This window comes from Mesorhizobium sp. M0626, assembly GCF_040320665.1.
In the GTDB taxonomy this organism is placed as follows: Bacteria; Pseudomonadota; Alphaproteobacteria; order Rhizobiales; family Rhizobiaceae; genus Mesorhizobium.
This window is the reverse complement of the sequence record NZ_JAMYQD010000022.1, coordinates 54799-110219: the sequence shown is the minus strand read 5'-3', so window position 1 is coordinate 110219 and position 55421 is coordinate 54799. Positions and strand designations below refer to the sequence as shown.

At 64.9% G+C, this 55421-nt stretch carries 52 protein-coding genes (2 of these 52 only partly in view); 30 read left to right on the top strand and 22 right to left on the bottom strand.

Translation table 11 applies throughout. The annotated features are described in order from the left end of the window. The 7 genes from NKI37_RS26410 to NKI37_RS26380 form a co-directional block, all read left to right on the top strand. On the top strand, positions 1-794 hold the 3' portion of the coding sequence (locus NKI37_RS26410) for a tagatose kinase (RefSeq protein WP_023712530.1). The gene continues 193 nt to the left of window position 1, outside the view; the window shows 794 of its 987 coding nt (coding positions 194-987); its start codon lies beyond the left edge, outside the window; the stop codon is at positions 792-794. Continuing rightward, entirely contained in the window at positions 791-2068 is a 1278-nt protein-coding gene (locus NKI37_RS26405) for a D-tagatose-bisphosphate aldolase, class II, non-catalytic subunit (RefSeq protein WP_023699146.1), read from the top strand. Before NKI37_RS26410 ends, NKI37_RS26405 begins: the two co-directional genes overlap by 4 nt. A gap of 64 nt (positions 2069-2132) precedes the next feature. Next, entirely contained in the window at positions 2133-2711 is a 579-nt protein-coding gene (locus tag NKI37_RS26400; protein ID WP_023712528.1) for a DUF922 domain-containing Zn-dependent protease, read from the top strand. 194 nt (positions 2712-2905) lie between these two features. Then, positions 2906-3991, top strand: a complete 1086-nt coding sequence (locus NKI37_RS26395) for an ABC transporter ATP-binding protein (RefSeq protein WP_352794599.1) — start codon at positions 2906-2908, stop codon at positions 3989-3991. Positions 3992-4030: 39 nt separating this feature from the next. Then, complete coding sequence (locus NKI37_RS26390) at positions 4031-5356, top strand: ABC transporter substrate-binding protein (protein WP_023693796.1); 1326 nt, start codon at positions 4031-4033, stop codon at positions 5354-5356. A 158-nt stretch (positions 5357-5514) separates the two neighbouring features. Beyond that, complete coding sequence (locus tag NKI37_RS26385) at positions 5515-6414, top strand: carbohydrate ABC transporter permease (protein WP_373432851.1); 900 nt, start codon at positions 5515-5517, stop codon at positions 6412-6414. Position 6415: 1 nt separating this feature from the next. After that, the gene (locus tag NKI37_RS26380) at positions 6416-7318 is read left to right on the top strand and encodes a carbohydrate ABC transporter permease (protein WP_023673469.1); all 903 of its coding nucleotides are present in this window, start codon (positions 6416-6418) and stop codon (positions 7316-7318) included. Between the two features lie 31 nt (positions 7319-7349). Here the strand turns inward: NKI37_RS26380 and NKI37_RS26375 are convergent, their stop codons facing one another. Beyond that, the gene (locus NKI37_RS26375; protein ID WP_352788660.1) at positions 7350-8054 is read right to left on the bottom strand and encodes an SDR family oxidoreductase; all 705 of its coding nucleotides are present in this window, start codon (positions 8052-8054) and stop codon (positions 7350-7352) included. Between the two features lie 117 nt (positions 8055-8171). Between NKI37_RS26375 and gcvA the strand changes: the two genes are divergently transcribed. Then, entirely contained in the window at positions 8172-9071 is a 900-nt protein-coding gene (gcvA, locus tag NKI37_RS26370; RefSeq protein WP_023685899.1) for a transcriptional regulator GcvA, read from the top strand. Positions 9072-9129: 58 nt separating this feature from the next. On the opposite strand, the gene NKI37_RS26365 is transcribed toward gcvA, so the two are convergent. Further along, the gene (locus NKI37_RS26365; protein WP_352788663.1) at positions 9130-10233 is read right to left on the bottom strand and encodes a flavin-containing monooxygenase; all 1104 of its coding nucleotides are present in this window, start codon (positions 10231-10233) and stop codon (positions 9130-9132) included. Positions 10234-10689: 456 nt separating this feature from the next. Further along, positions 10690-11106, bottom strand: a complete 417-nt coding sequence (locus tag NKI37_RS26360; RefSeq protein WP_023712523.1) for a winged helix-turn-helix transcriptional regulator — start codon at positions 11104-11106, stop codon at positions 10690-10692. 136 nt (positions 11107-11242) lie between these two features. On the opposite strand from NKI37_RS26360, the gene NKI37_RS26355 reads away from it, so the two are divergent. Next, entirely contained in the window at positions 11243-11830 is a 588-nt protein-coding gene (locus tag NKI37_RS26355) for a dihydrofolate reductase family protein (RefSeq protein WP_023814849.1), read from the top strand. A gap of 95 nt (positions 11831-11925) precedes the next feature. On the opposite strand, the gene NKI37_RS26350 is transcribed toward NKI37_RS26355, so the two are convergent. Beyond that, positions 11926-12354, bottom strand: coding sequence for a VOC family protein (locus tag NKI37_RS26350; RefSeq protein ID WP_156931523.1), 429 nt, complete (start codon positions 12352-12354; stop codon positions 11926-11928). Positions 12355-12598: 244 nt separating this feature from the next. On the opposite strand from NKI37_RS26350, the gene NKI37_RS26345 reads away from it, so the two are divergent. Then, positions 12599-13807, top strand: coding sequence for an MFS transporter (locus NKI37_RS26345; protein WP_352788667.1), 1209 nt, complete (start codon positions 12599-12601; stop codon positions 13805-13807). Positions 13808-13837: 30 nt separating this feature from the next. Here NKI37_RS26345 and NKI37_RS26340 read toward each other — a convergent pair whose 3' ends face one another. Further along, positions 13838-16132: a cation:proton antiporter domain-containing protein gene (locus NKI37_RS26340; RefSeq protein ID WP_352794597.1), complete on the bottom strand. Its 2295-nt coding sequence runs from the start codon at positions 16130-16132 to the stop codon at positions 13838-13840. A gap of 238 nt (positions 16133-16370) precedes the next feature. Between NKI37_RS26340 and NKI37_RS26335 the strand changes: the two genes are divergently transcribed. Next, a complete protein-coding gene (locus NKI37_RS26335; RefSeq protein ID WP_023733980.1) occupies positions 16371-17102 on the top strand; it encodes a DUF2270 domain-containing protein in 732 nt (243 codons plus the stop codon). A 37-nt stretch (positions 17103-17139) separates the two neighbouring features. Here NKI37_RS26335 and NKI37_RS26330 read toward each other — a convergent pair whose 3' ends face one another. Further along, complete coding sequence (locus tag NKI37_RS26330) at positions 17140-17484, bottom strand: hypothetical protein (protein WP_352546126.1); 345 nt, start codon at positions 17482-17484, stop codon at positions 17140-17142. Between the two features lie 284 nt (positions 17485-17768). Between NKI37_RS26330 and NKI37_RS26320 the strand changes: the two genes are divergently transcribed. Further along, positions 17769-18074 carry a hypothetical protein gene (locus NKI37_RS26320; protein ID WP_023689804.1) on the top strand — a complete coding sequence of 102 codons (306 nt, stop codon included), beginning with the start codon at positions 17769-17771 and terminating at the stop codon, positions 18072-18074. Positions 18075-18123: 49 nt separating this feature from the next. Here NKI37_RS26320 and NKI37_RS26315 read toward each other — a convergent pair whose 3' ends face one another. Beyond that, positions 18124-18771, bottom strand: a complete 648-nt coding sequence (locus NKI37_RS26315) for a Vgb family protein (protein WP_027048787.1) — start codon at positions 18769-18771, stop codon at positions 18124-18126. A gap of 29 nt (positions 18772-18800) precedes the next feature. Beyond that, positions 18801-20021, bottom strand: a complete 1221-nt coding sequence (locus tag NKI37_RS26310) for a helix-turn-helix domain-containing protein (RefSeq protein ID WP_352788672.1) — start codon at positions 20019-20021, stop codon at positions 18801-18803. A 389-nt stretch (positions 20022-20410) separates the two neighbouring features. On the opposite strand from NKI37_RS26310, the gene NKI37_RS26305 reads away from it, so the two are divergent. The 3 genes from NKI37_RS26305 (at position 20411) to NKI37_RS26295 (ending at position 22575) form a co-directional block, all read left to right on the top strand. Then, positions 20411-21163: a DUF899 domain-containing protein gene (locus NKI37_RS26305; protein WP_023695474.1), complete on the top strand. Its 753-nt coding sequence runs from the start codon at positions 20411-20413 to the stop codon at positions 21161-21163. A gap of 86 nt (positions 21164-21249) precedes the next feature. After that, positions 21250-21522: a hypothetical protein gene (locus NKI37_RS26300; protein ID WP_023672530.1), complete on the top strand. Its 273-nt coding sequence runs from the start codon at positions 21250-21252 to the stop codon at positions 21520-21522. A gap of 48 nt (positions 21523-21570) precedes the next feature. Beyond that, complete coding sequence (locus NKI37_RS26295) at positions 21571-22575, top strand: zinc-dependent alcohol dehydrogenase family protein (protein ID WP_023827258.1); 1005 nt, start codon at positions 21571-21573, stop codon at positions 22573-22575. An 18-nt stretch (positions 22576-22593) separates the two neighbouring features. Here NKI37_RS26295 and NKI37_RS26290 read toward each other — a convergent pair whose 3' ends face one another. The 3 genes from NKI37_RS26290 to NKI37_RS26280 form a co-directional block, all read right to left on the bottom strand. Next, the gene (locus tag NKI37_RS26290; protein WP_352788676.1) at positions 22594-24456 is read right to left on the bottom strand and encodes an ATP-binding cassette domain-containing protein; all 1863 of its coding nucleotides are present in this window, start codon (positions 24454-24456) and stop codon (positions 22594-22596) included. A gap of 71 nt (positions 24457-24527) precedes the next feature. Then, positions 24528-25673: a sugar ABC transporter substrate-binding protein gene (locus tag NKI37_RS26285; RefSeq protein ID WP_032895848.1), complete on the bottom strand. Its 1146-nt coding sequence runs from the start codon at positions 25671-25673 to the stop codon at positions 24528-24530. A gap of 158 nt (positions 25674-25831) precedes the next feature. Beyond that, a complete protein-coding gene (locus NKI37_RS26280; RefSeq protein ID WP_023695479.1) occupies positions 25832-26488 on the bottom strand; it encodes an SGNH/GDSL hydrolase family protein in 657 nt (218 codons plus the stop codon). A gap of 166 nt (positions 26489-26654) precedes the next feature. On the opposite strand from NKI37_RS26280, the gene NKI37_RS26275 reads away from it, so the two are divergent. From NKI37_RS26275 to NKI37_RS26265, 3 genes are all read left to right on the top strand, one after another. Continuing rightward, entirely contained in the window at positions 26655-27890 is a 1236-nt protein-coding gene (locus tag NKI37_RS26275) for an ROK family protein (RefSeq protein ID WP_023751880.1), read from the top strand. A 242-nt stretch (positions 27891-28132) separates the two neighbouring features. Continuing rightward, entirely contained in the window at positions 28133-30682 is a 2550-nt protein-coding gene (locus NKI37_RS26270) for a caspase family protein (RefSeq protein WP_023751879.1), read from the top strand. Between the two features lie 14 nt (positions 30683-30696). After that, entirely contained in the window at positions 30697-31002 is a 306-nt protein-coding gene (locus NKI37_RS26265; RefSeq protein ID WP_023727043.1) for a hypothetical protein, read from the top strand. 24 nt (positions 31003-31026) lie between these two features. Here NKI37_RS26265 and NKI37_RS26260 read toward each other — a convergent pair whose 3' ends face one another. After that, positions 31027-31389: a hypothetical protein gene (locus tag NKI37_RS26260; protein WP_023733969.1), complete on the bottom strand. Its 363-nt coding sequence runs from the start codon at positions 31387-31389 to the stop codon at positions 31027-31029. Between the two features lie 134 nt (positions 31390-31523). Here NKI37_RS26260 and NKI37_RS26255 point away from each other — a divergent pair, with 134 nt between their 5' ends. Then, positions 31524-33620, top strand: coding sequence for an alpha/beta fold hydrolase (locus NKI37_RS26255; RefSeq protein WP_023705137.1), 2097 nt, complete (start codon positions 31524-31526; stop codon positions 33618-33620). A gap of 9 nt (positions 33621-33629) precedes the next feature. Here the strand turns inward: NKI37_RS26255 and NKI37_RS26250 are convergent, their stop codons facing one another. Next, positions 33630-34247: a TetR/AcrR family transcriptional regulator gene (locus NKI37_RS26250; RefSeq protein WP_023709407.1), complete on the bottom strand. Its 618-nt coding sequence runs from the start codon at positions 34245-34247 to the stop codon at positions 33630-33632. Positions 34248-34689: 442 nt separating this feature from the next. Between NKI37_RS26250 and NKI37_RS26245 the strand changes: the two genes are divergently transcribed. Genes NKI37_RS26245 through NKI37_RS26235 form a run of 3 tightly spaced genes read left to right on the top strand, consistent with a single transcriptional unit; the run spans position 34690 to position 38461 of the window. Beyond that, entirely contained in the window at positions 34690-35184 is a 495-nt protein-coding gene (locus NKI37_RS26245; protein WP_023672519.1) for a (2Fe-2S)-binding protein, read from the top strand. Then, positions 35181-36164 (top strand): FAD binding domain-containing protein, encoded by a 984-nt coding sequence (locus tag NKI37_RS26240; RefSeq protein WP_023743891.1) that lies wholly within the window; start codon positions 35181-35183, stop codon positions 36162-36164. Before NKI37_RS26245 ends, NKI37_RS26240 begins: the two co-directional genes overlap by 4 nt. Beyond that, on the top strand, positions 36161-38461 hold the full coding sequence (locus tag NKI37_RS26235) for a xanthine dehydrogenase family protein molybdopterin-binding subunit (protein WP_023743890.1): 2301 nt from the start codon (positions 36161-36163) through the stop codon (positions 38459-38461). Before NKI37_RS26240 ends, NKI37_RS26235 begins: the two co-directional genes overlap by 4 nt. Before the next feature lie 183 nt (positions 38462-38644). Here the strand turns inward: NKI37_RS26235 and NKI37_RS26230 are convergent, their stop codons facing one another. Then, positions 38645-39655: a zinc-dependent alcohol dehydrogenase family protein gene (locus tag NKI37_RS26230; RefSeq protein ID WP_023712504.1), complete on the bottom strand. Its 1011-nt coding sequence runs from the start codon at positions 39653-39655 to the stop codon at positions 38645-38647. Positions 39656-39761: 106 nt separating this feature from the next. Here NKI37_RS26230 and NKI37_RS26225 point away from each other — a divergent pair, with 106 nt between their 5' ends. Together NKI37_RS26225 and NKI37_RS26220 are read left to right on the top strand one after the other, a co-directional pair. Continuing rightward, positions 39762-40709: a LysR family transcriptional regulator gene (locus tag NKI37_RS26225; RefSeq protein WP_023688979.1), complete on the top strand. Its 948-nt coding sequence runs from the start codon at positions 39762-39764 to the stop codon at positions 40707-40709. 95 nt (positions 40710-40804) lie between these two features. Then, positions 40805-41305, top strand: a complete 501-nt coding sequence (locus NKI37_RS26220) for a hypothetical protein (RefSeq protein ID WP_023713519.1) — start codon at positions 40805-40807, stop codon at positions 41303-41305. Positions 41306-41445: 140 nt separating this feature from the next. Here NKI37_RS26220 and NKI37_RS26215 read toward each other — a convergent pair whose 3' ends face one another. The 3 genes from NKI37_RS26215 to NKI37_RS26205 are packed head-to-tail and all read right to left on the bottom strand — an operon-like array spanning position 41446 to position 44205. After that, entirely contained in the window at positions 41446-42336 is an 891-nt protein-coding gene (locus NKI37_RS26215) for a ribokinase (protein WP_023695490.1), read from the bottom strand. After that, positions 42333-43208 (bottom strand): MurR/RpiR family transcriptional regulator, encoded by an 876-nt coding sequence (locus NKI37_RS26210; RefSeq protein ID WP_023695491.1) that lies wholly within the window; start codon positions 43206-43208, stop codon positions 42333-42335. The genes NKI37_RS26215 and NKI37_RS26210 overlap by 4 nt, the downstream gene beginning before the upstream one ends. Positions 43209-43221: 13 nt before the next feature. Further along, complete coding sequence (locus NKI37_RS26205) at positions 43222-44205, bottom strand: TIM barrel protein (protein WP_352788680.1); 984 nt, start codon at positions 44203-44205, stop codon at positions 43222-43224. A 238-nt stretch (positions 44206-44443) separates the two neighbouring features. On the opposite strand from NKI37_RS26205, the gene NKI37_RS26200 reads away from it, so the two are divergent. From NKI37_RS26200 to NKI37_RS26175, 6 genes are read left to right on the top strand one after another with little or no spacing between them, the layout of a single operon-like run. Continuing rightward, positions 44444-45046 (top strand): CDP-alcohol phosphatidyltransferase family protein, encoded by a 603-nt coding sequence (locus NKI37_RS26200; protein WP_352788683.1) that lies wholly within the window; start codon positions 44444-44446, stop codon positions 45044-45046. Between the two features lie 41 nt (positions 45047-45087). Continuing rightward, a complete protein-coding gene (locus NKI37_RS26195) occupies positions 45088-46869 on the top strand; it encodes a bifunctional alpha/beta hydrolase/class I SAM-dependent methyltransferase (protein ID WP_502896340.1) in 1782 nt (593 codons plus the stop codon). Between the two features lie 4 nt (positions 46870-46873). Beyond that, the gene (locus NKI37_RS26190; RefSeq protein ID WP_352788685.1) at positions 46874-48229 is read left to right on the top strand and encodes a phosphatase PAP2/dual specificity phosphatase family protein; all 1356 of its coding nucleotides are present in this window, start codon (positions 46874-46876) and stop codon (positions 48227-48229) included. 10 nt (positions 48230-48239) lie between these two features. Then, on the top strand, positions 48240-48674 hold the full coding sequence (locus NKI37_RS26185) for a hypothetical protein (RefSeq protein ID WP_023747842.1): 435 nt from the start codon (positions 48240-48242) through the stop codon (positions 48672-48674). A gap of 3 nt (positions 48675-48677) precedes the next feature. Further along, complete coding sequence (locus NKI37_RS26180) at positions 48678-49346, top strand: lysophospholipid acyltransferase family protein (RefSeq protein ID WP_023740090.1); 669 nt, start codon at positions 48678-48680, stop codon at positions 49344-49346. A gap of 20 nt (positions 49347-49366) precedes the next feature. Beyond that, a complete protein-coding gene (locus tag NKI37_RS26175) occupies positions 49367-50296 on the top strand; it encodes a phosphatidate cytidylyltransferase (RefSeq protein WP_023735450.1) in 930 nt (309 codons plus the stop codon). Between the two features lie 10 nt (positions 50297-50306). On the opposite strand, the gene NKI37_RS26170 is transcribed toward NKI37_RS26175, so the two are convergent. The 5 genes from NKI37_RS26170 to NKI37_RS26150 form a co-directional block, all read right to left on the bottom strand. Next, positions 50307-51914, bottom strand: a complete 1608-nt coding sequence (locus NKI37_RS26170; protein ID WP_023735451.1) for an FGGY-family carbohydrate kinase — start codon at positions 51912-51914, stop codon at positions 50307-50309. A gap of 97 nt (positions 51915-52011) precedes the next feature. Beyond that, complete coding sequence (locus NKI37_RS26165) at positions 52012-52740, bottom strand: SDR family oxidoreductase (protein ID WP_023754634.1); 729 nt, start codon at positions 52738-52740, stop codon at positions 52012-52014. Positions 52741-52768: 28 nt separating this feature from the next. After that, positions 52769-54028 carry a sugar ABC transporter permease gene (locus NKI37_RS26160; RefSeq protein WP_023672500.1) on the bottom strand — a complete coding sequence of 420 codons (1260 nt, stop codon included), beginning with the start codon at positions 54026-54028 and terminating at the stop codon, positions 52769-52771. Beyond that, positions 54025-54849, bottom strand: a complete 825-nt coding sequence (locus NKI37_RS26155) for an ATP-binding cassette domain-containing protein (RefSeq protein WP_352788690.1) — start codon at positions 54847-54849, stop codon at positions 54025-54027. Before NKI37_RS26155 ends, NKI37_RS26160 begins: the two co-directional genes overlap by 4 nt. Positions 54850-55001: 152 nt before the next feature. Beyond that, a protein-coding gene (locus NKI37_RS26150; RefSeq protein ID WP_023672498.1) for an ABC transporter substrate-binding protein crosses the window boundary here: on the bottom strand, positions 55002-55421 show its 3' end. 645 nt of this gene lie beyond the right edge of the window; 420 of the gene's 1065 nt are visible here — the last part of the coding sequence; its start codon lies off the right edge, out of view; the stop codon is at positions 55002-55004.

Here is a 55421-nt window from a genome sequence, read left to right as displayed (position 1 = left end):
CCGGCATTATCGGCTGCGTCGGCCGCGACGATTTCGGCACGCTCAACCTGGACAGGCTGGAGCTCGACGGCGTCGACGTCTCAGCCGTCGATATCAGCGACCGCTTCCCGACGGGATGCGCCTTCGTGCGCTACCGGCCCGATGGTATCAGGGACTTCGTCTACAACATCGCCGAATCCGCCGCCGGGCAGATCCACCTGACCACTGCTGCGCGCCTGCTGGCGGACAGGGCCGGCCATCTGCATATCATGGGATCGACGCTGTCGGTGGCAGGGCTGAAGGAGATCGTCAGCTACGCAGTGCAGGCGGTTCGTGCCCGCGGCGGCTCGACCTCATTCGACCCGAATGTGCGCAAGGAGCTGATCGACGGCTCCGACGGCGCACTGTTTTCCGCCCTCATCGACGATGCCGACCTGCTGCTGCCGTCCGGCGACGAATTGCTCGCTACGGCGGGCGTCGATGACGAGCATCAGGCGGTGGCGGCGCTGTTTGCCAGGGGCGTCGGCGAGATCGTGCTGAAGCGCGGTGCTGACGGCTCTTCCTGGTTCGGCGCCGACGGCGCCAGGATCGACTGCGCCGGTTTCCAAGTCGAGGAAGTCGACCCGACGGGCGCCGGCGACTGCTTTGGCGCCACCTACCTGACTTGCCGCCGCCAGGGGATGGAGCCCGGCAAGGCGCTGCTTTATGCCAATGCCGCCGGCGCCCGCAACATCACCCGGCGCGGCCCGATGGAAGGCACCGCCGGCTTCGATGCGCTTGACCAATTCATCAAGGGAACAGCGAGACGGACATGAGCGCCAACCCGCTTGCAGGCCTCGCCAGCGCGCGCAAAAACGGCTCGCCCTACGGCATCACCTCGATCTGCTCCGCGCATCCGCTGGTGATCCAGACGGCGATCAGGCGCGCCGTTGCCGACAGGGAGAAAAACCTGCTGATTGAGGCAACCTGCAATCAGGTCAACCAGTTCGGCGGCTATACCGGAATGACCCCGGCGCTGTTCGTCGCCTTCGTGCTGGAGATCGCCTGTCGCGAGGGGCTGGAAGCCTCGCGCATCATCTTCGGCGGCGACCATCTGGGACCGAACCCGTGGCGCGCAGAGCCGGCGGCGCAGGCGATGGACAAGGCCGAGGCCATGGTCGGCGCCTATATCGCGGCCGGCTTCACCAAGATCCATCTCGACGCATCGATGGGCTGCGCCGGCGAGCCGGCGGCGCTTGACGACGAGACCATCGCCACCCGGGCGGCGCGACTGGCAAAGGCGGCCGAAACGGGCGCGCACGCCGCAGGCAGCACCTTGCCGGTCTACATCATCGGCACCGAAGTTCCCGCCCCCGGCGGCGTCGACCATGCGATCAGCGAGTTGAAGCCGACCGAGGCGGCGGCGGCGCGGCGCACGATCGAGGTTCACCGGGAGATCTTTGCCCGCGAAGGCCTGACCGAGGCGTTCGGCCGCGTCATGGCCGTGGTGGTGCAGCCGGGCGTGGAATTCGGCAGCCAGAATGTCGTCGCCTACGCGCCCGAAAAATCCAAGGGCCTGACCGGCTTGCTCGATGAGCAGCCGTCGCTCGTCTACGAGGCGCATTCGACCGACTACCAGACCCGTGCGGCTTTGACCGCGCTGGTCGCAAACGGCTTTCCTATCCTCAAGGTCGGCCCCGGCCTGACCTTCGCCTTGCGCGAGGCGCTTTACGGGCTCGACCTGATCGCCTCCGAAATGGCCAGGGACTATGGCGACCGGTCGCTCGCCCGGACCATGGAAAGCGCGATGCTGGCAGCCCCCGGCCATTGGCACAGCCACTATCATGGCAATGAAGCAGAGCTCTATGTGCAGCGGCATTACAGCTACAGCGACCGCATCCGCTATTATTGGAGCAACCCCACCGCTGTCGCGGCCGTCGAGCGCCTGCGCAAGGCGCTGGACGACGTTGCCATTCCCGAAACGCTGATGCGGCAATTCCTGCCGGCGCTGCCGGCCGAACTCGGGCCGGCGGGCAATCCCGAGGCTATCCTTCTCGAAGCTGTCGATCAGGTGCTGGCCGACTATGACGCGGCCTGCCGTGGGACCTGAGTGCATTGCGCCGGGTTGATCTTTGCCTCAGCCCAGTGTCTCTGACGTTTCCATGAGACCAGCCATGTTCTTTCTCCTGTTCGCGGCCTCTCTGCTGGCGTCGCCGGCACGCGCCGACTGGAAGCCGGTCGAAAAGGTCGAGACCTACGCCATCGCAGGGCGGACCGGCCCGGAACTCTATGCCGCGATCGGCGAAGCCGGCCCCTTGCTCGGCAAGGGTCGGGTCATTGCGCACACCAATTTCAAGCTGACATGGACCAGGGACTACAGGCCGCAAGGCGACGCCTGCGTGCTCAAATCGGCGCGCCCGAAACTGATCATCACCTACACCTTGCCGAAGCCGGCCGAACCGTTGCCGGCCTCCGTCCAGAAGAACTGGACGGTGTTCATCGCCGGGCTCGCCGCCCACGAGAGAGTGCATGGCGCAGCCATCGCCGAGATGGTGCGCAAGATCGAGGCGGTGAGCGTCGGCCTGACCGTTACTGATGACCCCGCCTGCAGCAAGATCAGAACCGAGCTGACGAGGCAACTCGCCCAGATCTCGCTGGCTCAGCGGCAGGCGAGCCGCGACTTCGACCGGGTCGAATTCGGCCCCGGCGGAAACCTGCAGAAGCTGGTGCTGGCTTTTGTGAATGGGGGGTAGTTTGCCGGCGAACCGGTCATTGCGCCGGTGTTCCGAACGACAAGAGCACCGGCCGCATGGCCGCTTTACAGGCAGGCTTGGTAGCGCTACCGTCTGATCGTCACGCGACCTGTTGGGGGAATGGGAGACGGTCGCGAGGCGGGAGAGGAGCGGTTTCCTTCGGGGCGTCGCAAGAAGCATTCGGGAGGAGATCGATGGCGTCTGTCGCGATCGGCGATGTTTACAAATCGTTCGGGACCGTCGAGGTCCTGCATGGCGTCAGTGTGGATATCGACGACGGCGAATTCGTCACGCTGGTCGGCCCGTCGGGTTGCGGAAAATCGACCCTTCTCAGGATGATTGCCGGCCTGGAAAAGATTTCTCGGGGCGAGATCGCGATCGGGGATCGGGTCGTCAACAACGTTGCGCCGAAAGAGCGCGACGTTGCCATGGTGTTCCAGAACTACGCGCTCTACCCGCACATGACGGTCGCCGAGAACATGGCGTTCTCGCTCATGCTCAAAGGTGTTTCGAAGGCCGATTGCGCTACCAGCATTCAGCGCGCCGCCGAAATCCTCGGGCTGGTGCCATTGCTGACGCGATATCCGCGCCAGCTTTCCGGCGGCCAGCGCCAGCGCGTCGCCATGGGCCGGGCGATCGTGCGCGATCCACAGGTTTTCCTGTTCGACGAACCGCTCTCCAATCTCGACGCCAAGCTCAGGGTGCAGATGCGCGCCGAGATCAAGGAACTGCACCAGCGGCTCAAGACGACCACAGTCTATGTCACCCACGACCAGATCGAGGCCATGACCATGGCCGACAAGATCGTCGTCATGCATGACGGCATCGTCGAACAGATCGGACCGCCGCTGGAGCTCTACGACAGGCCAAACAATCTCTTCGTCGCCAGTTTCATCGGCTCGCCCGCCATGAACCTGATCAAGGGCGAGATCGTCACCGACGGGTCTCCGTCCTTTCGCGGCGCCGGGGGAATTTCCGTGCCGCTGGCCGGCGCGCCGGCCGTTGGCAACGGTCATCCGGTGGTGCTGGGAACACGGCCCGAGCATTTGCGGCTATCGTCAGACAAAGGCATTCCAGTCACCGTCGCGGTGGTCGAGCCGACCGGGTCGGAAGTGCAGATCATCGGCCGCACCGCCGGCGGCGACGAGATCGTCGCCAATTTCCGCGAACGCCATGCCTTCACACCGGGCGAATCCATACGGCTCTCTGCCGCGCCTGGCCTGATTCATCTCTTTGACGGCAAGACCGGAACACGATTTGAAACGCGTAACGGATGGTAAGGACCGCATAGCAAGGAAGATAAACCGGAGGAGACGACCATGAAATTCACGAGACGCGATGTAATCCGCACGACCGCAGGTGCCGCGGCGGGAGCTCTGGGAAGCCGGTTCGTCGGCTCGCCGGCTTTTGCCCAGGAGGGCTTGAAATACAAGCCCGAGGAAGGCGCAAAGCTGCGGCTGCTGCGCTGGTCGCCCTTCGTCAAGGGCGATGAGGATCAATGGCTGGCCAACACCAAGCGCTTCACCGAGGCGACAGGTGTCGAGGTTCGTGTCGACAAGGAAAGCTGGGAGGACATTCGCCCCAAGGCAGCGGTCGCCGCCAATGTCGGTTCCGGCCCGGACCTCATGTTCGTCTGGTTCGACGACCCGCATCAATATCCCGACAAGCTGCACGACGTGACCGAGCTCGGCGAGTATCTGGGCTCGAAATATGGCGGCTGGCACGACGGACCAAAGCAATATGCGACGCGGGACGGCAAGTTCGTCGGCCTGCCGCTGGCCACCATCGGCAATGCCATCGTCTATCGCGAAAGCTGGGTGAAGGAGGCCGGCTTCTCGGAATTTCCGAAGGACACGGCAGGCTTCCTCGAGCTCTGCAAGGCGTTGCAAGCAAAGGGACATCCGGCCGGCTTCACGCACGGCCATGGCGTCGGGGACGGCAACAACTACGCGCACTGGCTGCTGTGGAGCCATGGCGGCCAGATGGTCGACGAGAGCGGCAAGGTGGCGATCAACAGCCCCGAGACGCTAAAGGCGATCGGATACGCGCAGGAACTCTACAAGACCTTCATTCCCGGCACCGAAAGCTGGCTCGACGTCAATAACAACCGCGCCTTCCTGGCCGGCGAACTCGGCGTCATCGCCAACGGCATTTCGGCCTACAATACGGCCAAGATCAACAAGGACAACGATCCGAAGCTGGCTGAGATCGCCAAGGACATCCGCACCACCAACCTGCCGATCGGTCCCGTCGGGAAATCGGTCGAACTGTTCCAGGTGACCACCGCCGTCATCTTCAACTACACGCCCTACCCCAATGCGGCCAAGGCCTATCTGCAGTTCATGTTCGAGGATCCGCAGATGACCGACTGGATCACCTCCTCGGCGGGCTATTGCTGCCAGACGCTGAAGGCCTTCGACAACAATCCGGTGTGGACGGCCGACCCGAACAACGCCGCCTACGCCAAGGCCTCGGCGACGCTGCGTCCCAACGGCTATGCCGGGCCGCTCGGCTATGCCTCGGCGGCGACCATGGCCGACTATGTCCTGGTCGACATGTTCGCCAAGGCGGTGACCGGCCAGGCGACGCCGCAGGAGGCGATGGAAGAGGCGGAGAAGCGCGCCAACCGTTACTACCGCGTTTAAGACACAGCTGAGCCGGGCAGCAGCCATTGCACTGCCCGGCCCGGTTCCTGAAATCGCTTGCCCGAAATAGCTTGGCGGTCGCCCGCACCGACCAAGGAGACCTCCTGAGGAAGCTGTCCATGGCCGTGCCGTCCGTTGCCGCCCAGCCGCGTCCGTCGATGCTTTCGCGGATCTCCGAAAGCCGCAACGCGCTGGGCTTCGGCTTCATGCTGCCGGCGGCGGCGCTGCTGCTGGTCTTCCTGACCTATCCGCTCGGGCTGGGCGTCTGGCTCGGTTTCACCGATGCCCGGATCGGCCGCCCCGGCATCTTCATCGGCGTCGAGAATTATCAGTACCTTTGGAATGACAACGTCTTCTGGCTCTCCGTCTTCAACACGCTGCTCTACACCGTCAGCGCCTCGATCCTGAAGTTCGTGCTCGGCCTGTGGCTGGCGCTCATCCTCAATGAAAACCTGCCGTTCAAATCGTTCTTCCGCGCGATAGTCCTGCTGCCCTGGGTGGTGCCCACTGTACTGTCAGCCATCGCCTTCTGGTGGATCTACGATTCGCAGTTCTCCATCCTGTCCTGGGCGCTGCAGCAAATGGGCCTGATCGACCACCGCATCAATTTCCTCGGCGATCCGGAGAATGCGCGCGCTTCGGTTATCGCCGCCAACGTCTGGCGCGGCATTCCTTTCGTCGCCATCACGCTGCTCGCCGGCCTGCAGACCATTCCGCAGTCGCTCTACGAGGCGGCCACGCTCGACGGCGCCAGTCGCTGGCAGTTGTTTCGTTATGTGACTCTGCCGCTGCTGACGCCGATCATCGCCATCACCATGACCTTCTCGGTGCTGTTCACTTTCACCGATTTCCAGCTGATCTACGTGCTGACCCGGGGCGGACCGGTGAATGCCACGCATCTGATGGCGACATTGTCTTTCCAGCGCGGCATTTCCGGCGGCCAGCTTGGCGAGGGCGCGGCCATCGCGGTGGCCATGATCCCGTTCCTGCTGGCGGCGATCCTGTTCAGCTATTTCGGCCTGCAACGCCGCAAATGGCAACAAGGCGGCGGAGACTGACATGGTCAAGACGGCCGCGACAAGGAAGGCGAAACGTGGGGATATCGACGAAGGCGGCATGGGCTACCTGCAGAGCCTGCCGCGCCGCGTGGTGACGGTCTATCTGCCGCTGCTGGTGTTCGTCTTCGTGCTGTTGTTTCCGTTTTACTGGATGACGATCACGGCGGTTAAGCCCAATCTCGAGATGACCGACTATGCGCAGTTCAATCCGTTCTGGGTGGTGCATCCGACATTGGAGCATATCCGCTATCTCCTGTTCGAGACCTCCTATCCGGGCTGGCTGCTCAACACGATCATCATCTCGACCGCCGCTACTTTCCTGTCGCTGCTGGCGTCGGTGTTCGCCGCCTATGCGATCGAGCGGCTGCGGTTTTCCGGGGCGCGGCAGGTCGGCCTCGGCATCTTCCTCGCCTATCTGGTGCCGCCCTCGATCCTGTTCATTCCGCTGTCGGTAATGGTGTTCAACCTCGGGCTCTACGACACGCCCTTCGCGCTCATCCTTACCTATCCGACCTTCCTGGTGCCGTTCTGCACGTGGCTGTTGATGGGTTACTTCCGCTCCATCCCGTTCGAACTGGAAGAATGCGCGCTGATAGACGGAGCGAGCCGGTGGCAGATCCTCACCAAGATCGTGCTGCCGCTGTCGGTGCCCGGCCTGATCTCCGCCGGCATATTCGCCTTCACCCTGTCATGGAACGAGTTCATCTATGCGCTGACATTCATCCAGTCCTCGGAAAACAAGACCGTGCCGGTGGGTGTGCTGACCGAGTTGGTGCGCTCCGACGTCTACGAATGGGGGGCGCTGATGGCGGGAGCGCTGATCGGCTCGCTGCCGGTGGTGGTGCTCTATTCGTTCTTCGTCGAGCACTATGTCTCGTCGATGACCGGCGCGGTGAAGGAGTGACGCGCCGGCTCACGCGAGGCGACCGGCGCGGTCAGATCGCGCCGATGATGCCGCCGTCGACGCGGATGTTCTGGCCGGTAATGTAGCCCGCACCTTCGGAAGCGAGGAAGGCGATGGTCGCGGCAATTTCCTCCGAGGTGCCGTAGCGCTGCATCGGCACGCTGTCGCGGCGCTCCTCGGTGGCCGGCAGGCTGTCGATCCAGCCGGGCAGCACATTGTTCATGCGCACATTGTCGGCGGCGTAGGTGTTGGCGAAGATCTTGGTGTAGGCGGCAAGACCGGCGCGGAACACGGCGGATGTCGGGAACATCGGGCTCGGCTCGACCACCCAGGCGGTCGAGATGTTGATGATGGCGCCGGCCTTCTGCTTGACCATCTGCGGCGCCACGATGCGCACCGGCCGGATGACGTTCATCAGATAGACGTCGAGACCGGTGTGCCACTGCTCGTCGGTGATTTCGAGGATCGGCGCGCGTGGCCCGTGGCCGCCGCTGTTGACCAGCACGTCGATGCGGCCGAAGCGCTCGAGCGTCAGATCGGCGAGCCGCTGCAGATTGTCATTCGACTGGTTGGAGCCGGTGACGCCGAGGCCGCCAAGCTCCTTGGCCAGAGCCTCGCCCTTACCGGAGGACGACAGGATCGCGACCTTGAACCCGTCCGCCGCCAGCCGCTTGGCCGCCGCCGCGCCCATACCGCTGCCACCCGCGACGACGACTGCCACTTTTTCTACACTCATTTTTCTCTCCTTGGGGTTTTGCGGCGTGTGTCTCGCGACTTCAAAGGATGATATAGCCGGTCTTGCCATCTGGTTCGAACCAGAAAGCCTGAAATCAAGCTGTAGAAAAACTCCTGCATGCCCGAAGCCTTCCTGAGCCTGCCGCCGTTGAATGCGCTGCGTGCCTTCGAAGCCGCCGCGCGTCATCTCAACTTCCGCATCGCCGCGCAGGAGCTGAACGTGACGCAAGGGGCGGTGGCGCAGCATATACGCGGGCTGGAGGCGGATCTCGGCGCAAAGCTGTTCGACCGGCTGCCGCGCGGCCTGGCGCTGACCGATGAGGGACGTGCCTATGCGCCGAACATTCGCCGCGCCTTCGAGCTGATCTCCGAGGCAACGCTGCTGTTGCGGCCCGAGCCGGCGCGGCTGACGATCAGCGTCACGCCGAGCTTTGCCACCAAATGGCTGATCCCCAAACTGCCGGAGTTCGTCGCCCACAACCCGCTCGTCGATTTGCGCATCTTGGCCAGCCAAAGCCTGTCGAGTTTTCAGGCCGACGGCGTCGACATTGCGGTCAGGCAAGGCCGCCCGCCCTTCGGCGCCGGCCTGATGGTCGACCTGTTGTTCCCACAGCAGATCGTCGCCATCTGCAGCCCTGCCCTGCTGCCTACCGAGGCGAACGAGATCGCGACGGCCGATATCCAGCATCATGTCCTGTTGCACGACGCGCACAATCTGTGGCCGGAATTCATGGAGAGAGCGCTCGGGCTGAAGATGGCCACCGAGGCCAAACGCATGCGCTTCAACCAGACAGGCCTCGCGATCGACGCCGCCATTGCCGGCCAGGGCATCGCGCTGGCCAGCCGGTTTCTCGTCGCTGCCGACATTGCCGCCGGCCGGCTGGTGCAGCCGATCAACGCAGAGATGCGTGGGACGCACGATTTCTATGTCGTGATGCCGCGCAAGCAACGGCACCCAGAACCGACGCAAGCCGTGCGGCAATGGCTGCTCGATGAGGGCGACGCGGCGGGGCTGTGATGGATAGCCGATCTCCCCGCAAGGCGGGAGATCCGCAGCTTGGCCGACGCCGCCCCTTTCAGCCTCGCCGAGCAATGTCGGCCGCCACTGCCTTCGCCTCGCGTCCAATTTCCCTGAGCAGACCGGTGACCGGATTGTAGAAGCCGACGAGGTAGAGGCCGAGTTGCGAGGCGCGGGCGTTGACGCCACTGCGCTCCGGCTGCAATTCCACGGGCAGAAACTTTTCGTAGCCCGGGCGATAGCCGGTGGCGAGGATGACGGCGTCGAAATTTTCCTGCCTGCCGTCGGTGAACGCAGCGCCGCGCTCGGTGAAGCCCGCTATGTCGGGCGCGATCTTGATGGCGCCTTTGGTGATGGCGTCGACCGTGCCGACGTCGATGACCGGGATGCGGCCGACTTCGTCGATCTGTTGCAGGATGCCCTGTTTCGGCCTGACGATGCCGTATTTCTCGAGCTTGCCCAGCGCGAAATCGAGGATGATCGGAAACATCCAGTCGTTCAGCGCCTGCGGCATTGGCCGGCTGGCGATGCCGACCATCTGGATCGGCACGCCAAACAGCTGGCGCGGCACGATGTGGACGCCCTTGCGCACCGAAATGGTCGGACGCGCGCCACTTTCCGCCAAGTCGAGCGCGATCTCGGCGCCGGTGTTGCCCATGCCGACGATCAGCACCGAGCGGCCGGCAAAAGGCGCCGCTTGCGTATAGTCGGCGCTGTGCAGCACCTCGCCCTTGAAAGCCTCGATGGCAGGGAGCCGGGGGATGATCGGCTCGGCATTGTTACCGCTGGCGATAACGACATGGCGCGCCTTGAGGTTGTCCGATCCTGTCTCGACCAGAAAACCGCCGTCCCCGAGGCGAATGGCTTTCACCGTCACACCGAAGCGCGGGCGCAGATCGAATTTTTCCGCGTAGTCGTCGAGATAGCGGACCACCATTTCGCGCGGCACGTAGCGCGGATAATTTTTGGGAAAGGGCAGGAACGGCAGCGACGAGAACGACTTGACCGTATGCAGATGCAGCCGCCGATAGTGCCGCCGCCAGGCGGGCGCGATCTCCTGCGATTTTTCGAGCAGGATGAAATCCACTCCTGCCCGCTTCAGGCAGGCACCGACCGCAAGGCCGGCGGGCCCGGCGCCGACAATAACGACAGTGGTGTCCAAGCGATTCTCCTCCCGCTAGCTCCTTAGGCTACGCGTAGAAGCGCAGGCGGGACAAGGCGCGCCTCACCTTCTCCCCTTGTTGGAGAAGGTGGATCGGCGCGCTAGCGCCGAGACGCCTTCGCATCGCGGCGCGCACGCTGCGCATCCTGGCCGGTCTCGGCTCACCCCCGGTGACGAATGTCTATCCCGGCAATCGCCCATGCTGTCGGACGGGCTGCCTGTCGCCGGCCGCACCGCGGTCGAAGAGCTCTACGTGCATGGCGGCATGGGCTCAATCGGCATGCATGCCGCCCCGCCACCGCGCGCTGGCTGGCAGAGGCCGTGGTTTTGGGCGACGGCAATCCGAAGCAGACATGGCTCCGGCGACAGCGATTTGCGGGATGGGAAGGGTGAGGCTGCGCGACGTCGTGTCGATCTAGCCCGCCATCGGCCCGAAGGGAGGGATGGCCTTGCTCGCTAGCCGATATGCTCGGCGCGCAGCTTCTTCTTTATCTGCTCCATGCCCGCCTCGCCGCCCGCGGCCAGTTCGTCGGCGATCCTTGCCAGCTCGTCATCGGCGTTGCGGTACTTGCTGCCCCAGGCGCCGAGCGTCGCCAGCACCGGCAACAGGTCGATGCCCGCCTCCGTCAGCTTGTAGATCGCCTTGAGCTTGTGCGTGGGGTCGTCGCTTCTGGTGACGATGCCCTCATCCTGCAAGGTCTGCAGCCGCTCGGCCAGCGTGCGCGACGAGATGCCTTCGCCTGATAGCAGGAACTCCCGGAAGTGCCTTTTTTCCGCGAAAATCATGTCGCGGATGATCAGCAGCGTCCAGCGGTCACCGAGCAATTCGAGCGATAGGCTGATGGGACAGCCGGATCTTTCCCTGGTCGACATTTAAATGCTTCCATTTTTAAATCACTTTACTATTGACATCATTTTTCACTCATGTCAATGGTTCCGAAAGTAAAGCAATAACCAACGCCGCCTGACCTGGCGCTGGTGACACCAGAGCTCAATCAGGAGAACGACGATGAGAAAACTGATCCTGCAGATGCAGATATCGGTCGACGGTTTTGTCGGCGCGGCCGGCGATGAGCACTGGCAGCTCTGGGAATGGGGCGCCAACTGCCCGTGGGACGACGACTTGAAGCAGGATTTCAACGCGGTGTTCGCCGGCATCGACACCATTCTGCTCAGCCGCAAGATGGCCGAAGAAGGCTATCTAACCCATTGGGGCAATGCGGCAAAAAACTATCCGCGCGATCCCTTCTACGCCTTTGCGCAGCGCATCGTCGAGGCGCGCAAGGTGGTGCTGAGCGACAAGCTCGCGGCATCGCGGTGGGAGCGCACGACGCTTGCCAGCGGCGACCTGCCGCGCGAGGTCAAGGCGCTGAAAGCTGAAGGTGAAGGCGACATGGCGGTGTTCGGCGGCGCCGGCTTTGCCTCGGCGCTGATTGCAGCGGGACTGGTCGATGAGTTCCAGCTGTTCATCAATCCGGCCGCGCTGGGCGACGGCCAGCGGATTTTCGACCGTGGCGGCTTCCGGAAATTGCGCCTGCTCGGCTCTAAAGCCTATGCCTGCGGAATGGTGGTGAACCGCTACGCGCCGCCAATGTGAAGCAGTTCAGCGATTGGATCCGTGGACCGCTTCAACTCTTTGTTTTTACGAGAACTCCGGACGGATCACCGCAACCCGCTCCTCGTGAACCTGCGCTAGAAATTGATCTCGACCGAAGCGGCACTTCGCTTTGCCGGCCCGTGAAACACCGCCTCGATGTTGTTGCCGTCGGGGTCGAGCAGGAAGGCGGCGTAATAGCCGGGGTGGTAGGGCCGCTCACCCGGCGCGCCATTGTCGGCCCCGCCGGCATCGAGGCCGGCCCTGTAGAAGGCATCGACCATGGCGTTATCCCTGGCCTGGAAGGCCAGATGATGGCGCCCGGTCAGTTGTCCCCTCGCCGCCCGGCTGTCGAGGCTTGAGATGAACAGTTCGTCGGCCCAGAAATAGTCCTCGGCCTCGCCGCCGATCGGAATGCCGAGCACCTTGAAGACGGCTTCATAGAAGCGCCGGCTCGCCTTGAGGTCCCTGACCACCAGCTGGACGTGGTCGATGAGGCGGCCGCGATGCAGTTCCATGAGCGATATCTCCCGTCGCGAGACCACAAAGCTAGCGCCGCGGAGCGGCTCGTCAATTCGGCAGTCTATTTGTCGGCGCGCTTGGCAGCCTTACACCTGCTTTTGTCATATCCGGATGGACTTCCACGCAGACCGGATAAAAAATGCAACCGGATTGTCGGATTCGAAATCGCGCCAACGTCCTCCGGACGCAAGCGGCGCAACGGAGCTGGAGCGAGTGGCGCCGCATCGAAACCGATCTCGGGAGAAGAGCATGAACAATTCCTACCGTTGGGTGATCGTCGCGTGCGGCGCGCTGATGACCTGTGTGGCGCTCGGCGCGATGTTTTCGCTGGCGATCTTTCTCGAGCCGATGGCGCTCGACACCAACTGGTCGCGAACCGGCATTTCCAGCGCCATGACGCTGAATTTCTTGGTGATGGGCGCAGGCGGTTTCGCCTGGGGCGCCATCTATGACCGTGTCGGCGCCCGCCCGGTGGTTTTTGCCGGCGCGGTGCTGCTCGGCCTGTCGCTGGTGGTGGCGAGCCGAGCCCAATCGCTGCTGGTCTTCCAGCTGAGCTATGGCGTCATCGTCGGGATGGCGGCCAGCGCCTTCTTCGCGCCGATGATCGCGCTGACCACCGCCTGGTTCGAGACCCATCGCAGCCTGGCCGTGTCGCTGGTCTCGGCCGGCATGGGCGTGGCGCCGATGACCATTTCGCCCTTCGCGCGCTGGCTGATCACGGCATATGACTGGCGTACCGCCATGTTCGACATCGGGATCATGGCCTGGGTGCTGTTGCTGCCGGCCGTCTTCCTGGTGCGCCAGCCGTCGGCGGCGGTCGCGGCAGCGGATGGCAGCGCGCCCGCGCCTGCCGCGGCCCCCGGCATGTCAGTCGGCCAGGCGCTGCGCTCGCCGCAATTCCTGGTGCTGGGCATGACCTTCTTCGCCTGTTGCGCGGCGCATTCGGGGCCGATCTTCCACATGGTGAGCTATGCCATGTCGTGCGGCGTGGCGCCGATGGCAGCCGTGTCGATCTACAGCGTCGAGGGCCTTGCCGGCCTTGGCGGGCGCGTGCTCTACGGCGTGCTCGGCGACAGGTTGGGCGCCAAGCCGGTGCTGATCGTGGGCCTCGCCATCCAGGCGGTGGTGATCGCCGCCTATCTCGCCGTCGGCAATCTCGAGCAGTTCTATCTCCTGGCGATCATCTTCGGCGCCACATATGGCGGCGTCATGCCGCTCTATGCGGTTCTGGCGCGCGACTATTTCGGGCCACGCATCATCGGCACGATACTTGGCGCCGCGACCCTGTTGTCCAGCCTCGGCATGTCGTTCGGCCCGCTCGCCGGCGGCATGATCTTCGACGCCTATGCCAGCTATTCCTGCCTGTTCATCGGCTCGGCGCTGATCGGCCTCGGTGCTGCCGGCATCGCCATCGCCTTCCCGCCGCAGCCCGGCCGAGAGAGGCTGCAGGCGGCATGAGCGAAATTTCCCCTCGAGGGGAAATACTCATCACCCTGTCCCCGTTCCCGAGCGCAGCTCTTCCCTGCCCTCGTCGTCGCGGCTGAGCCTGGCGTCCGAGATCAGCACCACCGGGCATTGGCAGCGCTGCAGCACGCCGGTGGTCGTCTCGCCGAAGAAGAGTTCCTCGCCAGGGCGCCGCGCCACGCCCATGACGATCAGCGCCGCCCCCCTGCCGGCCTGGCGGGCAATGGCATCGGCGGCGGCGGCCCGGCTGCGGATGGCCGTCTCGATCTCGACGCCATAGCGGTCGGCTAGTGCGACGGTATCCTTCAGCACCGCCTCCCTGCGGCGATGCGAGACAGTGTCGCGCGGTTCGTCGTGGCCGACGCGCGCGACATAAATTATCTTGACCCGCGCACCCGTGACCGCTGCAATCGCCAGCGCCATTTCGGCACCCCGGCGGGCGATCGCGGTGCCGTTGACCGGAACCAGAATCTTCCCGCCTTCAGGTCCTAGCCTTGGCATCTGGCGGCCGGCGCCGGTCGCCTTCAGCACCAGGCATAGCGGGCCCTCGAAGGCGCCGGCGATCTCGTTGATGCGGCGGGCAAACCCACCTTTCGACGTGACCGCGCGGCCGAGCCCGATCAGCAGCAGCCCATAGCCTTTGCGCGCCTCCTTGGCAACCGTTTCGGGCGAAAGCTCGGCCTCGTGGCGCCGCGTGACAGGCGCCGCGCGGGCCAGCTCCTCGTCCGAACTCCTGGCAGCCTCGCGGCTGTCCTCGGCACCCTTTTCGATCGGCTCGAGCTTCGCATCCGTGCCGGGCTCGGCCTCCTCCCCCTCGCCTCGGGCATGCAGCACCGTCGTCGGCCTGCCGGCGCCCACGACTCCTGCGAGGTAAGCGGCAAAGCGGCCGACAACGCCCTCATCGGTCACCACCAGCAGTCGTTCCAGATTGGCGATGAAGCCGCGTTGGTCGATCTCCTCGCGCTCCAGACGCTTCTTCTCGTTCTCGCCCATCGGCAAGCGGCCGAGTGCCCAACGCAAGGTCGGCGGCATGGCGAGCGTGGTGATGACGGCCATGGTCACGATCATGGTGAAAAGATTGTGCGACAGAACGCCGATCGACAGGCCAATAGAGGCGACGATGACTTCGGTCGAGCCGCGCGCGTTCATGCCGCAACCGACGGCGATGCCTTCCTTGCGGCTCATGCCGGCAAGCTCGGCGCCGATGAAGGCGCCGGCGAATTTGCCGAAGCTGGCGATCAGCACCAAAGCGGCCGTGAGTAGCGCAAGCTCGTGGTCGACAAGCACGGTGAGATCCGCCGAAAGGCCGGCGACGCCGAAGAAAACCGGCATGAACAGCGCCATGATGACGCCGCGCAATTGCCCTTCGATATGACGCGACAGGATCGGCGATTCCCCAACCAGTATGCCGGCGACGAAGGCGCCGAGCACGGTGTGGACGCCGATCAGATCGGTGATCAGCGCCATTGCGCCCATGATGGCGAGAATGACGGTGACGACGGCGTATTCGCTGCGGAACGTATCGTTGGTCCAGCGGATGGCGTCGAACACGATGCGGCGGCCGAGCGTGAAGGAAAACGCCATGAAGGTGGCGACGCCGACGATGGTGAAGGCAAGGCTGCCGAGCTCGATGCGCCCCTTGGTTGCGATGCCGATGGTGATGGCGATGATCACCCAGCCGATCGTATCCTCGATGATTGCCGAGGAGACGATGATCTGGCCGAGGTCGCGGCGCATGAAGTTCATCTCCCGCACCACCATTGCGACGATCTTGACCGAAGAGATCGACAGCGCCGTGCCGAGGAAAAGCCCGGCGACGATGCGCTCGCTGCCATCGGCCAGCAGCGAAGCAGGCATGACCTGCGCGGCGGTGAAGCCCAGCGCGAAGGGTATCGCCACGCCGGCGGCGGAGATGGAAAAGCACGCACGGCCGACCCTGCGCACCAGCCGCAGATCCGTCTCCATCCCGGTGAGCAACAGAAGCATCAACACGCCGAGCTGGGCGATGGCGCTGATCATGCTCTTTTGGGTGGCGTCGCTTGAAAAGATCACGCGTTCTGCTTCCGGCCATAGCCAGCCGAGCAGCGATGGGCCGAGCAGGATGCCGCCGATGAGCTGACCCATCACCGCCGGCTGGCCGAGACGCTCCAGCAACTCGCCGATGCCGCGACCGACGAGAAGCAGAAGGAGGATTTCGAGAACGAAAATGCCCTCGCTGGACATGCCGGTCTTTTCGGCTGCCAACGATGCGGCCGGCATGAATGCGAAAGCTGCCGCGGCAAGCGCGACCGACCGGCGCCGGTTGACCACGAAAGACATGCACCCCCTCATTGTGCCCGGTATAACGTTTGCGGGCGAGATCAGTTGCACGCCACACTCCCATGGCGCGCCGCAGGTTCCTCATTACCTGAATCGCTTAACGGGCCTATCTGACTGCGGATAAGCGGCCGAGACCCGGGCCGGCGACGGAACATTTTCAACCAATTGCGCGTTGCGCAGATGGGGATGACCGGCGTCGTTTCGGCCGGCCATGGCGTTGGGAGGCGCGTGGCAAGGGATGTCCCAGGTCAAGACCGTGAAAACCGACGAAGCGGCTGCAGCGCCGCGGGCCTCTGATGCGTTCGCGCTGAAGCTCACCTCATCGGAATTCGTGGCCACCATGTCGCATTTCCACCGCGCCGAAATCGCCCGCATGGCCGGCTGGCGCGACCGGCTGGACCGTACCAGCAACTGGGCGATTACTGTCGTCGCCGCCATGCTCTCAGTCTCACTCTCGACGCCCAGCGCCCATCACGGGGTGCTGCTCTTTGCCATGCTGCTGACCACGCTGCTGCTATGGATCGAGGCGCGGCGCTATCGTTTCTTCGACGTCTACCGGGCCAGGGTGCGCCAGTTCGAGCGCTATTATTTCGCGCAGATCTTCTCGCCGCAGCCCGACTACGCCTCCAACTGGCTGGCCATCGTCGGCGAAGGCCTGCGTTCGCCGCGCTTCCTGATCTCGCAACGCGCGGCGTTGGTGCGCCGGCTGCGCCGCAACTACATTTTCATGTACACGATCCTGATGCTGGCGTGGGTGCTGAAGATCACGACGCCCAGTCTGCAGCGCGAAGGGTCGCCGATAGGCTTGGGCGCGTCATTTCTCGACGCCGCGCGCGTGGCGCAGCTCGGCCCGGTTCCAGGCATCTATGTCGTGTGCATGGTCGGGCTGTTCTATGTCGGCCTACTCGCAGCCGCTTTCCTCATCTCAAGCGCCGAGGGCGAGCTTTCGCATGGCACCGTGCATGTCTGAGAGCGGCCTCGAAAAGCGCAATCTGCCGCGGTGATCTTCAACAGACATTGTCGACCATCAGAGCGGTCGCTTCCGACCGGCTTGCGGCTTCCTCAACCGGAAGCCGTGCGCGATGGCGCTTGTAGGCGGTGAGCGCGATGACCAGCACGCAGCATACGGCGTTCAGCCAGTTGATCGCCGCCAGAGCGGGATCGTTCAGATTGATGTGGGCGTAGAGTCCCGTCGTGGCGTTGGCGCCTGTCCACAACAGCCAGGTCGCGCAGGAAATCGCCGACGCCCCGTGCCTGTCCCGGGCCACCCGCACGATCTGCGGCAGGTAGGACACCACGCGCAAGCCATTGAAAATAGTGAAGAGATAAAAAGACAGATCTGCAAGTGTCATCCGAAACCCCTGTCATGGCCGGACGTCCCATAGCGTTCCTTGCAGTGGCGGCATGTGAGCCCGTTCACATGCCGGCTTCGATTTTCCTGTTGCGGCCCGGCACCCGGATTCTTTCGCCATGTGGGCGTTCGCCGTGAGCCAGCCCGACGAGGTCGACATGAACCAGATCCTGTTTCGGCCGACGGCGCGGGAGTACTAAACAGATCTCGTGCTTGGGCAAAGTTCGGGTTGACCGCTGCCAAGAGCGCGGCGACTATCCCTGCAACGTGCAGGAGGACATGAGAATGGACGAACCCGATCGCTGGCGGCACATGGCGAGCGCGCCCAAGGACGGCAGCCGCATCCTGGTCACGGTCAGGCCATCGGAACAGGGGCCGGCCGAGGTCGACCTCGCTTACTGGTCGCGCGCCGACCAGTTCGGCACGGAGGGCTGGCGCTCTTCCGATTCGTCGCCAGGACGGGTGATCGAATACCCCGAACCGGAGTTGAAATGCTGGATGCCGCTGCCGACGGCCAATCTGAGCCGGGCTTCAATGCCAAGTCCGTGGCAAGGCGAAGACGTCCCGCTGCTCGACGGCTCCGGGATATGATCTCGGCGGGACGTTTCGCACCATAAGGCGAACGCCGCCGGCCGCGGCCTTATACGCTGCCGGCCGATCTGGGCCGGCGCACCGATCGCACCATGCCGCCGGGGCCGCTGCCGCAAAAGAAGCGGTCGCCGCCGTCGGATTCGAGCCCGGAAACGCCCACCCCCGCCGGCATGTCGAGCCGTTCCAGCACCTTGCCAGTTTGCGGATCGACGCGCCGGACATCGCTCTGGTCGCCTTCCCAGGTGCCGTGCCAGAGCTCGCCATCGACCCAGGTCACTCCGGTGACGAAGCGGTTTGAGTCGATGGTCCGCAGGATTTTCCCGGTCTCGGGATCGATCTGGTGGATCTTGCGCTCCCGGTTCTGCCCCACCCAGAGCGTGCCCTCGGCCCAGGTCATGCCGGAATCGCGGCCGCCGCCGGGCGCCGGGATGGTGGAGAGCACCTTGCCCGTATCCGGGTCGATCTTCTGGATGCGGTCCCCGGCGAGCTGAAACAGATGCCGGCCGTCATAGGCGGTGCCGGCATGGGCGGCGACATCGATCGAGCGCAGCGTCTCACCGCTTGCCGAATCGAAGGCGGTCAGCCGCTCGCCCGCGGCAAACCAGACATTCTGTCCGTCGAAGCTCACGCCATGCACGGTGTCGACATCAGGAAAGGGCCCGTATTCACGCAGGATTTCCGCTGCTGAATGTTTCATGTCCTGGTCCTCGATCATGGTCACCTTTCCTAGCCGTTCGGCAGCGGCGACGGGAGTAACAAGGTGGTCGTGAAACCAGCGACCGGCGGCGTCATCCAGCGCCGCGCCCGGCCGTGGCCGAAGGACTGCACCTTGCCGGTCTCGGCCAACTGCTCGAGCGCCCGCTGTACGCTGCGCTGTCCGGCGCCTAGCGCCAGCGCCAACGCCGAGCTGGCCCAGGATTCACCATCGGCCAGGAAGGCCAGCACCGCGGCGTGCCGCTCCTCGATCGGCCGCGCCAGAACCGCCACGGAGCCTGCTTCGCGCGGCTTCAGCGCAAAGCCCTGGCTGGTCGCGCCGATGCCGGCCAGTGGGCGCAATTCGGCGCGCAGGCGGCCGATCTCGACCCGCAGCCTGGCGCGATGCGATTCATCGGCATGCCGGCCGCCAAAGGCGTGGGCAATCAGCGTCGCCCTCGGCACATCCGTCGGCCAGGCTTCGGCAAGCGCGCGCGCCAGCGCAAACAGCACCGGCCGCGTTGCCAGCGAGATCGTTGTTTCCTGCTTGTGCACGATATAGCGGAACGTATCGACGACCAGCGCCGGCGACGCCTGCAGCGCCTCGACCTCTTCGAGCAACAGCGGATGCTCCTCGCCGCCTGCGATCAGCCGCGCCGCCGGCGTCTCCAGCGCCAGGAGGGCGCTGTCGACCTCCGCCATGAGACCCGGAATGCCGGCCCGGCGGGCGGCATGGCGCGCCCACTCAAGGGCTGCGCGCGCGGCCTTCGTCTTCAGGCGCCGCATGGCGATGCCGGCAACCGCGAGTTCATGCGCGGCGCGTGAGGCCGGCGGAAGCGGCGACGGATCGAGCCCAGCCAGCACGTCTTCAGCTTCGTCGAGGCGGCCGATCAGCAGCAGGCGGCGTACTTTGAGATGCCCGGCATGCGCCGCGTTCAGCCGGTCGCCATGCTTTTCCAATGTCGACCGCGCCGCGTCGAGCGCCTTGGACGGCCAGCCGAGATCACGCGAAACAAGCGCGATCTCGGCTTCGGCGACAACGCACCTGGCGCGCGCCACCGCCTCCTTTGGACCGAAGGCACGGCCGGCCCTACGCAACAGTACTTTGGCGCGATGGAAATCGCCGAGCTGCGCCATGGCAATGCCGCGCAACGCCAGCGCCGGGGCATCCTCGCGCAAGGCGACGCGGTCGAGTGCCGCCAGCGGGTTGCCCGCCGCCAGCGCCAGCCCTGCCGCGGTGATCAGCGAGTCCATGCAAATCCCGTCACATTTGTAACTCCCACCGCTCCCCTTACCGGCCCTAACTTAAGTCACCACCGCCAAGCAGCAAGCTGCGGACGGCGACCTAGCCATCTGGACTGGTTGAAGACGCCCAGGCCTGCGTTGACGGCAATATTCGCATTCGCTAGCCTGAGCATCTCAGACAGTCGCGTTAAGCTTCTCAATAAGGAAAAACCGACCATGCCTGCTTCCGAGGACCTCGAGCCCACCGTGCGGCCTCGCCACCCCTGCTGCGGTGGCCCGCCTGCAAATGCCGTCACATTTGTAACTCCGCCCTCGCCGCCTCGCGGCCCTAGCCTGCCTCACGATCAACAGGCAACGACAAGCCACAACGGCTCAACAACTGGCAAAGGAAACAAGCAATGACCAAGCACGTGGCAATGAAGACCCCACCGGTCGTTTCAAGGCAAGAATGGGAAGCCGAGCGCGAAAAGATGCTGGTGAAGGAAAAGGCAACGATGCGCGCCAGGGACGCGCTGTCGGCCGAGCGCCGGCGCATGCCATGGATGGAAGTAGACAAGGCCTATGTGTTTGAAGGTCCCAACGGCAAAGCGAGCCTGCTCGATTTGTTCGAGGGCCGGCGCCAGTTGATCGTCTACCGCGCCTTCTACGAACCCGGCGTCCACGGCTGGCCCGAACATGCCTGCCGCGGCTGTTCGCTCGGCGCCGACCAGGTCGGCCATCTCGCCCATCTCAACGCCCGCAACACCACGCTTGCCTATGCCTCCCGCGCGCCGCAGGCTGACATTGCCAGCTTGAAGCAGCGGATGGGTTGGGAGATGCCCTGGTACACAATCACCGACAGTTTCGACAAGGATTTCGGCGTCGACGAATGGCACGGCCACAACGTGTTCATCCAGGACGGCAAGAAAGTGTATCGCACCTACTTCATCAACAACCGCGGCGACGAGCAGATGGGCACGGTCTGGAGCTACCTCGACGCAACGCCGCTCGGCCGCCAGGAAATCTGGGAGGATTCGCCCGAAGGCTATCCGCAGACCGAGCTCTACAGCTGGTGGAACTGGCACGACAATTACGACGCCGCACCCGACAAGACGTGGGAGGAAGTGTCGGCGGCCGGCGAAGCCGCGTTCCGCAACAAGGACGGCAAGTAAGGACCTGGAGCGGCGCCCATCCAGCTTGGTTTCCTGTCCCTCACGGGACAGGAAACCCGGGCATTGATCATCAAGGGATTACGACCATGAGCGATATCGGCACAGGCACCGACAGTGAGGTCCCTAAACGCTCCGATGCAGTTTCTCTCCGCACCGCCGACTGGCTGTGCCTCGCCGCGGCCCCTGTTTTCGCCGTGATGGCGCTGCTTACCTGCATTCACGCTGGCGACGGCGTCATGTCGTGCCTGGGGGCCGATGCCTCCCCGCTCACCGGCATGCCGCTGATGTATCTCTTGATGAGCGCCGTCCATCTGGCGCCATGGCTGCGCGTGATTTCCGGCCGGCCGGTCCGGCGATAGGCTGGACCGCCGCCGCCATGCTAACGCTCTTTACGTCGGAGAGAGACTATGAAGCTGGTCAGGCTGAGAGCGCCGGGCGGGTTGGACAAGCTCGACCTGGTCGAGGAGGATCAGCCCCGGCCTGGGCCGGGAGAAATGCTGGTCAGGATTCGCGCCTGCGCGCTGAACATGCGCGACGATTTCGCCGTACAAGGCAAGGTGCCGCTCGCCGAAGGCCGCGTGCCGCTGTCGGATGGCGCCGGCGAGGTGATCGCGATCGGTGACGGCGTCGACACGTTCAAGCCGGGCGACAGCGTCGTCAGTGTTTTCTACCCCTGGTGGCTGGCCGGCGACATGAGATCCGATACAAGCCGCGACATTCCCGGAGACAGTTTCGACGGCTTCGCCAGCGAGTATGTGTGCATGCCGGCGCAGGCCTTCACCAAGGCGCCGGCGGGCTATACGCATCTCGAGGCGGCAACGCTGACCTGCACGGGCGTCACCGCCTGGCGCGGCCTGGTGACATGCGGCAAGGTAAAGCCCGGCGACACGGTGCTGATCCTTGGCACCGGCAGCGTGTCATTGTTTGCGCTGCAATTTGCCAAGGCCGCCGGCGCAAGGGTCATCGCCACGTCGTCCGATGAAGAGAAGCTGGAGAAGCTCAGACGACTCGGGGCCGACAGCGTCATCAACTACAAGGCGGTGCCGGAGTGGGGCGGCAGGGCCAGGGAACTGACGGACGGACGCGGCGTCGATCATGTGATCGAGGTCGGCGGACCGGCGACGCTGGCGCAGTCGATAACGGCCTGCCGGACAGGCGGGCATATCGCACTCATCGGCGTCCTGACCGGCTTTGCAGCAGAAGTTTCGATCCCGGCGCTGTTTTCGAACCAGATCCGCATCAGCGGAATTTCCATCGGCAGCAAAGCCGACCAGCAGGACATGATCCGTGCCATAGAGGTCAACCGCCTGAAGCCCGTCATCGACAGCAGCTTTCCACTGCAGGATATCGCCGCCGCCTTCAGGCATTACGAAGCGCAAAGGCATTTCGGCAAGATCTGCCTCGAGCTTTAGACCCTGCGATCGGCATTCCTACCCAGCGGCCGGCGCCAGCGTCCCGCTTGCCATCAGGCCCCACAGCTGATCGGCCGTCAGCTGTCTGGCCGAGCCGTCGTAAGCCACCCGGCCGAGGCTGAGCACCACGATCCTGTCGGCCAGCCCCCTGACCGTCGACAGGTCGTGCGTGACCAGGATGACGCCGGTGCCGCTGACGGCGATCGAACGGATCAGCTTGACGACCTGCGCGGTCTGCTTGACGCCGAGCGCGGCGGTGGGCTCGTCGAGGCAGATCAGCTTGACGTGATCGGCAAGCGCGCGGGCAATTGCGATGGACTGCCGCTGGCCGCCCGACAGCGAGCGCACCAGAACGTTTTCGTCGCGAAGCGTGACGCCCAGCGCGGCAAGCCGGGCACGACACTGCTCGGCGGCCTTTCGGTCGTCGCGAACCGGGAAGACACCGAGCCAACGCCGCGTTTCCTCACGCCCGAGGATCATATTGTGGGCGACGCTGAGGTTCGGGCAGAGCGCCAAATCCTGATAGACGGTCTCCAGGCCGGCGCCGCGTGCATCCTGCGGGCTCCTGAAGGAAATCGGCTGGCCCTCGAGGGTCATCGCGCCGGCATCGGGCCGGATGGCGCCCGAAATAATCTTCACCAGCGTCGACTTGCCGGCGCCATTGTCGCCGAGCAGACAGACGATCTCGCCTTTGCCGACCGTGAAACTCGCCTCTTCCAATGCCGTCAGCGCGCCGTAGGATTTGCGGGCGCCGGCAATCGAGAATGCCGGACCTTGCGGGGCTTCTGCATTGCCCGCCGTCACGGCAGGGCCGGCCGAGGCGACGGCACCATTGTCCGCCACCGTGAAGTTGGTCGCGGCGGCCCGAGCGCGCCGGCCGCGAAAACCGATCGCAGCCTGGTCGGCCACCAACGCCAGCAACAGCATGCTTCCCACCGAAATGGATTGCCACCATGATTGCAGGCCGACGAAGATCAATCCTGCATTTAGGATGCCGATGGTGGCAACACCGATGGCGATGCCGAGCGGCCTGCCGGAGCCGCCGGAAAACGCAACGCCGCCGAGAATTGCAGCGGTGAGCACGTCGAGCTCGAAGCGAACGCCGATGGTCGGCGTGATGCTGCCGAGACGACCGGCGATCAGAACCGAGACCAGGCCGATCAGCAAGCCATTGGCGGCGTAGAGGCCAACCACCGTGCGCCCCACCGGAATGCCGCAGAGTTCGGCTGCGCGCGGGTCGCCGCCTATGGCGTAGAGCCTCAAGCCGGTGACCGTGCTGGTCAAGACAAAGGCTCCGATGACAAAGACAGATGCGGCGATGATCACGGTGTACTGGATGCCGAAGATCTTGCCCCGCCCCAATTCGAGCAGAGCCTCGGGAAAACCATAGACCGCGGTGCTGGAGACGACGAAGGCAAGGCCGCCATAGAGCGCCAGCATCGCCAGCGTGACGATCAACGGCGAGATGCTCAGCCTGCGCACCAGCAGACCGTTGAGCAGACCGAGCAAAAGGCCCAGACCCAGGCCGACGCAGATTGCCAGCGGCGCGCTCTGCGTCGCCACCGCAACCTTGGCAGTGATGATGCCGATCAAGGCGACCATGCTGCCGATGGAGAGGTCGACATAGCCGGCGATCAGCAGCGCGGAGGTGCCGAGCACGGCGATCAGGATCGAGGTCGAGTTGACGCCAATGACGACGAAATTGTCGAGGCTGAAGAAGGATTTGTTCAACAGCGAGAAGGCGATGATCAAGCCCAGCGCGACCAGCGCCAGCCCGATGCGGCCAGACGCTTCGCCCGGCGCCTTGACGCCCGGCAGCAAGGATGAAAACCGGCCCGTTTGCAGCGGTGTCGTCCCCGTTCGAAGGCTGTCTGTGCTCATGCTAGCCTCTGACTGAAGCGGGCGGTTTCAGGTCAGGCTGACCCGCCCGTATCGCGCGGGAAAAACAGGCGCTACTTTGCCTCGGATGACCAGGGGAAATTCACATACTGGTCGCGCGTGTCGTAGCAGATGTTGCCGTACATCCTGAGATAGATGTCGCGGCGCTTCGGGTCCTTGTAGACCGCGGCCGGGTCGGCGACATCGGCCTCGTACTGGGCCATGTAGTCGCTGGTCAGCGCCACGGGCAGGATATCCATCGCCTGCGGGATGCTCTTGCCCTCCAGCCAGTCGGCGGCATGCTGGCCCATGGCATAAGCGAAGACCGGCGACGCCAGGCTGATGCTTGCCTTGTAGGGACCGCCGCCTTTCTTGATCGCGGCGACTGCCTCCGGTTCGCCGTCGATGCCGCCAAGGAACTGGTCCGGCCGCGCCTTGCCCGCCGCTTCCAGGGCAGCCAGCGCGCCGAGCACGACCGTGTCGGCGCCGAGCACGACATCGACGTCGGGATGGGCCTGGAGAATGGTGCTCATCGTGGCAAAGCCGCCTTCCTTGTTGACGGGATTGGGCGAGATGTCGGCGACGATGGTGACGCCTGGCATAGCCTTGAAGATGTCGCGCATGGCGGCAAAGCGCGGCGCCAGGAATTCCATGCTGTCATGCGACAGGATGACGACATTGGCCTTGCCGCCGAGCTTGTCCTTTATGTAGGCCGCGGCCGCTTCGGCCAGCACCTTGCCGGTCTCGTATTGCGGCGCGTTGAGCAGCGACGTCGCCGGCGGCGGCACGATGGTGCCGACATAGGCGCCCGACCAGATAAGCTCCTGCAGGCTGCGGCTCATCGAGGCCGGGTCCACGGGGGCTGCGACCAGACCGCCGATCTTGGAGGCGAGAAACAATTGCACCTGCTCGACCCCCTTGGCGGCGTCATTGTTGGCAAGCGCGCGGCGATATTCCAGGCCGCGATCCTTGGCGGCGGCGGCCAGGCCGCGGTCGACGCCCTGCATGAATTCACGCTCGTTGTCCTGCGCGAAGGCCAGCACCTTGCTCAGGCCGGGCGGTGGGCTGCAGGCCGGCGCCTTCGGATCGAACGGCGCAAATACCGCCGGCTTGGTGAGCCCGGCCGGGCCGTCCTGCGCGCTTGCCAGAATGGTACCGCCCGCGAGCACACCGGCAACGCCGAGCAGCGTCGCCAGCATCATGTTCCTGTCAGATCGCATTTTACTTCCTCCCTGTCGTTGATTGTTGCCGCGCATCGCAAGCCTCGCGGTCGCTACTCTTCCCAGTCTCCCCAGATACCCACCTTCCCGCTCGCAAGTCAAAACTTTTTCCAGTGGAATTAATTAATCAGAGATAGTCGGGTGACTCGCCCACGCGATCACGCCTTGGCGATCAGCGACTGGACGACTTTGGCCAATTCCGTGCCGAGCACGCGATGCGCGTCGCTGTCGAGGTGAATGCCGTCTACCGCGCTCGACTCGACGACATCGCCGGCGTTGAAGAACGCGGCGCCGGCGCGCCGGGCCGCATCGCGGAACAGGCCGGCAAAGTGCATCGACTTTGCGGCGCCGCCCAGGAACATCTGGCCGAACCAGTCGACCTCCAGCATCGGCGGCGGCGCTACTATCAGGACCGCGGGCGCCACGCCCGCGGGGCCAGCTTCGCTGCGCAGGACAATTCTGGCCAAGATCTCAATGGAATCAGCGACGTCATTCGGCGTTACCGAGAACCTATGCTTGAGATCGTTGGTGCCGAGCATCAGGATGACGAGGTCGAGCGGCATATGCGTTTCCAGGCACACCGGGAGCGATTTGAGCCCGTTCTTGTGGAGACCTTCGATCGGATCGTCGTGCACGGTGGTGCGCCCGCCCTGCCCTTCTTCGATCACATCCCATCCGTTGCCGAGCTGGCGGCGCATGATGCCCGGCCAGCGGCGGTCGGGCGTGAAGCGGTGCCGTCCGACGCGGGCCAGGGTGGGAATGGCGCCATAGGTATTGGAATCGCCAAAGCACATGATGGTCCGGGTCTGCGTCACGGCATTGCTCCTCCAGGCTTGCATACTTTGAACGACAGCAGGCCGGCTGGCGTCAACTACATTTTTCCATCGGGTGGATTTAAGTGTTGCCTTGCCAGGCCCGCATTGCTACGTCAGCGCTTTGATCGGCTCGCCTTGCGGCCAAACTCCTTGCGCAGGGGAAAGCGTGACCGGCACCAGCTTCTTCAGTCTCGAAAAGATCGCCGAGGGGCGCAGCGGCGGAACCACGCAGGCCGAGAGCCGCATTTACAACGAACGCCTGATCGTCTCGCTGATCCGCCGGCACGGCCAGCTGGCCAAGACCGATTTGACGCGGCTGACCGGGCTGGCCGCGCAAACCATCACCACCATCGTCAACCGCGCCGCCGACAACAAGCTGCTGCTGCGCCTGGAGCCTTTGCGCGGACGGCTGGGGCAACCCTCGGTTCCCTATGCGTTGAACCCGAAAGCCGCGTACGCCTTCGGCCTCAAGGTCGACCATCGCAGCGCCGATGTCGCCCTGGTCAATTTCGTCGGCAACGTGATGGCGTTCGAACGCACGCTGTTCGACTATCCGACGCCCGTCGAGGTGATGAAATTCGCCAAGGGCGCCATCGCGCGCATGTGCCGCAAGCACAGATCGATAGAAAAAGACCGCATCGCGGGTCTTGGCATCGCCTCGCCATTCCATCAGTGGAACCTAAGCGAAGAGGGCGCGGTGCCGGCGGGCAGGCTGGATGCCTGGAAGGAAATCGACATTCGCGCCGAACTGGACCGGGCGTTCGACTGGCCGGTGTTCCTCTACAACGACGCCACGGTGTCGGCCGCGGCCGAACTGATGTTTGGCGCCGGCGGATCGCGCGCCGACTTTCTCTATGCCTATGTCGGGCACTTCATCGGCGGCGGCCTGGTGCTCGATCATCACTTGTTCCCCGGCCGCAACAAGCTGGCCGGGGCGCTGGGCGACATGCCGGTGCCCGCGCCGGGGCGCAAGGGCGACGGGATGACCCCGTTGCTGCGCGTCGCTTCGCTGCATTCGCTGGCCGGCAAGCTCAACGACCAGGACAATGGGGACGAGGGCGCCGGCCGCATCTGGTCGTCGCCCGACGACTGGGGCGACCTTGGAGAGCCGCTCACCGCGTGGATCGATGAGGTTTCGGACGGGCTTGCCTATGCCGCCCGCAGTGCCGTTGCCTTGCTCGACATCGACAATGTGGTGATCGACGGCGCCATACCGAATGGCGTGCGCAAGGAGATCGCCAAGGCCATGCGCAGAAAGCTGGCACGGATCCTTGTCGATCGCCCCGAGCCGTTCTCCGTCATCGAGGGGACGTTTGGCCATCTCGGCCCCGTTATCGGCGGCGCCAGCATTCCGTTGCTGGTGAAATATTCGAACGACAAGGAACTGCTCTTCAAGGAATAGGCGCGCAGCCGCCGGCACCAGGCATTCCCCAAACAGCGAACTGTGAGACTTGTCACATACCTGCTCGTGAAGCGCGTGCTACTTGCACCCTGCGGTCGGTCGACGCCGAAAGAAATCGCCTGCCATGGTCTGGCGGTGACGGGCCTTTCACTTTATGCTGTGGCAGGTTGCATACTCTCAACGGACCTTGATGCCGCAAGCGGTGTTCTCGTCGGCGTCAGGCCGCGACCAGGAGTTTTGTCATGCTCCGACTTTGCGGATTCATCGCGGCCTTCATCCTTGCCGGCTTCACAAGCTTCGAGGCCTGCGCCGATCGAAGGGTCGCGCTCGTCATCGGCAATTCCGATTATCGCGACATCCCGGCGCTGAAGAACCCGGCCAAGGATGCCCAGGACGTATCGGCCACGTTCCGGCTGGCCGGCTTCGAGGTTTTCGTCGCCGAGAACCTCACCAAGCAGCAGTTCGAAGGCCAGTTCCGGGACTATCTGGCCGCCGCCGACGGCGCCGATCTCGCCGTCGTCTACTATTCCGGGCACGGCTTTCAGATCGGCGGCGAGAATTTCCTGATACCCGTCGACGCCTCGTTGAAGAAGGCGGCCGACATCGAGGTCCAGGCCATCAAGCTCAACGACGTGCTGGAGCAGCTGCGCTCGAAGTCGAAGATCCAGGTGATCATCCTCGATGCCTGCCGCAACAACCCCTTCCCGCGCAACAATTACTGGCTGCGCGACCAGCTTGTCACCGCCGGCAATACCGGGCTGGCGCAGGTGCGAAGCTCGCTCAACACGCTGATTGCCTTCGCCACCGAACCAGGCGCGGTCGCCTATGACGGCAGCGGCGACCTCAGCCCGTTTTCATCGGCCTTTTCGCGGCGCGCGCTGGCGCCGAACCAGGAGATCCGCACGGTCATGTCGGCGGTGCGCCGCGATGTCGTGCAGGCCACCAACGGCATGCAGGTGCCCTGGGAAAATTCCTCGCTGATCGATGACGTGGTGCTGGTGCGCCGCAACAACCGGCCTTCGCTGCCGCCAGTGCTGGAGAAGGTAGTGCTCTCGGGGGTCGGTCCTGTCGCTCTCGGCCTGCCGGAGCCGGTCGATGTCGATGGCGGCGCTATCAGCGTCAGCATCGAACGTCCGCCGGCAATGGGCCGTCTGGTGCTGGACGGCAAAGACGTCGCGGTGGGCGAACCGATCGCCGGCAAGGACCTGCCGCGCCTGCAAATGGATGTCCCCAAAGGCGCCGCCACGCAGGACGAGGTGGATATGCTGGCCTATGCCACGCATGACAATTGGGGCGGCGGGAGCCAGGGCATACTCGTGTTCCGCGTCAAGAGCGGCGAAGGTGCGGCGGGTCAGCAGATCATGGCTTCGCTCGAGGCCGAGCAGAAGCAGCAGGTGCTGGATCGCGGCATCCACATCACCGGCGCTGCCGAAGCGATCGAGAACCGCGAGCTTGATATTCCCGTCGGCGTCGGCCCGGTCGCGCTCAATCTGGATTTCCCCACCGACGATCCGGCGGTCAGCCTGAAGGTCACGGGGTATCCGGCAACGGGAACGCTGTCATTGCCTGATCGAACCTTGTCGCCGCAATCCAGCCTTCTGGCCGGTGAAGTCGACCATCTCCGTTACGAGCCGCAGATCGGCGCCGGCGCGCCGGTCGAGGTCGGCTTCGAAATCCGGGCCGACAGCAGCTCGGCTAAGCCCGCGACAATGAAGCTGTCGCCGACGGTCGATGCCTGCGATACCGCCGCCGGCGAGCCTCTCGACCTGCAAGGGGTGGTGCCCGGCCTGCTGCCGAACGAGATCGGCGCCGGTGCGGTGGCAGCCTGCGAGGCGGCCGTGAAAACCTATCCAGACGTCGCCCGCTTCCACTACGAGCTCGGCCGCGCCCTGCTTGCGGCAGGCCAGGTTAGAGAGGCCAGGACAGCCATCGAGGACGCCGCCAAGAAAGGCCATGTGCGCGCCGTCTTCGAACTCGGCTATCTCAACGCAACCGGAACCGGAACGACCATAGACCGCACCCAGGCCAACGCTCTCTACAAGGCTGCCGCCGACAAGGGTGATCCTTACGGTATGACCTCGTGGGGACGCGCGCTGTTCAATGGCTATGGCGTCAACCGCGATACGGCCAAGGGCCTCGACCTGCTGCTCAAGGCGGCGGCCATGGGGCACACCTATGCCATGAACGATCTTGCCGCCATCTTCACCGAGGGCCGCAATGGCGTGCCTGCCGATCCGGCCCGCGCCGTCGCCTTCCTGCAAGCGGGGGTGCAGCGCCAAGACATGTATTCGATGAACCTGCTCGGCCGCAATTACCTCGCCGGCCAGGGCATCGACAAGGATCCGAAGACGGCGCAGGCCCTGTTCCAGCAGGCCACCGATCTTGGCCAGCCCTACGCGCCCGGCAGCCTCGCCCGCATGTACAGGGATGGCGCCGGTGTGCGCCAGGACCCGGCGGAAGCGCAAAGGCTGTTCGAACTGGCGACCACGCGCGGCGATCCGTCGAGCGCCTATGATCGCGCGGCGCTTGAAATGGCGAAAGGCGACAAGGCCGATCAGGCTGTCGCGGTGCGCTTCCTGGCATTCGCCGTCGCGCTCGATCTGCGCAAGGAGCTGCCGGACGCCAAAAAGGGCCTGGCGCAGTTCGGCACCAAGCCGAAAACGGCAGCTTTGGACGCCCTGCGTCGAGAGCTCAAGTCGAAGATTCCCGCGTCCGGTTCGCTGGACACGCAACTGGTCAATGCGGCCCGGGGGGTCTGGGAAGAAGCCAATCCGCGTCGGGATTTGTTCTGAACAATAAGGAGGCCATGGTGGGCAAGGCATTCAAGCAGACATTCGGGCAGGCATTCATCGGGATAATTCTATCCGGCGTTCTGGCCGGGCTCATGGGCTGCACCTCGGTGTCGCCGATGTTTGAGCCGGCATCGCCGGTGAAACATCGCAAGGTGGTTCGCGCAGCACCCCAGCCAAAGGTGGTCAGATTCAAGAAGGCGGCCACCGGCAAAGTGATCAAGCCGGCCGAGGAGATCCCGCAAAAGCCGCCCGTCATTCCCGCTCTCGGCGGTAGCGGCGGAGGCGGTGGGGCTGGCGGCGGCGGCGGCGGTTGGGGATGAGATCGTCGACCAAGGGCGCTGCACTCAGCGGCCCCAAAGGGTCTTGCTAAGATCCGCATGAGCCTTGGACAACGTCAAGCCGAAATCGTCCATCCCTGTCGCCGCATCGGTTGGCCAGCGGACAATTCGGCGCAGCGCTGCACGGAAAAGGCAGCGGACGAACGCTGCCAGTGCAGAGGCCACGACCGCCGCCGGATCGAGTCTGCGAGCCGCCAATGCCCGATGGGCCTGTTGTGTTTCGAGATAGCGGGCCAGCGCAACATCGTGACGCGATGGTGCGCCAAGCTCCTGCCGGTCGCGCCCGGGGTCGTCATGCCAGATGGGCCACTCGGTCGGGCTAGGGTGATGCACGGTATCCTCCTGCGAAAAGAGATCCAGTGCGAACAATCTCCTCAAGCGCCGTGAGCAACGCGTGGGAACCTGCGTGATGGAATCGTGAAAAGCGCCTCGGCGGCGGAATAAGTGTTGAAATGGACCGAGCTTGAGCGGATCGTCGTCGCGCTGTGACCGTGGCGGATCCGATGACCGGACCTTATCTTCACCTGCTGGGTGGTTTCGACTTTGCCGGCGTCGGGGCCACGGTTCCAGCCATCAGCCGCAAGGCGCGTGCGATGGTCGCCTATCTCGCGCTGCAGTCGGGGCATTCGCAGTCGCGCGAGAAGCTGGCGACCCTGCTCTGGGGCATCAACAGCGAGGCGCAGGCGCGAATGAGCCTGCGGCAAGCGGTATCGTCTGTCAGGAAGGCCATGCAGACGTGCGGCGGCGGCCGCTTCCTCACCGATGGCAACAGCGTCGCTCTGCATCTCGACGGCCTTGATTTCGACGTCGCGCGGTTCGAGGCGCTGGTCGCCAGCCCGGCACCCGAAGACCTCGAACTGGCGCTCAATGTCTACCGCGGCGACCTGCTCGACGGCTTCGGCCTGAAGGAGGAGCCATTCGAGGACTGGCTGAGGATCGAACGCGAGCGGCTGCGGGCATTGGCCGTCGCGGCGCTCGACAGGCTCGTCGCGCATTATGCAGCGACGAACGATCCTGCCGCATGCGTGCGCGCGGCAGCGCGCCTGCTGGCCATGGACCCGTTGAGGGAGGATGTCCACCGGGCCCTGATGCGCGCCTATGCGGCGCAAGGCAGGACCAATCTCGCGCTGAAGCAATATGAGCACTGCCGCACCGCGCTTCTACGCGATCTCAAGCTGCAGCCGGAGCCGGAGACGCGGCAATTGTTTGAGACGCTGCGCACACGCCGCACAATGGCGCCGGCACGGCCACCCACGACCGATGCGGATGACGCTACCGGCTTCAGCCACGAACTCGCAGCCCCCCCGACCCACTATGTCAAATCGGCCGGGATCAACATCGCGTATCAGGTGACCGGCGACGGTCCGGTCGACCTGATCCATGTGCCGGGATGGGTCTCCAACCTCGACCACGCCTGGGGCTCGCCGCGGCTTTCGCATGTGCACCGGCGGCTCGGCACTTTCTCGCGCCTAATCCGCATGGACAAGCGCGGCACCGGGCTCTCGGACCGCAATGTCGGTCTGCCGACCCTGGAAGAGCGGATGGAAGATGTGCGGGCAGTGCTGGATGCGGTTGGCTCGAAGCGCACGGTGCTTTTCGGCAGCTCCGAGGGCGGCCCGATGTGCATGCTGTTCGCGGCGACCTATCCCGAGCGCACAGCGGCACTCGTGCTCAATGGGGCCTACGCCCGCGGCAGGTGGTCACAAGACTATCCGTGGGCGAAGACAAGCGAGCAGGTGGAAGAGGATCTGGCGATCGTCGAGAAAGAATGGGGAGCGGCGGCGGATATGAGCAACGCGGCGCCCAGTCTGATGAGCGACACGTTCGAGACAGAATGGTTCGCCGCCTATCTCAGGAATTCTGCCTCGCCCGCCGACGCGATCGCCCTGTGGCGCTGGGGAGCCGAAATCGATGTTCGCGACATTCTGCCTGCTGTCCATGTTCCGACACTGATCATGCAGACGACTGGCGACGGCTGGGTGAAGCGGGAAGAAGGACGTTACCTGGCGACGCACATCGAGGGCGCCCGATACATTGAGTTCGCCGGCCGCGACCACGTCATCTGGGGCGAGAATTCCGATCGGATCGTCGACGAGATCCAGGCTTTCGTCACCGGCGCCTTGCCGGCGGCCCCAGGCGAACGGCTGCTTGTGTCGGTGCTGTCCCTCGATATGACGGGCTCGCCTTTCGGCATCGACCCGGCCGAGCGGCACGCCGAAGCGCTCCGTGGCGAACTCCTCGCGGCCGAAGGCAGAGAGATCAGGCGATCGGACGGCAAGGTGCTCGCGGTGTTCCAGCGGCCAACGCGGTCGATCCAGTGCGCGATCGCCATCCGCGATCGCTTGCGGCAATCCGGTGTCGAGGTCCGCTCGGCGGTGCATATCGGCGAGTGCGAGCAGCGGGGCCATCAATTTTCAGGCGCGGCGATCGAACTGTCATCGCGTCTGCTTGACCATGCGCGGCCGGGCGAAATCATCGCATCAAGGACGGTGCGCGATCTCGTGGTCGGCTCCGGCCTGCGGTTCGAGAAGCGTGGCGAAATGGCGGCAAGCGGGCTGCCCGGCGCGTTTCCGTTCTATGCGGTCGATGGTTCGGCTTGAGCCGCTAGGTCACCTCTTCCCTGCCCCGAACCGCAGCCCGTCCATCAGCAGCTTGACCAGCCGGCGCGAGCGGTCGCGCCAGTCCTTGGTGTCGGGGGCCGAGTAGATGCCGCCGAGTGCGTGCAGCACATCGGAGGCATCGACGTCGCTGCGGATCGAGCCTTCGGCCACCGCCGCCTCGACCAGTTGCCGCAAGGCCAGCGACACCCGGCCCGACATGTCGGAGAACACGGCGGAATTCGTGTTGAACAGGATGCGCAGGCTGGCCGCCAGGCCGCGCTTGGTGGCGATGTAGTCGACGAAGCGCTGCATCCACTGTTCCAGCGCCATGTCGGCCGAATGGTGGCTGGCGAGGTCATCGGCCGCCGCACAGAGCGCCTCGACTTCACGCCGGTAGACCACTTCGACCAGATGCTCGCGGGTTGGGAAATGCCGGTAGAGCGTGCCGATGCCGACGCCGGCCTGGCGCGCGATCTCCTCCAGCGAGGCATCGACACCGTGCTCGGCAAAGGCCGCTGCCGCAACCTCGACCAGCCGGTCGCGGTTGCGCTGCGCATCGGCGCGCAGCGGCCTTGGCGCTGCGGCTTCGCGCTTCTCGTCGGCAATTGCTTGCGACTGCTCGGTCAATTTTTTCTCCACTGTCGATATATGGGGGCTTGAACCCAAAGGGGTAAGTCCCCAACTAGATAAACGGAGGCGCCTCCGTTTTAGTGGAGCAGTCTTATCATATAATCAGGGGAGCCGGTATGTCACGTGTTGAGATTGTGAAGACTGAAGCATCCCTGCCCGCTGGAGAGTTGGGGCGGCAGAGCTGCCAATCTCCCCACTCGTGGGGGAGATGTCCGGCAGGACAGAGGGAGCGCTGTCCCGCCGACCAACACCCGCTTGGAAAGGTCTATTTCGACGCATGTAAATCGGGAACGTCGCATTCCTTCGCGCCCCCCTCTGCCCTGCCGGACATCTCCCCCACAAGGGGGGAGATTAGGCGCACCGTCGCCTCTTCCCTTGTCCTCTCCCACTCGAGCCCATTTCAATCCCCTAGCGTCAAGCAACTGGAGCCAGACGCCTCATGACCGACCAAACCAAATCCACCACTATCCCAATCCGTCTCACCATCAACGGACACAGTCACGAACTGCAGGTCGAGCCGCGCGTTACGCTGCTTGACGCCTTGCGTGATCGCCTCGACCTGACCGGCACCAAGAAGGGTTGCGACCAGGGCCAGTGCGGCGCCTGCACGGTGCATGTCGAGGGACAGCGCGTGCTGTCCTGCCTGACGCTTGCAGCACAGGTCGAAGGCCGCGAGATCACCACCATCGAAGGATTGGCCGGCGATGACGGCACGCTCAACGCGGTTCAGGCTGCTTTCCTCGACCAGGATGCTTTCCAGTGCGGCTACTGCACGCCGGGACAGATCATGTCGGCGGTCGCCTGCATCCGCGAGGGCCATGCCGGCTCGGATGACGAGATCCGCGAATACATGGCCGGCAATCTGTGCCGCTGCGGCGCCTATCCGCACATCGTTGCCGCCGTGCGCCAGGCGGCACTGGAGGTCGCGTCATGAGGGATTTTTCCTACGTTCGCGCCGATAGCATCGATGCGGCACGACAGGCAGCCGCCCTGCCTGGGGCCATGCTGCTTGCCGGTGGCACGACGCTGGTCGATCTCGCCAAATGCGGCGTGGCCGAACCCGACAGCCTGGTCGACATCACCCATCTCAAAGGGCTCGACGCCATCAAGGTCGACGCTGACAGTGCCATGATCGGCGCGCTGGCCAAGATGAGCCACGTCGCCGACCATGCCGAGATCAAGAGCCGCTTTCCCGCGGTCTCCGAAGCGCTGTGGCAGGCGGCTTCCGCGCAACTGCGCAACATGGCGACCATCGGCGGCAATCTGATGCAGCGCACGCGCTGCCCCTATTTCCGCGATCCCGCGAATTTTTCCGCCTGCAACAAGCGCTCGCCCGGCACCGGCTGCTCGGCGATCGGCGGCGTCACCCGCGGCCATGCCGTGCTCGGCACCAGCGACGCCTGCATCGCCATGTATCCCGGTGACCTCGCCACCGCGCTGGTCGCCTTCGATGCCGTGGTTCATCTTGGCGAACGCCAGGTTGCCGTCGACGACTTCTTTCTCCTGCCCGGCGCCACGCCCGACAGGGAACATGCCATCCAACCGGGCGAGATGATCACCGCCATCAGCATACCGGCTTCCGGCACGGCCCGGCGTTCGACCTATCTCAAGATCCGCGACCGGCAGTCGTATGAGTTCGCGGCTGCAAGTGCCGCAGTCGGCATCGACTTCGAAGCCGATGGCCGCACCATTCGCGACCTGCGCGTCGCGCTGGGCGGCGTCGCGACGAAGCCGTGGCGGGCGCACGCCGTGGAAGCGGCGTTGAAGGGCAAGGTGCTCAGCGAAGACAGGGTGCGGGCAGCCAGCTTGCTCGCCGTGGAAGGGGCCATCGGCCACGGCGCCAACCACTACAAGATCGAACTGGCGCCGCGCGTCGTCGCCCGCGCCATCCTCAAGACGGGAGCCATGGCATGACCATTCACGACCCCAGGACACGGCACGGCGACGCTTCGGACGGCACTGCCGATCAGGTTGGCGGGCGGCTGTCGCGCGTCGACGGCCCGGCCAAGATTACCGGTGCGGCAAAATATGCCGTCGAGCAGCAGCTCGACGGGCTAACCTACGGCGTCCTGGTCGAAAGCACGATCGCATCAGGCAAGGTGCGCTCGATCGACACGTCAGCTGCCGAGGCGGCCTCTGGCGTGCTCAAGGTGCTGACGCCCGATACCATCATGAGCCTGCGGACCGCATCGGACTGGTTCGGCACACCGCCGCCGGACAAACCCTACTGCCCGCTGGCGCGCGACATCACCTTTTCGGGCCAGCATGTCGCCGCGGTCATCGCGGAGACTTTCGAGCAGGCCGTCGCGGCAGCGGCGATGGTCAAGGTCAGCTATGACGAGACGCCGGCCATCGTCGACCTCAGCGACGCCAAGGCCGGCGACGGCATTCCGATCGCCGCCATGACCAAGGAATGGGGCGATGCGCAGGCCGCTTTCGCCGCTGCTCCGGTGCGCGTCTGCGGCGCCTATAACACGCCGCGCGAATACCAGGCGCCGATGGAGCCGCATGGCCTCATCGCGCGCTGGGAGGGCGACCGGCTGACCGTGTGGGAACCGAGCCAGTGGCTCGACGGCATGGCCCGCACCTATGCCGAATGGTTCGGCGTGCCGTTCGAAAATGTACGGCTGGTCTCGCCTTATATCGGTGGCGGCTTCGGCTCCAAGGCATTGGCGCTCGGCCATGGCGCGGTGGCGGCTGCCGCAGCAAAAATGCTGGGACGGCCCGCGAGGGTGGTCATGACGCGGCCGCAGACTTTTACCGGCTATGGCGGCCGCGCCGCGACGCGCCAGACGGTGACGATCGGCGCCGACCGTGACGGAAAGATCCAGTCGATCGTGCATCGCGGCGTCAACGAAACATCCATAGACGGAATGTGGGTCGAGCCTTTGGGCGTGGTCACCTCGATCATGTATGCGACGCCCAACTTCTCCTCGAAGCAGAATGTCGTGCGGGTGAATTCGGTGGTGCCCGGCGCCATGCGCGCGCCGGGCGAAAACCCTAGCGCCTTCGGCATCGAAAGCGCCATTGACGAGCTCGCCTACGAGGTCGGCATCGATCCGCTGGAGATCCGGCTGAGGAATTACGCCGAGCAGGATCCGCACGCAAAAAAGGCTTGGTCGACGCGGCAGTTGCGCGAGGCTTTCGCGGCTGGCGCCGAACGCTTCGGCTGGGCCCAGCGCACGTCCAAACCGCGTTCGATGCGCGACGGCAACCAGCTGATCGGCTGGGGCGTCGCCGCCGGCACCTATCCGGTGCGGCGCGCTTATGGCGAGGCCATCGTGCGTATCCTTGCCAACGGCTCGGTCGAGGTCGAAAGCTCCTCGATCGACATGGGCCAAGGCACGTACACGATCCTGGCGCAGACGGCGGCCGAAACGGTCGGCGTGGCGGCCGACCATGTCGTCGTGAAGCTCGGCGATTCCCGGTATCCCCGCGCCGGCGTGGCCGGCGGGTCGCGGCTGGCCGGCGTGATGACGGGCGCGGTCTACAAGGCGGCGACATCGGCGCTCGATCAGCTTGTCGGACTGGCGATCAGCGATCCGCGCTCGCCCTTCCACGCGCTGCAGGCCAACACGCTGGTCGTCGCCAATGGCCGCATCAGGTCGCCGCGCGGCGATGGTCCCGATGTCTCGATCGCCGACCTGCTGGCCAGCGTCGGCCGCGACCGCATCGAGGCCACAGGCGACACCATGCCGGCGAACTCGACGGCCGAGGATCGCTACAAGAACTACACCACCATCGCGGCGGCGCTGCCGCACACCGAGGGCGACTATTCGCGCCACTCCTGGTGCGCGCATTTCATCGAGGTGCGCGTCGACGAGGATTTCGGCACGGTGCGCGTGTCGCGCGTGGTATCGGCACTGGATTCCGGCCGGCTCTACAACCCCAAGCTGGCCGAAAGCCAGTGGAAGGGCGGCATCATCATGGGCATCGGCCAGGCGCTGCTTGAAGAAGGCATTGTCGACCGCAGGCATGGCCGCATCGTCAACAACAATCTCGGCGACTATCTGGTGCCGACCAATGCCGACATCCCCGATATCGAGGTCATCTCGGTCGGCATTCCCGACCTGCACTCCTCTGTGCTCGGCGGCAAGGGTGTCGGCGAACTGGCCATCGTCGGCGTAGCGCCGGCGATCGCCAACGCGGTGTTCCACGCAACTGGAAAAAGGATACGCGACCTCCCGATCACGCTGGAGAAGTTGATCTAGGAAGCGGCGTGCGTAATCTCCCCCCTCGAGGGGGAGATGTCGCCGAAGGCGACAGAGGGGGTCCCCTCTCGTAGATCGCCAACCTCCTTCCGCCGCAGTAGGTCGAGCCCGGTCGGACCACCCCCTCGGCCCTGCCGGGCATCTCCCCCTCAAGGGGGGAGATTGGCAGCTCGCGCGCCTCGGCTACCAGTCGAGCTTGAACGCAAGTTTGCCGAAATGCTGCCCGCCTGCCGACATGTGCGCGTAGGCTTCGGCCGCCTGCTCCTGGCTGAACACCTTGTCGACGACCGGGTCGATGCGGGCGGCGGCGATGGCGCGGACGGCGGCGCGAAGGTCAGATACCGACCCGGTGTTGTTGCCGACCACCTTCAGCGCCTTGATGATGATCGGCAGCAGGTCGACCGTGGCCTCGGCGCCGGTGACGAAACCGATGGTGAACAGCGTGCCGCCAGGCGCGGTGGCGTTGACGGCGCGGGCGAAGGTGGCGGTGCCGGCGGTCTCGACGACGAGGTCGGCGCCGAGGCCGCCGGTCAGTTCCAGCACCTTGCCGTCCCAGTCGGGCGTTGCGCGGTAGTTGATGAGATGATCGGCGCCGAGTGCCTTCGCCCGCTCCAGCTTCTCGTCCGACGAAGAAGTGATGATGACGGTTGCGCCGGCGGCTTTCGCCAGCTGAAGGGTGAAGATGGAGACGCCGCCGGTGCCGAGCAGCACGACGACCGAGCCCGGCCCGACATCGGCGGCGCGGACGGCGTTCCAGGCGGTGGTCGCGGCGATCGGCAGGGTCGACGCCGCCTCGAAAGAGAGACGGGCCGGTACCGGCACGAGCGAGTTGGCCGGCAGCGCGACATATTCGGCGAGCGACCCCGGCAGCGAAATTCCGCGCATCTGCGTCATCTCGTTAGGCCGGGGCGGACCGCCGATCCAGCGCGGCTTGGCATGGGCAACGACGCGATCGCCGACGGCGAAATCCGTAACGCCCTCCCCCAGCGCGACGATCTCGCCGGCGCCGTCGGCGACGGGAATGAGCGGAAAGCCGGGCACGCGATAATTGCCGCTGGCCACCGCCACATCGACGAAATTCAGGCTCGCGGCGCGCTGGCGGATCAGCACTTCGCCGCGCTGCGGTTCAGGCGTGGCAATGGTGGTGGCGCGAAAGGCGTCCAGCTTGGCGGCGGTCAGTTCGATGGCTTTCATGGCTCACGCATTCCTGTTTAAGGGGTCAATCGTCAGGATTGAGTGAAGCTATCTGCTGCGCTACAAGCAGATAATCTGGAATTTTTACATTTGAATCCTGTGCTTTATGCAGCAATCACACGACCCCGCCAGCCTTGCCGAAATGGCCGCCTTTGCGGCCATCACGGAAGCGCGCTCCTTCACCAAGGCAGCGTTGCGCGTCGGGCGCGACTCGACGGTTCTGTCACGCCGCCTGCAATCGCTGGAGGAGCGGCTCGGCGTGCGGCTGCTGCACCGGACCACCCGAAGCGTGTCGTTGACGGAGGCCGGAGCGGAGTTCCTGGTGCGTGTCCGCGCCATCCTGGCCTCGGTAGACGAAGCTGAGGCTGCTGCTTCCGCGCATGCCAGCGGGGCTCCGCGGGGCTTGCTGCGGCTGGCGATGCCGGGAACCTTTGGCCGTATGTGGATCGGGCCGCTGCTGCCGCAATTTCTAGCGACGTTCCCGGATGTCCGCATCGAGGCCGAGTTCTCCAACCGGTTCGTCGATCTCGTTGCAGAGAACTTCGATGTCGCCGTCCGTCTCGGCGCGCTGGAGGACTCGCGCCTGGTGGCGCGCAAGATCGCGACACGGCGGCGGTTGCTGTGCGCTGCTCCCTCCTACCTCGCCCGCCGGGGCACGCCGGAAGCGCCGGAAGCGCTCACAGAACACGCCTGCCTCGGCTTCTCCGGCTTCCAGACCTTTCCAACCTGGGAGATGACCGACAGTTCGGGACGCCGCGTCAACGTCGACGTCTCGGGGCCGATGGTGTGCGACGATGCCGAGGTGCTGGTCGAAGCCGCGGTGCAAGGCCTCGGCCTGATGATGAGCACCGACTGGCTTGTCGGACGCGAACTCGCCGACGGACGGCTGGTGCCGGTGCTGGCGGACTGGACGCTGGCCGACGAAGGCGCGGTCTATGTCGTCATGCCCTCGGCCAAGGGACAAGCCGCCAAGACACGCGCCTTCGCCGAGTGGATCGGCAAGCGCTTCGCGCCGGAGCCGCCCTGGACGTCGAGGCCGGTCTCAAAGGCTTGATCAATGGGGCGCGCCGGGGGCTAAGACGGCATATGCCGCTGTCACCAGGCCTTTTGTCCTGTATGATCTCGTTGAATGTAGCTTGGGAGGGGATCATGCAAAGTGCATTGGCGAAGTTCATGATGGCAGGTTCCGTTCTGGCCGCGCTGCAAGCCGCGCAGCCGGCTTTTGCCGCATCCTGCAACTGGAGCGCCAAGATGGAAGAAGACGAAGGCGGCAGCGTGCTGACGGCTTCGGTGTGCGGCGGACCGAAGGCCGATGCGCATCTGATGCTCGTCTGTTTCGACAAGCCGGTGCTGAGCTACGATCTGGGTGCGGCCGGCCAGCAGCTGGAACCCGGCATCAGCGCTTCCTTCACCTTCAAGGGCGGTGACAAGAGCGTGACCAAAAAGCTCGACCTCGAGGCCATGTATAATTACTTCACGGCTGAGCTGAGCAAAGACGATCCACTGCTCGGCCTGTTGCGCGGCAAGGGCGACGTCACGGTTACGGCCGACAAATATGGCGAGAACAGCTTTCCGCTGACGGGCTCGAGCGCTGCGATCGGTAAGGTGCTGGCGCAGTGCGGCAAAAGTTCGGCCGGCGAAGCGGACTGAAGCTCCCTACTTTCGACCACGCAGCTTGGTCCCGCGCCTCCATCAGGGCAAAGCCAAGCAGGTTCTCGCCGCGCCCGGTTTGCCGTTTCGCTCATCGACGGGGGCACGGGTTTGGAGGCGGCAATATGCGGCCTGAGTTTTCAACGCGAGCTGCGCTTTCCCTCCGGTGTCGCCACCAGCGAGGCGGCGGCGGCATTGGCCGTGGCGATCGCCGCTTCCATCGGATGGCCACGGGCGAGGCCTGCCGCGAAGGCGCCGACGAATTCGTCGCCGGCGCCATGGGTGCTGACGACCTTGACCGGGACGGCCGCCAGTGCGAAGGCCGCGCCGGTCCGGTCGCAATAGGCGACACCTTCGCCGCCGGCGGTGACGATCGCCGAGGGGTAGGCATCGATCAGCCGCCGCGCGGCTTCGGTTGCGCCGGCGAGCGTATCGACGACCGGAACGCCGGCCAAAAATTCCGCTTCGATGGCGTTGACGATGACGATGTCTATCAGCGCGGTCAATTCGGCCGACAGTGTTCGCGCCGGTGCGGCGTTGAGCACGACGCGGCCTCCGGATGCCCTCACCGCGCGCGCGGCAGCGATGTTGGCGGCATCGGGCACTTCGTTCTGCAGCAACAGCACTGCCGTCTGTACCACCACCTCGCCCGCAGCCGCGATGTCATCACTGCCCAGGGTGAGATTGCTGCCGGAGACGATCACCGCACCATAGTCGCCATCGCTGTCGAAGATCGCCACGCTGATGCCGGAGCCTGCGCCTGCCGCCACGCGCACGAAGCGGCGATCAACGCCGGCGCGATCGAGATTGGCCAGCAGCGCCGTGCCGAAATCGTCGTCGCCGACGGCGCCGATCATCGCCGCACGCACGCCGGCGCGTGCCGCCGAGACCGCCTGGTTGCCGCCCTTGCCGCCGCATTTCGGCTGCCAGGCATGGCCGGTCACAGTCTCGCCCTTGCGCGGACGGTCGGGCGCGTCGACCATGATGTCGTAGTGCAGGCTGCCGAAGACGGTGACCAGCGGAACCGTCATGTGCCCCGGTCTTTTCGTTTCGAGGTGACCGCCGACATGGTGCGGCCGAGATTGCGCTCCGCCGCCTGGTAGTCGCGCTGCGCCACCGCCACGAACAAAGCGTCGAGGATGTTGAGTTGCGCGATGCGCGCCGCTGCGTTTTCGCCCATCAGCGGCGAGCCTTGCGCGGTCGAGCACAGCACGATGTCGGCAATCCGGGCCAGCGGCGAGTTGTCGTAGTTGGTGATGGCCAGCGTGCGGGCGCCGCTCTTGCGGGCAAGATGGATGGCGTCGATGACGGCCGACGTGTTGCCGGAATGCGAAAAGCCGACGGCGATGTCGTCGGCGCCGAGCAGCGAGGCCGACATCAGCATCATGTGCGAGTCGTCATAGACAGACGCGCGGATGCCGATGCGCAGGAATTTGTGCGAGACGTCGCGGGCGATCTGGGCGGAGCCGCCGACACCATAGAAATCGCGGTTCCTGGCGCGGTAGAGCAGATCGGCGGCACGGTCGAAATCGTCCATGTCGAGGATCGCGAGCGTCTCCTCCAGCGCCTGGATCGAGGTGCGGAACACTTTCTGCACGATCTCGGCCAAGCTGTCGTCGACCGACAGTTCCTGGTGCATCTCGGCGGTCGGGAGGCGGCTGTATTCATAGACGGCGGTGCGGAAGTCGCGGTAGCCGGAGAAGCCGAGTTTCTTGGCGATCTTGACCACCATCGCCTCCGACACGCCGGCCTCCTCGGCGATCTGCTTGAGCGGAATGGTCTCGTCGAAACCGCGCCGGCCGAAGACGGTTTCCACCACCTTGGCCTCAAGCGGGGTGAGATGCGGCATCATCATGCGGATGCGCGGCCCCACGGCTTTCAGATCGAGATTGCTCAACGTCATCCACGTCCCCTCGTCACGACCCGAGCATGGCTTCCTGGACGATAGCCTGCGACGTCACGGCGTCCTGGCTGTCCATGGCGGCGGACAGGCGGTTATCCTTCTCCAGCCGGTCGACAACGCGCAGCAGGCGCTTGACGGTGGCGATGTTGACTTCGCATTCGCGCACCGGATCGAGCCCGGTCATGTCGGGGAAAGTGTCGAAGTAGATGGCGCCGGCGTAGCCGTCGCGACGGATCTGGCACAGCAGTTCGATGGTCTGCAGCGTGTGCACCGCGCCGACCATCAGGCCGTCGTCGCGCTTGGCATAGCCATCGTTGAGATGGACGCCGAGCAGCTTGCTGTGGCGAGCGATCAGCGCCGCGGCGAAGGCCGGCTGTTCGTCGGCATAGAGCACATGGGCGAAATCGAGCGTGACGCCGAGATTGGGTAGGCCGACCTCGCGGATCGCCAGCAAGGTGGTCGCCGCATCCGGCATCAGCGAGTAGGAGCGCGGTTCGTTAGGCTTGTACTCCAGGCTGATCTGGCAGCCGGGATCATGCGCGGCAACTTCACGAATCCCCTCGATTTCGTGCTGCCAGAGCGTCGCATAGTCAGTTTGAAATGCATAGTCGAAGCCATCCTGGCCCAGCCACAGCGTCATCAGACTGGCGCCGGCCGCGCGCACCGCATCGATACCGGCCTTGGTCAAGTCGATGGCTTCGCGGCGCACCGCCGGGTCCGGATTGGTGAAGGCGCCGAGCTTGAAGGCCGGATTGGAGTAGTAACGCATGGCAAAGCCATTGATGGAAAGCCCGAAATCGCCGAGCTTTCGGGCGATTTCAGCCGGCTTTTCACTGACATGATCGGGGAAATTAAGATCAAGATCGGTCAACCCGTCGACCTTGGCCGCGCGAGTGGCCATCTGCAGCATGGACGGCTTGCCGGTGAGATCAGGCCATTCGGCTTGCGGCCGCGAGGCGAAGGAATTCAGGCGGGTGGCGAAGCGACTGTTTGTCATGATCGACCTTTCAGTGATTTACTTCACATAAATACGAGTATTTGTAAAGTTATCATTTGCGAGGCGGTTTGTAGCGCGCAACATCCTGCTTGGCCGAGATCTTCGGCTGCGCCTCTGCATCCATGCCGGGAGGTTCGAGTCCCGCAACGGTGCGGATGCTGGTGCGAGCCCTTGCGCCCTGCCTGCCGATTGACCAATCTGGCCGACACTGTCATGAGCCGCGGTTGGGGGATCGCACATGCCAACGCTTTATCAACTGAAACCGGCCTTTCAGGCCAGGCTGCGGCCGCTGGCCGACCGGCTGGCCGATGCCGGCGTCACCGCCAACCAGATCACGCTTCTCGCCGCAGCACTGTCCATTGCCACAGGCCTGGTGGTCGCAGCCTTTGCCTTCCATCCCCTGGTGTTCCTGTTGATGCCGGTGGTGCTGTTCGTGCGCATGGCGCTCAACGCCGTTGACGGGATGCTGGCCAGGGAACATGGGCAGGCGTCGAAACTCGGCATGTATCTCAACGAACTCTGCGACGTCGTCTCCGACCTGGCGCTGATCCTGGCCTTTGCCACGCTATTCCCGGCCTGGGGCGTTGTGGCTTTCGGTATCGCCGCCATGCTTGTCGAATTCGCCGGCGTGCTTGGCGTGCCCGCCAGCAGCGGGCGCAATTATGCCGGGCCGTTCGGCAAGAGCGACCGGGCCCTGGCGCTCGGCGTCATCGCCTTCCTCATCGCCTGCGGCCTGTGGTTCCAAGCGATTGTGCCCTTTGTGTTTCCGGTCATGGCTACACTGTCAGTCGTAACCGCCATCAACCGGATACGCGGCGGCCTTAGAGCGGGCGGCGCATGATGCCAAAGCGTCAGGCGCCCGACCGCCAGAGGGAAACCATGATCCACCAGACCATTGCAGCCGGAGCACCGGCAAGCCTCGAGCGCATCGCGCAGGAGCGCACGTTCAAGAGCCATGACGGCACCGAGATCTTCTACCGCTACTGGCCGGCCGCCGGGTCGGCGCCAAAGGGTGCGATCCTGCTGTTCCATCGCGGCCACGAGCATGGCGGCCGCATGGCGCATCTGGTCGACGAACTCGCCATGCCCGAACATGCCTTCTACGCCTGGGACGCGCGCGGCAATGGCCGCTCGGCCGGCGAGCGCGGCTATGCGCCATCCTTTGCCGCCCTGGTTCGTGACATCGACTGCCTGGTGCGTGAGATCGGCCGGGATGGTTTTGGCCAGCGCGACATCGCGCTGATCGCGCAGTCCTTCGGCGCCGTGCTGGCCGCTGCCTGGATGCATGACTATGCGCCCGACATCCGCGCGCTGGTGGTGGCTTCACCGGCCTTTTCGGTCAAGCTCTACGTGCCCTTCGCCAAGGAGGGCATTGCGCTGTGGCAGAAGCTCAAGGGCCGCTTCTTCGTCAATTCCTACGTCAAGGCGAAGTTTCTGACGCATGATGCCGAGCGCATCGCTTCCTTCGACGCCGATCCGCTGATCACGCGACCGATCGCCTCCAACATCCTGGTCGAGCTTTACGACCACGCTGCCCGCATCGTCTCGGACGCGCGCGCCATCACCGTGCCGACGCAGCTCTTGATCTCCGGCAGCGATTGGGTGGTGCGGCATGGACCGCAGCACGAATTCTTCGTCAATCTCGGCAGCAGCGCCAAGGAGCGGCATGTGCTGCCCGGCTTCTTCCACGACACGCTGGGCGAGCGCGATCGCAAGCAGGCGCTGGACTTGATCCGGCCGTTCCTCGAAAAGCAATTTGCCACGCCGGAGAAAACCATCGACTTGCTTCAGGCCGACCGCGCCGGCTACACCCGCGACGAGGCCGAGAGGCTCGCCTCGCCGCTGACGCTGTTGTCGCCCAAGGGAATTTTCTGGGCGATGAGTCGCGCCTCGATCCGCATGGGCGCTTGGCTGTCTTCGGGCATGAAGATTGGCATCGCCACCGGCTTCGATTCCGGCTCGACGCTCGACTATGTCTACGAGAACGACGCGCGCGGCACCGGCTTCATCGGCCGCATGATCGACCGCACCTTCCTCGACGCGATCGGCTGGCGCGGCATCCGCCAGCGCAAGCTGCATCTGGAAGAGCTGATCGGCAACGCCGCCGCCAGCCTGAAGGCAGCCGGCCGTCCCGTCCACATGCTCGACATCGCCGCCGGTCACGGCCGCTATGTGCTCGATGCCGTCACCAAATGCACTGAACCGCCAGCAAGCGTGCGGCTGCAGGATTATTCCGAGCTCAATGTCGGGTTGGGTTCGAAGCTGATCGCCGAGCGGCAGCTGCCGACCAGCGTCACCTTCCATCAGGCCGACGCCTTCGATGCCGACATGCTGGCCGGGCAAAAGCCGGCGCCGGACCTCGCCATCGTCTCCGGGCTTTACGAATTGTTCGCCGACAACACGATGATTTCCCGCTCGCTCGGCGGGCTGGCCAGCGCCATGCAACCCGGCAGCCTGCTCGTCTACACCAACCAGCCATGGCATCCGCAGCTGGAGATGATCGCGCGCAGCCTGACCTCGCATCGCGGCGGACAGGCCTGGGTGATGCGGCGGCGCACGCAAGGCGAGATGGACCAGTTGGTGATGGCTGCCGGTTTCGCAAAGATCGACCAGCGCATCGACCAATGGGGCATCTTCACCGTCTCGGTCGCACGGCGCGTCTGAGACCATGGCCCTGCCTGTCGCTGACCCTGCCCCGGCGCGGGAACCCTATTTGGGCATCGTGCTGAGGGCAGCCCTTTGGCTGGCGCTGCTGGCGCCATTCTTCTATTCGACCTATGGCTTTGCCAACTGGCTGGCGTCGCGGCGCGACCATGTCGGCAGCATCGTGTTTGCCTGGGAATACGCCATCCCGTTCGTCGCCTGGACGATCGTGCCCTATTGGTCGATCAATCTGTTCTACGGCCTATCGCTGCTGCTCAACACGACCAGGCGCGGCGTCGACCGGCTCGCCGGCCGCTATCTCTCGGCGCAGATCATTGCCGTCGCCTGCTTCATCGCGTTCCCGCTGACGGCGACCTTCGTGCGGCCGGAAACCACCGGCCTGCCGGGTTTCCTGTTTGCGGTGCTCGGTGGTTTCGACAAGCCGTTCAACCAAGCGCCATCCCTGCACATCGCACTCCTGGTGATCATCTGGGACCATTGGCGTCACGTTCTGGCACGTCACCGTCTCGGCGGCATTCTCCGCCCGGTCTGGCACGTCTGGTGTTTTCTCATCGGCGCCTCGGTGCTGACGACCTGGCAGCATCATTTCATCGACATTCCGACCGGCGCCCTGCTCGGCCTGTTTGCGCTGTGGCTGTTTCCGTCCAAGGGCGAGCTGCCATTCTGGGGTTTTCGGTTGACCGCCGACCCAAGGGCGCGGCGGCTGGCGGGTTATTACGGGCTGGGGGCGGCCCTTGCCCTGGCCGGCGCTGCCGAGGGCGCGTTGGTCTCCGCCGATTTTATCATCCTGTTGTGGCCGGCATTGGCGCTGGCCATCGTCGCCTTCGCCTATGCTGGGGCCGGGGCCAAAGTGTTCCAGAAGGCGGCCGACGGCAGCGTCTCACTGGCCAGCCGCATCCTGCTCCTGCCCTACCGGCTCGGCGCCCGGATCAATGTGTGGGTATGGACCCGCCGATTGGCGCCGCAAGCGGAGATCACCGATGGCGTTTTCTTCGGCCGGTTTCCGAGCGCAGACGAGGCCAACCGCTTCGGCACCGTGATCGATCTTGCCGGCGAGCTGAAACGGCCGCGCGGCACGACCTGCCGCTGGATCAGCTATGCCATGCTTGACCTCGTGGAGCCGCCGCATGACCGGCTGGAGCGAGCGGTGGCGGCGATCGAGCTGGCGCGCCGGCGCGGCACCGTCCTGGTCTGCTGCGCGCTCGGCTTCCAGCGCAGTGCAGCCGTCGTCGCCGACTGGCTGGTTGTGACCGGACGCTCGCACACTGCCGCGCAGGCGCGCAGGAAACTCGCCGCATTGGGCCGGCCCGTGCATCTTCAGATCGGGCTGGAAGAACCGGGGCTGGAAGAACCGACATGAGTTGGCCGGCATGAGTGGCGAGAATTTTCCCGAGAACGCCGAAATATTCGCCGCCGGACTGATGGTGCAGGCGGTGTGGCCGATCCTGCTGGTGGTCGCGGCTGTGATGGCAGCGCCGGTCATCGGCCTGGTGGCCGGACCGCAGACGACAGCGCTGTCCGCGGCGGCCTGGCTGGTCGCGGCGGCGAGCGCCGTGGCCACGCTGACTCTTTCGGCCTTGCTTTTGTTCGATGCGCTGCTGTTCCGGCTGATGGCAAGCCACGCCAGCGAGGCCGCCGGGGGTGCCGTGGTCGACGATGTGCTGGCGCGCATGCGCCTGAAATCCACCACTGCCGGCGGCCGCTCGCTCGACCATCGCATGGCAGGCACGCGCCGCCTGCTGACAAGGCAGCGCATGGCGCTCGCCATGTTTGCTGCGGCATCCCTTTTCGCAGCATTTGTTTGAGCCATGACAAAACTTCACCTGCGCGCCAACACCTTCACCTTGCTGCAGACGGTGACGTCGGTCGGCCTGTCGGCGGCGGCCTGGGTGGTAACCGGCGTCAGACCAATCTGGAACGGCAGCCAGCCGTCGGAGCGGCAGCGCATCTACTTCGCCAACCATGCCAGCCATGGTGATTTCATCCTGCTGTCGGCTTGTCTGAGCGAGAAGGTGCGCGCCCGCACCCATGCGATCGCGGCGGCCGAATATTGGGGCAAGTCGCGGCTGCGCCGCTTCATCGCGCAGGACATGCTGTCGTCCGTGCTCATCCACCGGCAGTGGACCGACGAAACGCAACACCCGATCTCGATCATGCTGTCGGTGCTCGACGACGGCCACTCGCTGATCCTGTTTCCCGAAGGCACTCGCAACACGACGGAGGCGGATCTGCTGCCGTTCCGCTCCGGCCTCTACAATCTGTCGATCGCGCGGCCCGATGTCGAACTCATCCCGTGCTGGATCGAGAACATGTCGCGCGTGCTGCCCAAGGGCCAGTTCCTGCCGGTGCCGCTTCTGTGCCGCGTCGTCTTTGGTCCGCCGGTGGCGATCGCGCCCGGCGAAGAACGCCGCACCTTCCTCGAGCGCGCGCGCCAGACGCTGCTGTCGCTCAACCCGCGTCCGGATCGAGACGACTGATGCCACTCACGCTTCCACCGATGCATGAAACCGTCATCCTGCTGGTCGGCCTTGTCTGCGTGCTGACCACGGCGAGCGTCATTGCCGGCATCCTGTCGTGGCGGGCGCCGAAGCCGTTGCCCTCGACGCTCGTCAACTTGAACCAGCGCATCAACGCCTGGTGGGTGATGGTGCTGGCGATCACCGTCGCCTTCTTCTTCGGCCGCACCGGCATGACCATCCTGTTTGCGCTGATCTCGTTTGCCGCGCTGCGCGAGTTCGTGACGCTGACGCACAGCCGGCGCAGCGACCACTGGGTGCTGCTCGGCATGTTCGGCATCATCATTCCCTTCCAGTACTGGCTGGTGTGGACCGCCTGGTACGGGCTCTTCACCATTTTCATCCCCGTCTACTGCTTCCTCTTGATGCCGGCGGTCACCGCGCTCAACGGCGACACCGAGCGCTTCCTCGAGCGCGTGTCCGCGCAGCAATGGGCGGTCATGATCTCGGTCTACTGCGTCAGCCATGTGCCGGCGCTGCTGACCCTCAACGTGCCCGGTTTCGAGGGCCGCAACCTCCTGCTGATCGCCTTCCTGATCATCACCGTGCAAGGCAGCGATGTGCTGCAATACATCTTCGGCAAGCTGTTCGGCCGGCACCTTCTGTCGCCTTCCGTCTCGCCGTCAAAGACCTGGGAGGGGCTGGTCGGCGGGCTGGTGGCATCGAGCCTGCTCGGTGCGCTCTTGTCGTTCCTGACGCCGTTCTCGCCGCTGGCGGCGGCAGGCGTCGCCTTCATTGCCTGCCTGATGGGGTTCCTCGGCGGGCTGGTGGCGTCGGCGATCAAGCGCGACCAGGGGGTCAAGGACTGGGGCCACCTCATCGAAGGCCATGGCGGCATGATGGACCGCGCCGACAGCTTGGTCTTCGCCGCGCCGGTGTTCTTCCACATCGTCCGCTATTTCTGGACGTGAGCGAAGCCGCTCAATCGCGGATCGCGCGGCCCGCCTGCTGCAACAGTTCGAAGGCGGCGAAGCGCTTGTCGTGCCAAGGCACCAGATCGCCGCCGGCCGGGCGATAGATGTCGCCGATGCGCGACATGCCGGTCATCGCCGCGATCACATCGGGATATTTTTGCGCCGCCACCGCCGCCAATATGGACGAGCCGAGCAGCACCGGTTCGGGCGAGGTCGAACCGGCGACGGTCAGGCCTGTGGTGTCGGCCAAAAGCTGACGTACCAGCGCGCTTTGCGCGGCACCGCCGCTGACGACGATGGTGTCGATGGCAATGCCTTTGTTGGCCATCGCCGCAAGGATCTGGCGCACGCCGTAGCCGATGCCCAGCAGGCCGGCGACATAGAGCGCGACCAGACTGTCGAGGGACGTGTCCATGCCAAGCCCGGCGATCAAGGCCTTGGACTCGGGATCGGCGAAGGGCGAGCGGTTGCCGAGGAATTCCGGCACGACATGCAGTCCATCGGCCAGGTGCGCTACGGCGGACAGGTCGGCGGACTGCTTCGCCGCCTGCTGACCAAGCCAAGCGGTCAGGCCGAGACCTTCCGCCTTGGCTTTTGCGGATGCCTCAGCCGTGGCCGGATGGAAAGCGACGAGGTGGTCGATTGCAGCACCCGCCGCCGATTGCCCGCCTTCATTGAGCCAAAGCCCCGGCACCATCGAGGAAAAATACGGGCCCCAGACGCCGGGCACGAAGGCCGGCTCGCTGGTGCTGGCCATGGTGCAGGCCGAAGTGCCGAACACATAGGCCATGCGCGACTGCAAGGTGCCGACCGAGCCCTGCCCGCCAACCGTGCCGACGCCGCCGGCATGGGCATCGATCAGGCCGGCCGCAACCGGCGTTCCCGGCAGCAGGCCGAGATCGGCCGCGGCGGCCTCAGTCAGGCCTTGGGCAAGTGCCGTGCCGCCTTCGACGATTTCGGTGCCGATGCGGGCAAAGCCTTCATCGGCGAGCGCGCCGAGGCCGATGGCACGGAAATAGGCATCGTCCCAGCGCCGCTCATGACCGAGATAGGTCCATTTGCAGGTCAGCGTGCAGATCGAGCGCGCCAGGCTGCCGGTTGAGCGCCAGGTCAGATAGTCCGTCAGGTCGAAGAAATGCTCGGCCGCATCGAAGGTGGCGGGCAGGTTCTCGCGCAGCCACAGCAGCTTCGGCGTTTCCATTTCCGGCGAGATGGTGCCGCCGACATAGTCGAGCACGGCGTGCTTGCCGGCATTGATGCGCTGCGCCTGGTCGAGCGCGCGGTGATCCATCCAGACGATGATGTTGCGCTGACTGTCGCCGGAACTGCCGACCTGCAACGGCGCGCCGTCCTTGCCGACCACGACCAGCGAACAGGTGGCGTCGAAGCCGATGCCAGCAATGTCGCGCCCAGCGAGCCCCGACTTGGTCACCGCCTCGCGCACGCTGGCGCAAACCGCACGCCAGATGTCCTCGCTCGACTGTTCGGCGATTTCGCCGGGCTCGATGAACAGAGCGATGTCGCGCTTCGCCGAGGCAAGCATGGTGCCCTTGCTGTCGAATACCCCCGCCCTGGCACTGCCAGTGCCGACATCGATGCCGAGGAAGTGGGACATGGGAACCTCAGAAGTTAGGCAGTAGGCGAGATGGTCAGCAGTGAACGGCCAGTTGCAAGAGCCTCTCCCCATTCCCTACTGCCTAATGCCTACTGCCTCACAAATCATTGCTCTGCGGCAGGATCACCAGATCCCGGATAGTGACATTTCTCGGCCTAGTCAGCATGAACAGCACGGCTTCGGCGACCTCGACCGGTTGAATCAGGCCGCCCTTGGCCAGTTCATCCTCAAGCTTGTCCTTCGGCCAGTCGCTGATCAGCGCTGTCACCACCGGCCCCGGCTGCACCGCGCCGAGGCGCAGGCCGTGCGGGGCGACCTGCCGGCGCACCGTGTGGACGAAGGCCTGCACGGCATGCTTGGAGGCGGTGTAGATCGGCTCCCAGACCACCGGCACCAGTCCGGCGATCGAGGACGTCACGATGATGTCGCCGGTCTTTCGTTCGACCATATGCGGAAGCACGGCGTGTATGGAACGGAACACCGCGTTGATGTTGAGGTTCAGCATGCGGTCCCACACATCGGGGTCGCCTTCGAGCACCGGGCCTCCGACATAGGCGCCGGCATTGGCGTGGAAGATATCGAGCTGGCCGGCCTTGTCCAGGATTTGCGGCATCATCGTCGCGACGCTGGCCGGCTCCATCAGATCGATCACCAGCGGGATCGCGTTGGGACCGAGTTCGGTGCAGACGCTTTTCAGCGCGTCGGCGGCGCGGTCGACGAGCATAACGCGAACGCCGGCGGCAATCAGCGCTCTCGCGCATTCCAGGCCTATGCCCGACGCGGCGCCGGTGATCGCCGCGACCTTTCCACTCAAATCCTGAGCCATTCTATCCTCGTATCGATTGCGGTTGCGTTCAGGCGCGGCCGTGGGAAACCCGCGAGCGGCGTGCCAGGGAGTCGACGATGACCGCAATTGCCAGAACGGCGCCGGTGATCATGTAGCGAAGCGACGATGACAGATCGAGCAAGGTCAGCCCGCTGGCGATCGACTGGATGACGATGATCCCGAGCAGCGCGGAATAGGCGCTGCCACGGCCGCCAAACAGGCTGGTGCCGCCTATGACCGCCGCCGCAATGGCGTTGAGGTTGACGTCGCCGGTGCCGGCCTGCTGGCTGGCAGAGGCCAGCCGCGCCGCCGACAGCACGCCGCCAAGGGCGGCGAACATCGAGCACATGACGAAGGCGCTGAGGTAGATCGAGCGCACCTTGATGCCGGCGCGGCGCGCCGCTTCGCGGTTGCCGCCGACGGCGGTCATCGAGCGGCCCCATTGGGTGCGGGTCAGCGCATAGTTCATCGCCACCACCAGGCCGACGAACAGGCCGAACATCCACGGTATGCCGCGCGCCTGGTTGAGATAGCCGACGATCAGTTCGAGCAGGATGGTCAGGGCGGCGACGCGCACGATGAGGCCGCCGACAGACGGCGCCGACAAATTGACGGCCCGGCGGCGGCTGACGGTGCGCAGGCCGCTGATCAGCATGACGATGCCGGGCAATGCCGCCAGTGCATAGGACAGCCAGTCCGGCATGACCAGCAACTGGCCGAAATTCACCAGGTTCGAGCCATAGGGCAGATTGATCGAGCCGGTGGAGCCCAGAATATACAGCTGCAGGCCGAGCACGGCGAGCAGGCCGGCGAGCGTCGAGACGAAGCTTGGCATGCCGAGCCGGTTGAACAGCAAGGCATAGAGCGCGCCGATGAAACCGCCGACGGCAATTGCGGCGAGGATGGCGAGCGCCACCGGCCAGCCCTGGTTGACCCACAGCGTGCCTACCATGGCCGAGGCAAAGCCGCTGATCGAGCCGACCGACAGGTCGATCTCACCGACCATCAGCACACAGACGATGCCGAGCGCGATGACGCCGACGGTCGAGCAGTCGAACAGGAGATTGACCAGATTGCTCGACGAGACGAAGACCGGATTGAGGGCGGTGAACACGCTCCAGATGATGACCAGGCCGACGATGACCGGCAACGAGCCGAGGTCGCCGGAGCGGACGCGGTCGAAGAAGGCGCTGATGGCGCCACCAACGCCGGCCTGGTGCTTGACGCGCACGTCGCTGCGGTCGAGCGCCGTCGACGAAGAGGTGTCCTGCTTGGGCTCCGCGCTCATGGCCGCTGCTCCTGGTTGTGCGCTTGTTCGGCGGCCTTGCGCCGTTCGGCGCGGCGCGACACTGCATTGTTGGCGGCGCCGGTGATGGCGCTGACCAGTTCCTGGTTCGAGGCGTCGGGTTCGAAGACGCCGTTGTTGCGGCCGAGCCTGAGCACGACGATGCGGTCGGCGACGGCGCGCACGTCCTCCATATTGTGACTGATCATCAGCACGCCGAGCCCACGCTCGCGCACCCGGTCGATGAGGTTCAGCACTTCCGCCGTCTGGGCGACGCCAAGAGCGGCGGTCGGCTCGTCGAGCAGGACGACCTTGGGGTCGAGCAGCAGCGAGCGGGCGATCGCCACGGTCTGGCGCTGGCCGCCGGACAGCGAGGCGACCGCCTCGCGGACGCTTGGAATACGCGCCGACAATTCGTTGAGCAGCGTCCAGGCGCGAATTTCCATCGCCACCTCGTCCAGCCGCAGCGGGTTGATCTCCTTGCCGAGAAAGATGTTGGCGACGACGTCGAGGTTTTCGCACAGTGCGAGATCCTGGAAGACGGTGGCGATGCCGAGCGTCAGCGCGGCGCTCGGGTCGGGCATCGTCACTTGCCTGCCGCGGAAATTGATGGTGCCCGAGCTCGGCTGGTGGACGCCGGCCAGAATCTTGACCAGCGTCGACTTGCCGGCTCCATTGTCGCCGACCAGCGCCACCACCTCGCCGGCATGGACATCGAGATCGATATCGGTGAGCGCCGAAACGGCGCCGAAATTCTTCGAGATGCCGCGCAGGCTGAGCACCAGCTCGCCTGCCGAAACCGGTCCGTCAGATATGTCAGACATGGTGGCAAACCTTTCCGGATGGGCGGTCAAGAGTGACTGCGAACTTCCGGCCACCGCAAGGGCGGCCGGAAAGCAGGATCAGGATTCTAGGTCATCCTTTTATGCATGTCGTTATCCCAAAACCGCTGCGCACTTTTGGGCGACCTGCATTGTCACTTTGTAATGCCGAGCTTCTTGCAACCTTCGGCGTAGCGGTCGACGCAAAGCTCTTCGGCGGTGTTGATCTTCTTGTCGATGATCTCGGCCTTTAGGTTTTCCTGCGTCACCACCGCCGGCGTGAACAGCTGCGAAGGAGTGTCGTAGAGAGTCATTTCGGCCTTCGGCGTCTCGCCCGACAGAAGCTGGACGGCGACGTTGGCGGCAGCCGCCGCAACGATCTCGCTCGGCTTGGAGATGGTGTTGTACTGGTCGCCGGCGATGATCAGCTGCAGGGCGGCGATGGTCGCGTCATTGCCGGTCACCGGCGGCACCGGATCGACACCGGCGGCCTTGAAAGCGGCGATGGCGCCACCACCGGTGCCGTCATTGGCCGCAACGACGCCGACGATCTGCGTGGAGAAGCGGGTGATCTG

Excerpts from the sequence above, each read along its gene's own strand:
- NKI37_RS26405 (WP_023699146.1), top strand. The coding sequence starts at position 791 with ATGAGCGCCAACCCGCTTGCAGGCCTCGCCAGCGCGCGCAAAAACGGC.
- NKI37_RS26400 (WP_023712528.1), top strand. The coding sequence starts at position 2,133 with ATGTTCTTTCTCCTGTTCGCGGCCTCTCTGCTGGCGTCGCCGGCACGC.
- NKI37_RS26395 (WP_352794599.1), top strand. The coding sequence starts at position 2,906 with ATGGCGTCTGTCGCGATCGGCGATGTTTACAAATCGTTCGGGACCGTC.
- NKI37_RS26390 (WP_023693796.1), top strand. The coding sequence starts at position 4,031 with ATGAAATTCACGAGACGCGATGTAATCCGCACGACCGCAGGTGCCGCG.
- NKI37_RS26385 (WP_373432851.1), top strand. The coding sequence starts at position 5,515 with ATGCTTTCGCGGATCTCCGAAAGCCGCAACGCGCTGGGCTTCGGCTTC.
- NKI37_RS26380 (WP_023673469.1), top strand. The coding sequence starts at position 6,416 with ATGGTCAAGACGGCCGCGACAAGGAAGGCGAAACGTGGGGATATCGAC.
- NKI37_RS26375 (WP_352788660.1), bottom strand. The coding sequence starts at position 8,054 with ATGAGTGTAGAAAAAGTGGCAGTCGTCGTCGCGGGTGGCAGCGGTATG.
- gcvA (WP_023685899.1), top strand. The coding sequence starts at position 8,172 with ATGCCCGAAGCCTTCCTGAGCCTGCCGCCGTTGAATGCGCTGCGTGCC.
- NKI37_RS26360 (WP_023712523.1), bottom strand. The coding sequence starts at position 11,106 with ATGTCGACCAGGGAAAGATCCGGCTGTCCCATCAGCCTATCGCTCGAA.
- NKI37_RS26355 (WP_023814849.1), top strand. The coding sequence starts at position 11,243 with ATGAGAAAACTGATCCTGCAGATGCAGATATCGGTCGACGGTTTTGTC.
- NKI37_RS26345 (WP_352788667.1), top strand. The coding sequence starts at position 12,599 with ATGAACAATTCCTACCGTTGGGTGATCGTCGCGTGCGGCGCGCTGATG.
- NKI37_RS26340 (WP_352794597.1), bottom strand. The coding sequence starts at position 16,132 with ATGTCTTTCGTGGTCAACCGGCGCCGGTCGGTCGCGCTTGCCGCGGCA.
- NKI37_RS26335 (WP_023733980.1), top strand. The coding sequence starts at position 16,371 with ATGTCCCAGGTCAAGACCGTGAAAACCGACGAAGCGGCTGCAGCGCCG.
- NKI37_RS26330 (WP_352546126.1), bottom strand. The coding sequence starts at position 17,484 with ATGACACTTGCAGATCTGTCTTTTTATCTCTTCACTATTTTCAATGGC.
- NKI37_RS26320 (WP_023689804.1), top strand. The coding sequence starts at position 17,769 with ATGGACGAACCCGATCGCTGGCGGCACATGGCGAGCGCGCCCAAGGAC.
- NKI37_RS26315 (WP_027048787.1), bottom strand. The coding sequence starts at position 18,771 with ATGAAACATTCAGCAGCGGAAATCCTGCGTGAATACGGGCCCTTTCCT.
- NKI37_RS26310 (WP_352788672.1), bottom strand. The coding sequence starts at position 20,021 with ATGGACTCGCTGATCACCGCGGCAGGGCTGGCGCTGGCGGCGGGCAAC.
- NKI37_RS26305 (WP_023695474.1), top strand. The coding sequence starts at position 20,411 with ATGACCAAGCACGTGGCAATGAAGACCCCACCGGTCGTTTCAAGGCAA.
- NKI37_RS26300 (WP_023672530.1), top strand. The coding sequence starts at position 21,250 with ATGAGCGATATCGGCACAGGCACCGACAGTGAGGTCCCTAAACGCTCC.
- NKI37_RS26295 (WP_023827258.1), top strand. The coding sequence starts at position 21,571 with ATGAAGCTGGTCAGGCTGAGAGCGCCGGGCGGGTTGGACAAGCTCGAC.
- NKI37_RS26290 (WP_352788676.1), bottom strand. The coding sequence starts at position 24,456 with ATGAGCACAGACAGCCTTCGAACGGGGACGACACCGCTGCAAACGGGC.
- NKI37_RS26285 (WP_032895848.1), bottom strand. The coding sequence starts at position 25,673 with ATGCGATCTGACAGGAACATGATGCTGGCGACGCTGCTCGGCGTTGCC.
- NKI37_RS26270 (WP_023751879.1), top strand. The coding sequence starts at position 28,133 with ATGCTCCGACTTTGCGGATTCATCGCGGCCTTCATCCTTGCCGGCTTC.
- NKI37_RS26265 (WP_023727043.1), top strand. The coding sequence starts at position 30,697 with ATGGTGGGCAAGGCATTCAAGCAGACATTCGGGCAGGCATTCATCGGG.
- NKI37_RS26255 (WP_023705137.1), top strand. The coding sequence starts at position 31,524 with ATGACCGGACCTTATCTTCACCTGCTGGGTGGTTTCGACTTTGCCGGC.
- NKI37_RS26245 (WP_023672519.1), top strand. The coding sequence starts at position 34,690 with ATGACCGACCAAACCAAATCCACCACTATCCCAATCCGTCTCACCATC.
- NKI37_RS26240 (WP_023743891.1), top strand. The coding sequence starts at position 35,181 with ATGAGGGATTTTTCCTACGTTCGCGCCGATAGCATCGATGCGGCACGA.
- NKI37_RS26235 (WP_023743890.1), top strand. The coding sequence starts at position 36,161 with ATGACCATTCACGACCCCAGGACACGGCACGGCGACGCTTCGGACGGC.
- NKI37_RS26230 (WP_023712504.1), bottom strand. The coding sequence starts at position 39,655 with ATGAAAGCCATCGAACTGACCGCCGCCAAGCTGGACGCCTTTCGCGCC.
- NKI37_RS26225 (WP_023688979.1), top strand. The coding sequence starts at position 39,762 with ATGCAGCAATCACACGACCCCGCCAGCCTTGCCGAAATGGCCGCCTTT.
- NKI37_RS26220 (WP_023713519.1), top strand. The coding sequence starts at position 40,805 with ATGCAAAGTGCATTGGCGAAGTTCATGATGGCAGGTTCCGTTCTGGCC.
- NKI37_RS26215 (WP_023695490.1), bottom strand. The coding sequence starts at position 42,336 with ATGACGGTTCCGCTGGTCACCGTCTTCGGCAGCCTGCACTACGACATC.
- NKI37_RS26210 (WP_023695491.1), bottom strand. The coding sequence starts at position 43,208 with ATGACGTTGAGCAATCTCGATCTGAAAGCCGTGGGGCCGCGCATCCGC.
- NKI37_RS26205 (WP_352788680.1), bottom strand. The coding sequence starts at position 44,205 with ATGACAAACAGTCGCTTCGCCACCCGCCTGAATTCCTTCGCCTCGCGG.
- NKI37_RS26200 (WP_352788683.1), top strand. The coding sequence starts at position 44,444 with ATGCCAACGCTTTATCAACTGAAACCGGCCTTTCAGGCCAGGCTGCGG.
- NKI37_RS26190 (WP_352788685.1), top strand. The coding sequence starts at position 46,874 with ATGGCCCTGCCTGTCGCTGACCCTGCCCCGGCGCGGGAACCCTATTTG.
- NKI37_RS26185 (WP_023747842.1), top strand. The coding sequence starts at position 48,240 with ATGAGTGGCGAGAATTTTCCCGAGAACGCCGAAATATTCGCCGCCGGA.
- NKI37_RS26180 (WP_023740090.1), top strand. The coding sequence starts at position 48,678 with ATGACAAAACTTCACCTGCGCGCCAACACCTTCACCTTGCTGCAGACG.
- NKI37_RS26175 (WP_023735450.1), top strand. The coding sequence starts at position 49,367 with ATGCATGAAACCGTCATCCTGCTGGTCGGCCTTGTCTGCGTGCTGACC.
- NKI37_RS26170 (WP_023735451.1), bottom strand. The coding sequence starts at position 51,914 with ATGTCCCACTTCCTCGGCATCGATGTCGGCACTGGCAGTGCCAGGGCG.
- NKI37_RS26165 (WP_023754634.1), bottom strand. The coding sequence starts at position 52,740 with ATGGCTCAGGATTTGAGTGGAAAGGTCGCGGCGATCACCGGCGCCGCG.
- NKI37_RS26160 (WP_023672500.1), bottom strand. The coding sequence starts at position 54,028 with ATGAGCGCGGAGCCCAAGCAGGACACCTCTTCGTCGACGGCGCTCGAC.
- NKI37_RS26155 (WP_352788690.1), bottom strand. The coding sequence starts at position 54,849 with ATGTCTGACATATCTGACGGACCGGTTTCGGCAGGCGAGCTGGTGCTC.